The sequence below is a fragment of the Acinetobacter sp. SwsAc5 genome (assembly GCF_013391485.1).
Taxonomy (GTDB): domain Bacteria; phylum Pseudomonadota; class Gammaproteobacteria; order Pseudomonadales; family Moraxellaceae; genus Acinetobacter; species Acinetobacter towneri.
On the sequence record NZ_JACAXD010000025.1, the window covers coordinates 1 to 46,611 of the forward strand.

Annotated in this window: 33 protein-coding genes, 1 tRNA gene, 1 CRISPR repeat array and 1 riboswitch; of the genes, 13 read left to right on the forward strand and 21 right to left on the reverse strand. The window is 41.3% G+C overall.

Annotation, left to right across the window (positions count from 1 at the left end):
- Nucleotides 1–170: 170 nt before the first annotated feature.
- From HYG89_RS12640 to HYG89_RS12660, 5 genes are all read left to right on the forward strand, one after another.
- The gene (locus HYG89_RS12640) at nucleotides 171–1,082 is read left to right on the forward strand and encodes a DNA double-strand break repair nuclease NurA (protein WP_372595711.1); all 912 of its coding nucleotides are present in this window, start codon (nucleotides 171–173) and stop codon (nucleotides 1,080–1,082) included.
- Nucleotides 1,079–2,209: a DNA methyltransferase gene (locus HYG89_RS12645; RefSeq protein WP_125272557.1), complete on the forward strand. Its 1,131-nt coding sequence runs from the start codon at nucleotides 1,079–1,081 to the stop codon at nucleotides 2,207–2,209. Before HYG89_RS12640 ends, HYG89_RS12645 begins: the two co-directional genes overlap by 4 nt.
- A 432-nt stretch (nucleotides 2,210–2,641) precedes the next feature.
- A tRNA-Gly gene (locus tag HYG89_RS12650) sits at nucleotides 2,642–2,717 on the forward strand.
- Between the two features lie 287 nt (nucleotides 2,718–3,004).
- A complete protein-coding gene (locus HYG89_RS12655; protein ID WP_070153706.1) occupies nucleotides 3,005–3,307 on the forward strand; it encodes a helix-turn-helix transcriptional regulator in 303 nt (100 codons plus the stop codon).
- Nucleotides 3,308–3,311: 4 nt separating this feature from the next.
- The gene (locus HYG89_RS12660) at nucleotides 3,312–4,571 is read left to right on the forward strand and encodes a type II toxin-antitoxin system HipA family toxin (RefSeq protein WP_131261189.1); all 1,260 of its coding nucleotides are present in this window, start codon (nucleotides 3,312–3,314) and stop codon (nucleotides 4,569–4,571) included.
- A 65-nt stretch (nucleotides 4,572–4,636) separates the two neighbouring features.
- On the opposite strand, the gene cas3f is transcribed toward HYG89_RS12660, so the two are convergent.
- Nucleotides 4,637–7,825, reverse strand: a complete 3,189-nt coding sequence (cas3f, locus tag HYG89_RS12665; RefSeq protein ID WP_178867803.1) for a type I-F CRISPR-associated helicase Cas3f — start codon at nucleotides 7,823–7,825, stop codon at nucleotides 4,637–4,639.
- A 144-nt stretch (nucleotides 7,826–7,969) separates the two neighbouring features.
- Here cas3f and HYG89_RS12670 point away from each other — a divergent pair, with 144 nt between their 5' ends.
- From HYG89_RS12670 to cas1f, 5 genes are read left to right on the forward strand one after another with little or no spacing between them, the layout of a single operon-like run.
- A complete protein-coding gene (locus tag HYG89_RS12670; RefSeq protein WP_178867805.1) occupies nucleotides 7,970–9,130 on the forward strand; it encodes a type I-F CRISPR-associated protein Csy1 in 1,161 nt (386 codons plus the stop codon).
- Nucleotides 9,127–10,032 carry a type I-F CRISPR-associated protein Csy2 gene (csy2, locus tag HYG89_RS12675; RefSeq protein ID WP_178867807.1) on the forward strand — a complete coding sequence of 302 codons (906 nt, stop codon included), beginning with the start codon at nucleotides 9,127–9,129 and terminating at the stop codon, nucleotides 10,030–10,032. The genes HYG89_RS12670 and csy2 overlap by 4 nt, the downstream gene beginning before the upstream one ends.
- A gap of 25 nt (nucleotides 10,033–10,057) precedes the next feature.
- The gene (csy3, locus tag HYG89_RS12680; RefSeq protein ID WP_178867809.1) at nucleotides 10,058–11,158 is read left to right on the forward strand and encodes a type I-F CRISPR-associated protein Csy3; all 1,101 of its coding nucleotides are present in this window, start codon (nucleotides 10,058–10,060) and stop codon (nucleotides 11,156–11,158) included.
- A 1-nt stretch (nucleotide 11,159) separates the two neighbouring features.
- On the forward strand, nucleotides 11,160–11,831 hold the full coding sequence (locus HYG89_RS12685) for a type I-F CRISPR-associated endoribonuclease Cas6/Csy4 (RefSeq protein ID WP_178867810.1): 672 nt from the start codon (nucleotides 11,160–11,162) through the stop codon (nucleotides 11,829–11,831).
- Nucleotides 11,832–11,833: 2 nt separating this feature from the next.
- Nucleotides 11,834–12,787: a type I-F CRISPR-associated endonuclease Cas1f gene (gene cas1f, locus HYG89_RS12690; protein ID WP_070154190.1), complete on the forward strand. Its 954-nt coding sequence runs from the start codon at nucleotides 11,834–11,836 to the stop codon at nucleotides 12,785–12,787.
- Between the two features lie 96 nt (nucleotides 12,788–12,883).
- Nucleotides 12,884–16,152: a CRISPR direct-repeat array (repeat unit 28 nt; unit sequence GTTTGCCATCGCCCAGATGGTTTAGAAG).
- A gap of 31 nt (nucleotides 16,153–16,183) precedes the next feature.
- Here cas1f and HYG89_RS12695 read toward each other — a convergent pair.
- From HYG89_RS12695 to acs, 5 genes are all read right to left on the reverse strand, one after another.
- Nucleotides 16,184–17,380 carry a Wadjet anti-phage system protein JetD domain-containing protein gene (locus HYG89_RS12695; RefSeq protein ID WP_004974289.1) on the reverse strand — a complete coding sequence of 399 codons (1,197 nt, stop codon included), beginning with the start codon at nucleotides 17,378–17,380 and terminating at the stop codon, nucleotides 16,184–16,186.
- The gene (locus HYG89_RS12700) at nucleotides 17,373–20,750 is read right to left on the reverse strand and encodes an ATP-binding protein (RefSeq protein ID WP_178867812.1); all 3,378 of its coding nucleotides are present in this window, start codon (nucleotides 20,748–20,750) and stop codon (nucleotides 17,373–17,375) included. Before HYG89_RS12700 ends, HYG89_RS12695 begins: the two co-directional genes overlap by 8 nt.
- A complete protein-coding gene (locus tag HYG89_RS12705; RefSeq protein ID WP_096901687.1) occupies nucleotides 20,738–21,571 on the reverse strand; it encodes a DUF4194 domain-containing protein in 834 nt (277 codons plus the stop codon). The genes HYG89_RS12700 and HYG89_RS12705 overlap by 13 nt, the downstream gene beginning before the upstream one ends.
- 10 nt (nucleotides 21,572–21,581) lie before the next feature.
- Complete coding sequence (locus HYG89_RS12710; RefSeq protein WP_070155917.1) at nucleotides 21,582–23,042, reverse strand: DUF3375 domain-containing protein; 1,461 nt, start codon at nucleotides 23,040–23,042, stop codon at nucleotides 21,582–21,584.
- A gap of 192 nt (nucleotides 23,043–23,234) precedes the next feature.
- Nucleotides 23,235–25,178: an acetate--CoA ligase gene (acs, locus tag HYG89_RS12715; protein WP_131261198.1), complete on the reverse strand. Its 1,944-nt coding sequence runs from the start codon at nucleotides 25,176–25,178 to the stop codon at nucleotides 23,235–23,237.
- A gap of 469 nt (nucleotides 25,179–25,647) precedes the next feature.
- Between acs and HYG89_RS12720 the strand changes: the two genes are divergently transcribed.
- Nucleotides 25,648–26,634 carry a mechanosensitive ion channel family protein gene (locus tag HYG89_RS12720; protein WP_004974276.1) on the forward strand — a complete coding sequence of 329 codons (987 nt, stop codon included), beginning with the start codon at nucleotides 25,648–25,650 and terminating at the stop codon, nucleotides 26,632–26,634.
- Here HYG89_RS12720 and HYG89_RS12725 read toward each other — a convergent pair.
- From HYG89_RS12725 to prfB, 5 genes are all read right to left on the reverse strand, one after another.
- Nucleotides 26,608–27,321, reverse strand: a complete 714-nt coding sequence (locus tag HYG89_RS12725; protein ID WP_131261200.1) for a 16S rRNA (uracil(1498)-N(3))-methyltransferase — start codon at nucleotides 27,319–27,321, stop codon at nucleotides 26,608–26,610. The genes HYG89_RS12720 and HYG89_RS12725 overlap by 27 nt on opposite strands.
- A 2-nt stretch (nucleotides 27,322–27,323) precedes the next feature.
- Nucleotides 27,324–28,604 (reverse strand): 3-deoxy-D-manno-octulosonic acid transferase, encoded by a 1,281-nt coding sequence (locus HYG89_RS12730; RefSeq protein WP_178867814.1) that lies wholly within the window; start codon nucleotides 28,602–28,604, stop codon nucleotides 27,324–27,326.
- Nucleotides 28,605–28,688: 84 nt separating this feature from the next.
- Entirely contained in the window at nucleotides 28,689–29,768 is a 1,080-nt protein-coding gene (locus HYG89_RS12735) for an alkene reductase (protein WP_178867815.1), read from the reverse strand.
- Between the two features lie 20 nt (nucleotides 29,769–29,788).
- Nucleotides 29,789–30,088, reverse strand: a complete 300-nt coding sequence (locus HYG89_RS12740) for a helix-turn-helix transcriptional regulator (protein WP_178867820.1) — start codon at nucleotides 30,086–30,088, stop codon at nucleotides 29,789–29,791.
- Between the two features lie 157 nt (nucleotides 30,089–30,245).
- A protein-coding gene (gene prfB, locus HYG89_RS12745) for a peptide chain release factor 2 (protein ID WP_168417714.1) occupies nucleotides 30,246–31,341 on the reverse strand; the annotation gives its coding sequence in 2 pieces (ribosomal slippage) (nucleotides 30,246–31,268 and nucleotides 31,270–31,341; 1,095 coding nt in all).
- Between the two features lie 572 nt (nucleotides 31,342–31,913).
- On the opposite strand from prfB, the gene HYG89_RS12750 reads away from it, so the two are divergent.
- On the forward strand, nucleotides 31,914–32,696 hold the full coding sequence (locus HYG89_RS12750; protein WP_168381588.1) for a putative porin: 783 nt from the start codon (nucleotides 31,914–31,916) through the stop codon (nucleotides 32,694–32,696).
- 184 nt (nucleotides 32,697–32,880) lie between these two features.
- Nucleotides 32,881–33,621 (forward strand): putative porin, encoded by a 741-nt coding sequence (locus HYG89_RS12755; protein WP_178867822.1) that lies wholly within the window; start codon nucleotides 32,881–32,883, stop codon nucleotides 33,619–33,621.
- A 58-nt stretch (nucleotides 33,622–33,679) separates the two neighbouring features.
- Here the strand turns inward: HYG89_RS12755 and recJ are convergent, their stop codons facing one another.
- From recJ to HYG89_RS12805, 10 genes are all read right to left on the reverse strand, one after another.
- The gene (recJ, locus tag HYG89_RS12760) at nucleotides 33,680–35,383 is read right to left on the reverse strand and encodes a single-stranded-DNA-specific exonuclease RecJ (RefSeq protein WP_178867816.1); all 1,704 of its coding nucleotides are present in this window, start codon (nucleotides 35,381–35,383) and stop codon (nucleotides 33,680–33,682) included.
- A gap of 13 nt (nucleotides 35,384–35,396) precedes the next feature.
- Nucleotides 35,397–36,053: a pyridoxamine 5'-phosphate oxidase gene (pdxH, locus tag HYG89_RS12765; protein WP_178867817.1), complete on the reverse strand. Its 657-nt coding sequence runs from the start codon at nucleotides 36,051–36,053 to the stop codon at nucleotides 35,397–35,399.
- Between the two features lie 12 nt (nucleotides 36,054–36,065).
- The gene (gene glmM, locus HYG89_RS12770) at nucleotides 36,066–37,397 is read right to left on the reverse strand and encodes a phosphoglucosamine mutase (RefSeq protein WP_178867818.1); all 1,332 of its coding nucleotides are present in this window, start codon (nucleotides 37,395–37,397) and stop codon (nucleotides 36,066–36,068) included.
- 120 nt (nucleotides 37,398–37,517) lie between these two features.
- Nucleotides 37,518–38,984 carry an IMP dehydrogenase gene (guaB, locus tag HYG89_RS12775; RefSeq protein ID WP_004974257.1) on the reverse strand — a complete coding sequence of 489 codons (1,467 nt, stop codon included), beginning with the start codon at nucleotides 38,982–38,984 and terminating at the stop codon, nucleotides 37,518–37,520.
- Nucleotides 38,985–39,313: 329 nt separating this feature from the next.
- Nucleotides 39,314–39,679, reverse strand: coding sequence for a YkgJ family cysteine cluster protein (locus tag HYG89_RS12780; RefSeq protein WP_004974255.1), 366 nt, complete (start codon nucleotides 39,677–39,679; stop codon nucleotides 39,314–39,316).
- A gap of 106 nt (nucleotides 39,680–39,785) precedes the next feature.
- A complete protein-coding gene (locus tag HYG89_RS12785) occupies nucleotides 39,786–40,583 on the reverse strand; it encodes an MBL fold metallo-hydrolase (RefSeq protein ID WP_004974253.1) in 798 nt (265 codons plus the stop codon).
- A gap of 185 nt (nucleotides 40,584–40,768) precedes the next feature.
- Complete coding sequence (locus tag HYG89_RS12790; RefSeq protein ID WP_004974251.1) at nucleotides 40,769–41,344, reverse strand: TMEM165/GDT1 family protein; 576 nt, start codon at nucleotides 41,342–41,344, stop codon at nucleotides 40,769–40,771.
- 72 nt (nucleotides 41,345–41,416) lie between these two features.
- Nucleotides 41,417–41,576: riboswitch (yybP-ykoY riboswitch) on the reverse strand.
- Nucleotides 41,577–41,674: 98 nt separating this feature from the next.
- Nucleotides 41,675–43,654, reverse strand: coding sequence for a 2-oxo acid dehydrogenase subunit E2 (locus tag HYG89_RS12795; protein WP_178867819.1), 1,980 nt, complete (start codon nucleotides 43,652–43,654; stop codon nucleotides 41,675–41,677).
- Between the two features lie 2 nt (nucleotides 43,655–43,656).
- On the reverse strand, nucleotides 43,657–46,359 hold the full coding sequence (gene aceE, locus HYG89_RS12800; protein WP_096901655.1) for a pyruvate dehydrogenase (acetyl-transferring), homodimeric type: 2,703 nt from the start codon (nucleotides 46,357–46,359) through the stop codon (nucleotides 43,657–43,659).
- 157 nt (nucleotides 46,360–46,516) lie between these two features.
- Nucleotides 46,517–46,611, reverse strand: a 95-nt coding sequence (locus tag HYG89_RS12805; protein ID WP_178867550.1) for a transposase domain-containing protein, incomplete at its 5' end; no start/stop codon positions are given.

A 46,611-nucleotide genomic window follows, 5' to 3' on the forward strand; every position in this document is an offset into this window, starting at 1 on the left:
GATAATCTTTCTCGGATTCAATCAATAATTGAACCGCTCTTTCTCTGATTTCAGGGGTATATTTTACTTTTTTCATCGGGACATTCTCTCAGAAAGCTTGGTCTCCGACAAACCCGGTACGGTTCAAAGCATCCTTTCGTAAAGCCTTATTTGAAGAGTTAAAAAGTAATATTGTTTTTTCTGAGGGAGAGACATTACTTGATACATATGAGCATTTATTTCGAATAAAAAGAGAACAGTTTAAAGAAAAGAATTTACCCAAAAGTCCAATTGAAGACATAAGTGAAGAAATGACCTATGGTTATGGGGAATACACTTGTCCTCATAGTGGTGAAACCCTTTTTTCAACAGATGCACTACGTTTACATGAACTAATGAATCCTGGAGGTAGTAATGGTGAGCTGTTTGGTCAAACTATGGCAACATTGGAAATGCTATGGCTTATTCATATTCTAAGAGCATTTGAAAAAAAGAATTGGTTAGCTACATTACGTAGAGTTGCTTTTATTATGGATGGTCCATTAGCGGTTTTTAGTACTTCTGCTTGGTTAACAAAAGTTATTAACCATGAGCTAATCAGAATAAATGATTTACAAAAGAAAATTAATGGTCAAGATCTTTTTATTATTGGTATTGAAAAATCAGGAACTTTCTTTAATCATTTCCTAGATATTGATACTACAGAAGATGGTATTGTAGATAAGTTTCCGAAACAATCTGCTTTATTATTAAACGATGCTTATATAAAAAAGAATATCATTTTCTCTGAAAGTACCAAACCATATGGACAAGATACCTACTTTGGCAGAAAATTATTTTACAAAACAGCTTCTGGACACAAAATTGTCCCCGTTGTAGCGTGTTATAATGACCAACATAAAGACCTAAATACAGCAAATCCTTCCCAATTTTCAAGGCTTGCTGATATAATGAATTTGCTTGATCAATTAATTTCAAGTAGATATCCAAATTCCGTCTCCCCCCTCGTTTCAGCCCATGCAGAAGCAGCAATACCTTTAAATTTGGGTAAACGAATTTTTGAAGATATTGCACGAGAAATTAGAGAAAAAGCAGTTGTATGATAGCAAAGGACAAGATTCTAAAAGGGTTTAGCACCGCTGAAGCCCGTTGGGCAAGATTTGGTCCTTACTATGCGATGTTTCCACTAGAATTTGCATTCAATGTTGTAGAAGAATATTCTAAAGAGGGTGATTATATCATTGATCCCTTTGCTGGTAGATGTAGCAGCATTTATGCAGGTGGAGTCCTTGGACGCAATAGTTTAGGTATTGAAATTAATCCAGTTGGATGGCTTTATGGCAAAGTAAAACTGCAACCAGCAGATAAAGATGACGTTACTGTTCGCCTATTAGATATATATAATAAAAAGGATGACTATAATATCACTATAGAACAAATGCCTGAATTCTATCGAATTTGTTATTGTGATGAAGTTTTAAAATTCTTATTAGCAGCACGAACTCACTTAGATTGGAAAAATAATCAGATAGACTCTACACTAATGTCTATCCTTCTTATTCATTTGCATGGAAAATTAGGTGAAGGTCTATCCAATCAAATGAGAATGACCAAATCAATGGGGATGAATTATTCAGTCGATTGGTGGAAAAAAAAGAATTTGATTATTCCTCCAGAAATAAATCCTTATGAATTTATTCTTAAAAAAATTAACTGGCGCTACCAAAAAGGTAAGCCTAAAGTTACTGAAAGTAAAGTGATTCTAGGCGATAGTTCTGACGAATTAAAAAATATTGCTGAACAATATGTTAATGAGGATATGAAGTTCTCACTATTAATTACTTCACCACCTTATTGCTCAATAACAGATTATCACGCAGATCAATGGTTAAGGCTTTGGTTATTAGGTGGGCCTGAAAATCCTCAGTCACTTAAGGATAAACATAAAGGTCGATTTGTCAATAAACAAGAATATTATGCCCTACTTGATAATGTTTTTGGCTTATGTGCTCAAATTATGAAAGATAAGAGCACTATTTACGTTAGAACAGATAAACGAGAATTTACCTTTAATTCAACTCTTGAAATATTAAAAAAGTACTTCCCTAAACATAATGTACAAGTAATTGAAAAACCTTTGAAAAAAGACACTAAGACCCAGACTAAACTATATGGTGATAAATCAATGAAGCCAGGTGAAGTTGATATTATTTTACAAAGTATAGGATGATACTTTATTACTAAATTTACCCAAGTTTAAGAATTAAACAAACTTATACGATGATACTTTATTTTTCGTAAGAGTTTTTCTTAATGAATAAAATCAAAAACTTATATTGATTTTAGGATGATACTTTATTACTCTCACACATTAAATTTAATAAAATTATTTTGAATCACCTAAAAAATCCGCAGTCGGCTTCATTTTTAGAAATTTAGTACTGCGGATTTTTTATGTCTGATACTTTTATTTTTCGCATAACTACAGTGCATAGCAAGCGATATTGAAACTTTTGCAGACAATGAAAACTTTTATAAAAACAAATAACCTAAGTCATTTAACCACACTATTTTCTAAAAATGTTGTTTATTTATTCAGTCAGTACAATGACATGCAAAAAATGATTGACCCTATTTTTGCATCATGTATTATACACCGCATGCGGGAATAGCTCAGTTGGTAGAGCACAACCTTGCCAAGGTTGGGGTCGCGAGTTCGAGTCTCGTTTCCCGCTCCAGAATTTTAAAAGCCTCAGTCGAAAGATTGAGGCTTTTTTATTGATTTTATATTATGTTATCCCCAATCATACTTTCTTTATTATCTTTTATTTTACAGTTTCGGGCCCCAAATACGACATATTCGTAGGTAGTTGCAAAAAATAAATGCATTAAAATCATTAGATTTCTTTAATCCAATAGAATCTCATCAGCCAATCAAGCATCTCATTATCGACCAACTGGCATAATTTCATAAATCCATTTTTTTGTGTTTTAATGGTGATATCACAATGTAAAACACAATATTATGGATTTAATATTCAAAAAACCTGAAGAAGTTGTTGCTTTATTATGTGAGAGGCTTCGTAAAGAACGTCTTTATCTGGAAATGACTCAGGCAGATGTTGCTGCGCGTGCGGGTATTGGTGTGAATACTGTATCTAATCTAGAAGCTGGTCGAAATGTTTCATTTGAAAATTTAGTACGTGTTGCCATGGTGCTCGGCCGATTAAAAGAATTAGAGGAACTTTTCAAACCACATTTAAATAGTGTAGATGACATGCTCCGCTATGAGAGTAATACGGCTCGCCAACGTATCAAAAGGAAATGAATCCATGCTCAAAAAACTTGATGTTTACTACAATGGATGGGGCGAATATTGGCTTTGGGGCACACTAGTTTCCTCAACTGCAATCACAGGTCGACCATTGATTGCTTTTGAATACAGCGCAGAAGCAATTAGTAAAGGTTTAGAGCTTTCATCTTACCTACTTCCGCTAAAAGGTGACCCATTAAGAAAGAACTTTCCTGCACATCAAATGGGATTACCAGGCCCTATATACGATGCCTTACCCGATGGCTGGGGCATGCTCCTGATGGATCGCTTATTTAAAAAAAATGGACTTAATCCAGCACGAGTTGGGCCTTTAGAACGCCTCACGTATATTAGTACACATGCAATGGGGGCATTATCCTTTGAACCTTCAGCATCCGAGTTAACATTAGCTGAAAATATTCCATTGCTAAGACTCGCTCAAGAAGTTCAGGAAGTTCTCAAAGGAGAAGGTGCCGAATTTTTACAGCATTTATTAATTATGGGCGGGTCTCCACAAGGTGCAAGGCCAAAAGCACTTGTTTATCGTGATCCTGTCACTAATGAATTCTCAACAGTTCACTCACATCAACATGAAGCTTGGCTGATCAAATTTCCCGCTCAGCAAGAGCATCCTGAAGTTTGTGCAATTGAAACTGTTTATGCAGAATGTTTGCGTCATTGTCATATTGACACCCCAGACACCCAATACTTCACTCTTCCGAATGGCCTAACTGCATTTGCCTCAAAAAGATTTGACCGCTGCGATGGCATGCGCATCCCTATGCAAAGTTTAGCTGCCTTTACAGGGGCTGATTTTAAATCACCTGGGAGTTTAGACTACAGCAACTTTCTTCGTGCTACACACTTTTGTACCAATGATATTCGCGAAAAAGCGATTGCATTCAAGCGCGCTGTTTTCAATGTGGTGTTCAATAATCGAGATGATCATTGCAAAAACTTTTCGTTTTTAATGTCTCAAAATGGACAATGGAAACTCGCCCCAGCCTACGACGTTACTTTCTGTGAAGGCCCAGGTGGATATCATCAAATGGATATTATGGGTGAAGCACTGGATATTACTCGGTCTGCCATTGTCAAACTGGGCATTCAGGAAGCAGAGCTTTCTATTCAAGAGGTTGATGAAATGATTAACTCAATTTGCGAAGTTGCCAGCCGATTTACGAAGATTGCTCATGATCTATTACCTGAACAAATTAGATCTGAAACTCTCCAAATGATCCAAAATAGGATTGAGCATAATATTCATTTATTGAATTGAATATAAACCATCCGATTTAATCAAAAGCAATCTGGAAATACATATAAAATTTAATCAATAACAGATCAGTGATAAACCCCGAACCCAAGATAGTATATCCACTGCGGGCTTTGGTCATTATAAACAGACAAAGACAACTTACATCCCTCTTGCACTGCAAGCCCATACTCTAATGTTAGCTCCTTGAGTTGCGCAGGTGATAAACTCAACCAAGCATTATCAGGAGCTGGTTCAATATTAAAAGTGACACTTTTAACAGCTTGCTCATATTTTCCAGTCTGAATATTCAGTTCTACGGAATCTGGAAAATGCTGATAAATAGATAATTCATCATCCTCAACATCAAAGCTATATACTTCCTGATTTTGCATATCTCTTAGACATGTATCTTTATATAACTGTTCCGTTAGCAAAGCTGCATTCACCTGAATATTAGAAAAGAGTTGTTCACCTTCTGAAGCAAAAAAGTCCTGATTAAACTTTTGAATTTGTTCATCATCATATTTTGTAAAGTCGCAGGTATTGGCATTGAATCTAAGTCTGGCATCAACCACCAGTTCATTATTAGACCAAGGCAAAAGTTGCGATAAATCTTGCGATTTATATTGTTTTTTGGTGTCCACATAACCTTCATAACCAGGCCGATTAAATACCGCCTGCTTTTTTGGCTGAGTTCTATCTTTATTTGCACAGTATTTATAGTTAAATTGTGGAATTACAATGTTGGGATGTTGCACAATATTTAAGCGATGTCGATTAACACGCCCTGCTGTCTGAACTATCGACTGCACACTTGAAGCATCAATAATCGCCCAGTCAAAATCATGATCGCGCCCAACTTCTTCTACAGGCGTCGCAATCACAATCAATGGAATATCTATAGCGTTAGAGGTCTGAACGATATTTAATATCTCTTCATCCGTATAAATATGTTCATTTCCCGTTGGGCGTTTTGTGCCATTTTTATGCCGCGTGAGCAAAAAGTCGAGTCGTTTTTCTTTGTGGAATCGTGAAATTAGCCAATCATGAGCATGGTAACAAGCAATCTGTGCATGTGGTAGTCGGCCTGATAAATGCTTTGCTAAATCAATAGCATGTTTGATATTTGCCACACGGATTAAACCAAATGAAAGTTTTTTGTCCTGTTTTTTAAGTGACCATCGATGTTGTTGATGTAGAGCTTCTGTCTGCTCCAAAATCGTCCTTTTCCATTGATCAACAGAAGGATTTTCAATACTGGCTAAACGTGCCAAACGATATGGCTGTTCTGCTTTAACCGTAAGAACGTGCTGCAACTCATCTAAATGCTGTTGATAAACCTGATTAAATACTGATGGTTCATGGCTTTTTTGTACCAGTATTTTAGGCTTCAATTCATTGTCTGCAATCGCTGCAATAAATTTTTGTGGTTCCTTATATAAGGCTGCGCGAAGCTCGACTCCTGATTCAAAAGCGCGGTAAATGCTATCTGCGACTGTTGCTGAAAGCGTTGCAGATGAACAAATGACATGACGACCATACATTGCAGCCAATTGGACTAAACGCAATACAGCGATTAATGATTTAGGTTCATAACCATCAATTTCATCTAAAATCAGATCACTGCTCATTATTCTGAGCAATGCTTTAACATGATGCCCTTGTCGGTGTGGTTCGCCTGCCGCGATTAAATAATCAATCGTGGATACCAATAAAGGCGAGGCTAAAACATTTTGAGCAACTTTATCTACTCCCCTTTTTCCTTTGACTATTTTAGTAAATAGAGGATGCAACCACTGTGGTAAGTCTTGATCCTGTGCATAAGCATCAAATACAGGTTCTGGTAAATTTTCATCTTCATCAGCCACAGACGCATTTGCACGACTTTCATTAAATAACTTTTGGCTGACATGATCACCAATAATCACGGCAATTTCATCATCCGACAGATTCATGGAGCTTTTAAGTGCATCACCAGTCTGTAACGTTAATGAGCGAAGATTCAGTGCAATGGCAAGGCGTGGATCATTCGGTCTTAATATACATGCTGCACGCAGGTTCATTCTGGTTTTACCACTCCCCGTTCCTGCAATATTCAGCAATAAGCAAGGGGTATCTGGCATTTTATTGATTTGCTTTTGTAAGGCATGAGCAACCAAATTTTGCCACTGAAATCTGGGTAAAGTAGAAGGCTGACAGATAAACTCAACCGTTTGTTCACTTAAACCAGCAAGATTCAAATCTGTCATCATTTTTGTGGCGATATACGCAGCACGATCTCCAACCTGCTGCAAATGCCAATCCAGAGGTTGATCTTGCATTCGCTCCTTTTTGCCTTGTGGACTATTTTTTATCTTTGTATTGGCAAATAGGCTGACATTTTCAGGTTTTGTTTCAGAAAACTGTTCCGCAGAAACGGTATGGTCTGCATGAATGAGTGCTGCGCGGCTATGTAGTGCTAAAGCTTTCCAATATAACTGTTGATCTTCCGTTGCTTGGGTCATTTTCGCTAAGCGGGCCATACGGTTTTGGTGACTTTTAAATATGCTGTCATTTAAATCACCCGCACAGGTGAATTGTTCTACACGAGGATGTTTTTCCCTGACATGCAAATCCGCATTTGGATACCAGTTGTTATCTCCCAATAAGCCATGATGCGTCACCACCAAATAATCCACGGCTTCTAATTCATTCAGCAAAAATTGTTTTCTTATCTTAGTACGTTCGCCCAGGGTTAAATCTGTTAAGTTACGATCAATATTTTTCCATGCTTCTGGCCAATTCCAGTTATTTTTACGCATTTGCTGCAATAGTTTCATCGACAACCATTCATGTCGTACATCATCTTTGAGCATCTGCCCTGCCATCGCAGGACTTAATTTGCTTTGAAAGTGCTGAGAAGCCTTACCAATGTCATGTACATCACCTGCAGCACCTGCAAGTAAACTTGCTGCTCGAACCCATTCAGGCACTTGCAGCTGCTTTTGTTGTTTACATGTCGAAGCAACTGGATAAGCACCCTCTAAATTAAAACGATGCTTAGAACCTACGACCCAAACCAATTTCATTCTGCGCATACCATAATTCACATAAGCTGCTACAGCAGTTTGACGTGTTGCTGTTTTTTTCAGTGCACTGCGAATTTCTTTAAGTCCTTCCATGGTCATAGGTGCCTGCCATGAACTTTGCCCAGTGCGAATTGCATAGCTATCTAAAACAGCTCTGGTCTTTTTTAAAGCGCGTTTTTCACAAGCGGATATAAAAATTGTATGCATATTGGATGGATATAATTATTCATTGGATTTAATCGCATCTCTGCGACACATCATGTCGTTTAACTAAAAATAGCATTTGATAATAAATATTTCATCCGCTATTAATACTCTAAACAAATATATTTTAATAACTTAGGATGCATTATGACAAAAGATACAGAGGAAAATCCTTATCAGCAAGCCTTGGCTGAATCTGTTCATTACAGCCTAAAAACCGTTAACTCAAATATTGAAAAAGGCGGTATCCGCCTTGCGCAAAGCCATGCATTAAACTTACCTTATATTTCAGCACGAACATTACTTGCTGATGATTTTCTTGTTCCAACCGACTACCAAGCAAATGCAGGTAAAACTGCAACTTTATTTAAAGTCGTCAAAGCAGCTCAATTAGATGAAGAGCTGTCCGAAGCAGATGAAGAATTTAAGCAAAACGTGGCCTTGCTTAAACCACATTTAAACAAGATATTTGAACAACCATTTACTGCAGGGTTGGATATTATTGATATTCGCATGCGTCAATTACTCATTCCTAAAAATAATGAGTATCTATCCATCAGCCCACTTTCAGCAGCAGGTCTGAATTTACTGATTAATACTGAAGTTGATGCACTTAAAGAACAACGTAAAGCAGAAGGTAAAAATACAAAACTGAAGAATATTAAGACAGCTGTATTTGGTATTGGCGGATCAAATCCGCAAAACGTCGGAAGTCTAGTCCGATCCATGCAACGTCCTCTTGTTCTTGACTCACCTACTCAAGATCCTGAAACACGCCTTGCTTTTCAGTATTTTTATAAAGGCTTTGATTACCAAATTTCAAATGCCTATATCAATCGAGCGATGTATCAAGAATTGACTGAATATGCAAAATCCTTGATTGAACAACAAAAACTAAGTTTAAAGGTGGGCTTCCATGAACATGGCATACACTCCCCTTTTTCAAATATGCAAACACGTGCAGCAGAATTAACCACTATTCAGAAAGTTGTCGATGATGTTCTGCAACAAGGGCAAGACATCCTCCAAATTTTAAAGTCTGTTGCAAATGATTTGCCTAGTTTAAAAGTGTTGGAGAGAAAATCGAGGTGGAGCCATCCGCGTGTATCTCTGATCGCTCAAGGCTTAATTGATCCTGAACTGCAACAATTTGAAGATTGGCAACAGTTTTTTGCAGATGATTTAGCAAGACGAATCACGAAACACAGTTACTGGAAAAAAGAGATTAAAAATACGGTTGATATTAGCCTATCGGAAGCTGATGCCAAAAGCTTCCTCTCACGTCGTATTCAGGAGCTTTTAAAATGAGTTGCTTCGTCGTTATTCCATACATTAAAGTGCAAGCAGCAAATTTTCAGAGCAATGGCTTAATTATGGGTGGTGCTCCACTGATGGCTGCTGCCATGTTTAGCCATCACCTTGCACGTCAAATTGATGAAGAAGATCTCGGCTTTTATTATGTGCACCATGATATACAACCACTTGGTGGAGAAGCTTATGGTCGCTTCACTCCAGCACAACGACGCGGCGCGACATTCATTGGTAAAACAGATTACTCATCAAAAAATAAATATGCTCTTTCACTACAGCCTACTGCAAGCTGTCATTTGCTGTTCAGTTTAGTAATTAAATTTAAAGACGCTAGACGTCCAGATCTAGACACATTAGTTCAAACTATCAAAAGAAGTAAATTTGCAGGCGGTCATATTCTCGAGTTTGGGAAAATTCAAGATTTTAATGATGCTGAAGATGCCTTGGCTCAGATCAGCTCTGGCTTTTTAATTCATGATAGGAATGATTTATTAACCGCCTATCAAAAAGCATATCAAGTAAATCGCTTACAAGCCTTTAGCCAACTTTTAGCGCATCGTCCGCAAGCTAAAAATAGTGATACACCTATTTTAGAACATTTACCGAATGAAAACTTAGCATGGCTTTCTGCAACAACTTTAGGTTATGCCTTACTTGAACAACCAACTGCTGATCGTACTGGGATTCGCCATGCCGATGATCAGGATGAAACACAACATGCCTATGCAGAACCTTTAACAGGCTTGATTCAGTATCACTCACTTAATTCAATCTTGAATGAAATCCGCCTTGAAACATCAATTTATCCCGATGGCTATTTAGAACAAATCCAATGGTCATATCACTGGATTCAAGATGACGTTTTTTTATTGCAACAAAATCAACAGATCGACAACTAATTGACATTTATAAGGAATAAACATCATGTCTACATCTGAAAATTTCAAAAAATTACCAGGCAGCCTTTCTTTACAACGCGGAACATTAATCAGTGATGCTGCTTTCTACCATTTGCATGCTGATGGCAAAGAAGAGGCTCTACATGTGATGTATCATGGTATTCGTGGTACTCAAAACGTGGCAGGCAATAAAGATAAAGGTGCTGCTTCGGGTAACTCTGTCGCCCGTGAAGTTTCCAATATTCAAATGACAGAATCGGCGAAACTTTTGCCCGATGCTAAGCTTCTAGTCAAATGGAGTTTACGTTTCATCGACTTAGATCATATTTTATTTGCTTCAGCATCCAAAGCAGGTGCAGACAAACAAGAGGAAAAAGATTTTCGCGCAAGTTTCAAGGATTTTATCGAAAAGGCTAAAAATAGCGAAGGGATTGAAGAAGTTGCTCGTCGTTATGTCCGCAACATTGTGAATGGACGTTGGTTATGGCGTAATCGCAGCGTTGCAGAACATATTTCGATTAAAGTCAGCGAAATTATTGAACATGATCAAAGTCAGACGACTAAAAGCTATAAATTAATTGCTGAATTTAATGCTTTGGATTACAGCCTAAAATCATTTGATGATGTTTCTGAAAGTGAAAATAAAATTGCCAATATCTTAGTCAGAGGCATGCAAGGTGATGTCAATTCAGGATTACATATTGAAGCGATTGTAGATTTTGGCATGGGCGGTGTTGAAGTCTTTCCATCACAAAACTATCTTGAAGAAAAACCAAAAGGTTTTTCGCGCTCACTGTATCAACTCAATCCTATCCGCCCTGAACGTCAGGCCAAAGACAATCAGTTTTTAGGACAAGCAGCGATTCGTGACCAAAAAATTGGCAATGCCTTACGCACCATTGATACTTGGTATGACAAGTTTTTAGAGAATGATAGTAAACCAATTCCTGTAGAGCCAAATGGCGCAAGCCTAGACGCACAGGACTTTTTCCGTGTAGACAAAAAGAAAAAAGATTCTGCTTTTGATATTTTAAAAGAAATTCGCAGTTTAGACCCAAATAGCGATAAAGGTATGTTCTTAATAGCCTGCTTAGTTCGTGGCGGCGTTTACTCTGAGGGAGAGTAATATGCAACCCAACTATTATCTTGATATTCGGATTTTGGACAGTGCGGATGATGGTGAGCTTACCCTCACCCATCTGCGCAATCAAATTTACAGTATTGTGCATGGTGCTTTTCGAAAAATGCCAGAAAAATTTGCCTTAGCTTTAGAAATTTCACCACGCCAGCAACGAAAAATGCTGACCAAAGAAGCAAAATATAATTATCCCATAACACCAAATTATGATGTTTTACGTATTTTTGCATCGGAACAAGATGATTTAGATCAATTGGTTGAGCGCATTAAAGGTCATTGGAAAATCAGGGACTATGCTGTACTCAATCATCCTGTTGCTGTGCCTATAGCAAAGGTGACGGGTTGGCGCTGTTATTTTCGTTTTCGATTACCGACCTTAAAAGCTGAACCCAATTTTTTAAAAGATTATCCTGAACGAGAAAGTTTACATACCAAACGTCTTAATAAAGCCAAGAAACTTCCTTACTTTAAGGTCATTAGTCAAAGTACTGGACAAAGTTTTACGGTTCCTATTGAGATTTTTGATATTAATTTTGAGGAAGAAAATTTTGGACTTCCTGAAACTTACAAGGATGTTAACGTGTTAAAAAGTGGTTTACCTGATGGGTATGGCCTAGCACGAAAACAACACGCTTTCGCATTACCTGTGTTTGAGGTATAAAAATGAGTGATTTCCGTCAGCAACGCAGTCGTGCTCTGATGTTATCTAAACGAGCCTGTGTATTTTACCTTGAGCGGGTACGTGTCATGCTCAAAGATGATCGGATTGTGTATCTGACGGATAACCTTCAACCGATGGAACATTTTTATAATATTCCTGAAAAAAATACGGCGTTCTTATTGCTCGGTAAAGGCAGCTCCTTAACCGATGCTGCCGCCCGTCGTTTGGCAGAATCTAATGTTATGGTTGGATTTTGTGGTTCAGGCGGTTCTCCTCTCTTTTCATCACTTGATCTCACTTTCCTCGCACCACAAAGTGAATATCGCCCAACCGAATATATGCAAACGTGGATGAGAGCTTGGCTTGAAGATGATGCTCGCTTACTGATGGCTAAAGTTTTACTAAGCGAACGTGTGTCTATTACTGAAAAAGCATGGAAAAAGAATATCAACTTAATACAACACGGTATATCGCTTGACCCCATTGCTATGACACGTTTTCTACAAGATATTGATTTGGCAAATAATCAAACAGAATTATTAGCAGCCGAAGGCCGTTGGGCAAAAAGTCTCTATAAACAACTTGCATCGGGTTTAAATTTTGAATTTAGCCGTGAGGAAGGAAAAGGGTCGCATGAGTCCTTACGTGATATTGCCAATAGTTATCTAGATCATGGTAATTACATTGCTTATGGTTATGCTTCTGTCACACTAAATGGTATGGGAATAAGTTTTGCCTTACCTATTTTGCACGGTAAGACACGTCGTGGTGGTTTAGTTTTCGATATTGCAGATTTAGTAAAAGATGCTTTTGTTATGCCACAAGCGTTTATTTCTGCCAAAAATGGACATAATCAAAAAGAGTTTAGAATGCAACTGATTGAATCCTGCCAAGATCAGGATGTCTTAGACTATATGTTTAACTTCATTTCTGAGCTATGCAATAAAATCAAATGATTTCAAAAGTTTATTGATTTTTGTTTTTTTGATCTATTTTCACTCTTTAAAAACCTATATCATTATTATCTAGAGCTTTTTATGATAAAAGTTCTAGTTTGCCATCGCCCAGATGGTTTAGAAGTTAAACAGTCTATTTTTTACAATAGCCGTATAGTTTGCCATCGCCCAGATGGTTTAGAAGTGTTTCAGATGATGAACTTAAAGAAAATTTAGGTTTGCCATCGCCCAGATGGTTTAGAAGGTACAGAAACTTTATCTAGGAAGGTTCTGCATGTTTGCCATCGCCCAGATGGTTTAGAAGATCAAATTTTTGATTCGTGTCTTTGCGGTAATGTTTGCCATCGCCCAGATGGTTTAGAAGACCACCCATTTTAGCTAATCTTGTTCCCGAACGTTTGCCATCGCCCAGATGGTTTAGAAGCATAGTCGCAATATATTTTTCCTCTTTTATTTGTTTGCCATCGCCCAGATGGTTTAGAAGTTGCTCAATGGCTGAACTGGTTAAGCTATCAAGTTTGCCATCGCCCAGATGGTTTAGAAGAAAATGAATCTTCACCATCTGCGGGATACATGGTTTGCCATCGCCCAGATGGTTTAGAAGTTACCACTATTTAACCACTATTTAACCACTAAGTTTGCCATCGCCCAGATGGTTTAGAAGAGCATGCGTGCCTTGTAATTCCAATAAGTCCTGTTTGCCATCGCCCAGATGGTTTAGAAGTTTCAACATTCATGATGTCTTTGGCGTACTGCGTTTGCCATCGCCCAGATGGTTTAGAAGTTTACCTGAACGAGTTGGAGCAGCCACAAAAGGTTTGCCATCGCCCAGATGGTTTAGAAGACTTGATTGCGAATAACATAAAAGGTTTCTGAGTTTGCCATCGCCCAGATGGTTTAGAAGAAGTGAAACAATTGCGGATTTATCTAAATTAAGTTTGCCATCGCCCAGATGGTTTAGAAGACCACGCACACACCACTCCATAAATGCAGGGCGTTTGCCATCGCCCAGATGGTTTAGAAGAATCGCTGTTTGCTTTTATATAACTCAGCTACGTTTGCCATCGCCCAGATGGTTTAGAAGTTCCACTTGTTCATCTGTCACTAGAATTTTGCGTTTGCCATCGCCCAGATGGTTTAGAAGAATATTACGAAGATAAAGACACCAATGCAGCCGTTTGCCATCGCCCAGATGGTTTAGAAGAAGACGCTACATGAACAAACTGAACAGCCAGTGTTTGCCATCGCCCAGATGGTTTAGAAGTACAGTTTACTTACATTAGAATAATAATCCTCGTTTGCCATCGCCCAGATGGTTTAGAAGATCTTCGGCTTTTGGTGCAAATAAAAAAACCTGTTTGCCATCGCCCAGATGGTTTAGAAGCAACGGAAACAATTGTAGATTTTTCAAAACTGGTTTGCCATCGCCCAGATGGTTTAGAAGTACCACATTTAAATAATGTTGTAGATTCTAGTGTTTGCCATCGCCCAGATGGTTTAGAAGTATTTCCAATATGTCAATTAATATGGCATTACGTTTGCCATCGCCCAGATGGTTTAGAAGACAAACTTTAGCAGCTGTGAATTCGCATGACTGTTTGCCATCGCCCAGATGGTTTAGAAGTACCGCACCATACCCACCTGTAGCTGTTACTTGTTTGCCATCGCCCAGATGGTTTAGAAGCAAAACCACAGGCACAAAAAAAGCTCAACTGTGTTTGCCATCGCCCAGATGGTTTAGAAGTAGTTCTCTTTGCTCTGTTCTTCGGACTGTCGGTTTGCCATCGCCCAGATGGTTTAGAAGAGCCATTCAGGACGCAAGTCATTGGCCATGTTGTTTGCCATCGCCCAGATGGTTTAGAAGCATTTGAGCATTCCAATTGCACCCTGCGCTTTGTTTGCCATCGCCCAGATGGTTTAGAAGTTACCGTTCACGTCAAGCTTGATGTACTTTTGGTTTGCCATCGCCCAGATGGTTTAGAAGGTTCCAGTAGTCGCTAAGATTTGGCTGTATGTGTTTGCCATCGCCCAGATGGTTTAGAAGTTTGACCAAATTTGCGTACACTCATTCACTTTGTTTGCCATCGCCCAGATGGTTTAGAAGATACCAAGACAAAACTTATAACAAGGCAAACGGTTTGCCATCGCCCAGATGGTTTAGAAGTGATTCAAAAACTTGGTGCTAAATGCCTAATTGTTTGCCATCGCCCAGATGGTTTAGAAGTGCAAACGGATATTTCTACTGCCTATTGGGTTGTTTGCCATCGCCCAGATGGTTTAGAAGAACTCAAACAAGATGTAGCCATTGTTCAAAGTGTTTGCCATCGCCCAGATGGTTTAGAAGAATTAAGGAAATTACGTCAGCACACATATTCAGTTTGCCATCGCCCAGATGGTTTAGAAGAAAGGACATCATCTTCTTGTGGCGGATGACATGTTTGCCATCGCCCAGATGGTTTAGAAGATCTGTTCTTTTTGGATGTACTCCATTGGATAGTTTGCCATCGCCCAGATGGTTTAGAAGCCACGGTGTATTTATACGTTTGCCACTCATCTGTTTGCCATCGCCCAGATGGTTTAGAAGACTGGATGGTGTTGGTGAACTGTAAACACAATGTTTGCCATCGCCCAGATGGTTTAGAAGTGTATCATCTTGCGTTAAAACTCCTAAATACTGTTTGCCATCGCCCAGATGGTTTAGAAGGTCCAATTGACGCGCTGTATTTTGATCCGCACGTTTGCCATCGCCCAGATGGTTTAGAAGTTCATACTGCGTCAAACGATGAGTTTTATAACGTTTGCCATCGCCCAGATGGTTTAGAAGTGAATCCTCGCCAGCCTCATTCACAATGTTCAGTTTGCCATCGCCCAGATGGTTTAGAAGTGTTTCAAGATTATGTACACCAGAAGCATCGCGTTTGCCATCGCCCAGATGGTTTAGAAGTGCGTCATTACGATCTGATTAGAGCCAAAGTCGTTTGCCATCGCCCAGATGGTTTAGAAGTGTCTTTGCTAGGCGATTTAAGCCAATCAAAAGTTTGCCATCGCCCAGATGGTTTAGAAGATTGGCCTGTTTTGAGGTTGCTGCATTCATGTGTTTGCCATCGCCCAGATGGTTTAGAAGTAAAGCTAAAGGTGACACATGAATATCAAGAAGTTTGCCATCGCCCAGATGGTTTAGAAGATTGACCACAATCTTTAAAATTACAGGTTGCCGTTTGCCATCGCCCAGATGGTTTAGAAGCATTAAATTCGATTTTGAAGCCTCGATCCCACCGTTTGCCATCGCCCAGATGGTTTAGAAGTGCGACCAGTTCAGATGAAATGATGCGTTTAAGTTTGCCATCGCCCAGATGGTTTAAACATTACACCCCTTATTATCAATCAAATTAATTTTCAAAGTAACTCTAAATAACGATGCACCCAATCAACCGAAATGCGCTCTTGCTCTAAACGCCTATTTTTAAATGTCTGTGCACGCAAATCATGAAATAATTTTAACTCGTCAGCAGTGAGATATTGTGGCTCACTAAAAATAGAGTCTGGTTCATCCACCATATGATTTTGGAACTGTAAAACTGTGGCTTCATCCATCATTAAAGCAATCACGTGTGGAATTTTTTGCCGAACCATACTTAAAATATTTAAACCTTCAGAGTCGATATCTCCCCAATAAAAAACCTGTTTATACTGTAACCACTTGGCCTTCATCCATGTAATATTTTTACCCCCACCACAAACCACAATACTATTTTCCAAGTAAGGGCACGCTAAACCTGACTGAATATTTTCAACTACAATTATTCGTTCCGCAGGTAACTCAAATTGATCTAGCACCTCTGTGGACAATTGAAAAACGGGGAGTCCTCCCAATTTTTCCTGCACATTTGGGCAGACGGGTTTGATCGTCAACCAACCTTTGGGGCTATCTAAGCAATCTAGCCATGCCAACAACCCTCCAGCCAGTACGATCTCATCATCATAAAGTACATTGCAAATTGCCTCCGTCAGCAATAAGTTCTGCTCAAGAAACTTCGTGTTTACAGCGCTTAATGGCAAGGCCCTTAAATAAAGCCCTGCCCCCATATTCGGTTTCAGCTGTTCAATCAGCTGAATCAACCATTGCCATTCTTGTTGGCTATAGCGTTCTATCTGCTCTAAATGATGAATTAAAGTTTGAAATAAACGGTGCTGATGACGATCATGCACAAAAGACTGCTTCAAAAAGCTGGATATTTTATCCAACCAGTTTTCAAGTTGTTGCTCTGTTCCTAAAAGCTCAGTAAGCTGCTGTAAAGAAAAAATTCGTAACTTTACTGGAACACGTTGTTCTGAAAGTTGTCGATACTGCCGTTCTTGCCATTCAACCAGTTCAGGATAAGCAAAATCTGTCCACGCTTTAAAAAAAGCATGAAAATGACCCAAATTATCTCTAGCTTGTTGGTCTGTGGGCACTTTCAGTGAAATTTCGATTGGAAAAGGACGTTGATTTAACAACCGCTGCTTTAAATTTCGACGATTTTCCCATTCTTTTTTATGCAAAATACCCAAAACGGTATTTGGAAGTAATCCCCACTTCTCAATTTTAGGCATCTAACTGCACCCCAAACTGTTGTGCCTCTCTATGCAGTTGCTGTTGTTTTTGCGCCATTTTTTCATCAATTTCCTGCCAAGTAATTTCACATAAATGACTTTCATGTTTCTCAATATCACGCTCGGCAATTAATAAAGAACGTGCTGACTCACGCGCTAAATTCAAGTTTTTATAAGGTGTGATTAAATTGACATGAATTTTCAACGCCTTAAATACTTTGAGTACTCGACGACTAACCGCTTCAGCTGTGTTTGAAAAAGCTTCATCTAAAAACACTGTACTGTAGATTGGATAATCATAGCCGTCTGGTGTTAATACATAAGCCAAACTCGCTGCCACAATGGTTCCAGCAAAAGATTCTTTTTCTCCGCCAGATTTACCACTCGATGACTCCAAAACATCTCGTATTTCTTCTGTAGCCAAATCGACTTCTTCTGCATAGAAAGACATTTGATGACGAGGATCAAGTAAACGCTGGCTTTCAAAAGTATGCGCTGTAACCGAGTTACTCGCTTTTTCTAAAATAGAAATTAATTCAGCTAACTTTTTAAAACGTTGTTCATATTCAATACTATTAATACTAGATATGACCCATTTTAGTTTTTGCTCAAAATCTATGACGTGTGGATACTTTTCCTTTTTGTATCCTAGTCTTAGATAGCTGCCAGACTTAAATTCTGTACGCCATAAAACCTGATTAATTATGGCAATACGGTCAGTAATTTCTTCTCTATCTGCCTCAAGGCGATTCTGAATCACACTTAAAGACTGCATGGTATGTTTTTGCAGACGCTGTTCAAACTGTTCAACTAAGGCAGGCAAACCTTCCTTTTCTAGTTCATGAAAATAGGCGACACAATCATCCAATGCGGCCAAACCAACTGCCCATTCACGTTGTAATGCAATATGTGACCATTTATCCTTACCACGAAACTGACCAATAATGTACGTTGCGCTATTTTTTGCTGAGGTATTTTGGTTGCTGGTATGTTCAATTAAACGCTCTAGCTCTTTTTCCACAGCAGTAAGATAAGCATCCTCCAACCGAGGTGTTTCTCCTATACGCTGTAGCAACAGTTCTCTGGCTTGTTCTGGGACGCCTTGGTTTGCTGCCTTGTGCGCTTGTTGTTGTTGTTTTTCTGCATCACTGAGTTTCTGTTTGAGTTTCCCCCAAGTGTGTTGTAACTGTCCTTTATGTTCCTGTAGTTGTTTTAATTCCTCTTTTGCAAGCTCCCAACGTTGTCGAGCTTGTTCAATATTGGTATCTGCCTGTTGTAAATGTTGCAAGTCATTGCTAGTCTGTTGCTGGCGCTCTGTCCAATAAGGAATATTTATCATCTCCCATTGGTAACGTAACATTCGCTCCCACAAACTCTTATGCTGTGTTACCTGATCTAGCACCTTACGCGATTGTGCAACACTCAAGGCATACTGTTCCAACTGTACCTCAAGTTTTTTTACTTCATGCTTTAATAAATCTAAACGTGAAGTATTGGAAAATCCCAAACACCAAATTTTTCGATCATCAATCCGCTGTTGATCTTTTTTCTCAAAACGTCCTTGCTCACGATGAATTAAGCCCTGTTGTGTCATAGAAAAAGGCGTTGTATTCATGATTGTTGTATCTGCCACACATTGCAGATCAAAGCGAAGAAGATGTTGTTTTAACCAATCACGATATGGATGCTCTTGCCAAACCAATTTCCGCAGAAAACCATTTTCTTTAAAATACACACTTTCTGTAGCATCAGGATGGATCACCTGTAAACGCACATGGGTTTTATTATGACGTGCATTCACCCATTGAGTGACCATCGAATAACGATCTTTCGGCACCAATAACGTTGTTTTTAAACCACCTAATGCTCGTTCAATTGCGCCTTGCCAGCTTTTTTCAGCCTCTTTTACATCAATGAGCTCGCCAATAAACATTAATTCATGTTCATCAAAATCTAAATGCTGTCTAAGCTCATCTCTTAAACGCAATAAATGTACATCATGAATATTACTATTAGGTCTGGTTTCTATTTCTTGAATATCGCTTTGAGTTTCTTTCAGTTGCTGTTGCGTTTGTGCGTATTTGCTACTGACTTGAGCAAACTCATCTTGTCGTTGGGTTTTCTCTTGCCCAATATTTAGAAGCTGCTCATGGGCTATTTTTTGGTTATCAATTAAATTTTGCTCGGTTAAATCATCTTGCAATTGTAATTGCTGAGCATCTTCCTGATAGCGCGATGCCTCTATGGTTAATTGCTTTAACTGACGCTGTATCAGTTCTAGCTCTTTTTGTAAGTTTTCAATCCGATTACCGCCTACTTGTAAATAGTCTTCATGGCAGCGCTCTTGTCGTTTTTCCGCATCATGTTCTTGTTGTTCTAATTGCTTAAACTGCGTATGTAATCGCTGTATCTCTTGCTCCAGCTGATGTATTTTTTCAGTCCAAAACTGAACATACAATTCACCTAAATATGCAGGAAAAGCTTGTTTTTCGAGCTGTAGATTATTCAGTTGCAGAGTTAACGCTGTTATTTGAACAGCTAACTCAGGTAATTTCTGTAAATGTAGGACTTGTTCACGCGCATCTACCAAATGCTTATAGTTTGCCTCTAAGTCAGCAAACTCATTTACTGCAGTCTGTGCCAAAGCACGAACCTGGCTTGGTTCTAAAACCAACTCGCGAATTAATTTAGTCAAATCATCAATTTTCTTTAAGCCTAAAGCACGTGATAACAACGCAGGTGCATTTTTATTATCCATAAATAAATATTTACGATACATCTCCTGATAGTCTTCAAATTTGCTATCAAAATAATGCACGCGTGCATCTGTTTTAGGATTAAAATGTTGTTTTAGCTGGCGAGTATTACCGTCTGCAAATTTTTCTAACACTTCAGTCAGTTGCACATTACGACTTGCAATCATATATAAACGATTCACTTCACTCAGCGAATGTTGACCTTGTCCAACCCAAAACAATCCAATTAAAGTAATCATCGAACCGTCATCAGCGGTATATAGCGCTCTTAATGCTGTTGTCACTGCTTTTTCACGCTTATTTTTTACTCGCGTTCCAGCCCCATCATGTTCTGAACCAAAACTACCACGCATATAAGAGAGTAATGTACGGTCTGAGCGATCGCCCTGCGCAGCTGCTACGTTAAAACTAGCTTTACTTGCAGGTTGTAACAATGCCATTAAACCATCAATAAAGGTAGATTTACCTGCACCATTATCTCCCGTAATAAGTGTCCCTTCAGGATCAATACGTGCGGTATGCAAGTTATGGAAGGAGCCCCAGTTAAATACTGAAATTTCTGACAAGCGAATTTGGCCTTGTGCAAATAAAGTTGAGAGGGTCATTTCTTGCATGATGATTCTCCATATTCTTGTTCGGATTGCTGCAACTTGGCCTTTGCTGCTAATTGTTGATATTCAGATAATAAACTTTGTAAAAACTCGGCATTCACGACATAGCGGATAATTGGCGTAATTTCATAACGCCCTTCTTCACCACGCAGTCCCGTTAATACTTTTTTCTCAATAAATTTTTCTAATGCTGCATTTAGCTTTTTACGATCTTTGCTGTCATGATTCGTTAAAGGAATAAATGGAATTAAACTGCTCTGGATTCGCTCAACATCAATAATAATTTTTTGCTCACCCGCAGTTTCCCGCTCCTGATAATACTTCCGCAAAATAAGTAAAATTAAGGTGTCATATACAGTCAAAGTTCGTTTTCGTATCAGTACAGGAAAATCATCTAAAGGCTGGTTCTCATCTTCCTGTTCATCCTCAATACTTTCGAGATTGATGATATAAGCTACACCTTTCTTGGCATCCAAAACCAACTGGATATAAACCTCTGCCAAATGTCTACGAATTTCCGCTTCATATCGGCACAATAAATCAAAAAGTTTTAAGTTTTCTGCTGCAAGAATAACCCCTTGACGCATGAGATAGACCAATACGCGTCGGGCTGCATGTGGCATAAGCGCATCTGTATCACGATCCTGAGCATGCTCCATCTCTGTTTGATTATCTGCATGTTGTTCCTCTGCCCCAGTTGTAGGAAACGAATCTTCTACAGGCTGATTAGCTTGGATTTCTATATTTTTCTCTGAATTTGAAGATGGTCTGCGTACCATTTCAAAGAAGTTGTCATGCTGTTGTATCTTATTTTCTGATTGCATCTCGATCTCCTTAAAGTGCCAGCTCATCTATATTTTTGGGAAATAAATCTGCACTCAAGTAATACACTGGAATACTGGCCTGCAAATGCACACCTGAACGATCCTTAAGTTCAACTTGCTCGGTATGCTGCATTTGTGGTGCTTTAATGGCTTTTGCTATACGCAAATAAGCAACAAGTTCTTCAAGCCCCGCTTGTAAAGGATGTTCATGTGTTAAGTGGGCAATACTCATCACCCCTTTCTGTGCGAGCGTTTGATATACTTTTTCAGCAACAGCACGAACCCGTACATTGTCTAAGTACTTCAACATCTGATCACTAGGTTCAGTCTTGTTTTGTTGCTCTTCGACCTCACGTGTATCCATATGTTCTGTGGGACTTTTTAAAGCAAGACTTTCAGGCGAATTCAGCTGGATGGAACCCACGGCTAAATCCACTTGTACTTCTGTTTTTAAATCACACTCCGATTCCAACAATGCCACTGCATTTTTTTCTAATTCCGACAACAACTGATCAATCAAACGGTTTTCCAATGCTGCACCACTTTCAATATAAGCTCTCAAACCTTCTTCTGTACGACGTCGGACTTGGAAAACTCGGCTACTTTCGCGTCCTAACTCACGCATTAACTGACCTAAATATTTACGTTGAGATTCGCTTAATTGTTGTGCAATAGGGTGATTCAAAATACTGCGTAACTGCTCTCTAAACTCAGTAGAACGATCTTGATCCTGAAGTAATTGACAAAACCCATCAAAAGCACTGCCTGCATCACTTTGGGCAAGCAACTGCTCTTTTTCCATTAAGCTCAGCAATACTTCTCCACGTGAATAAGCACCACTAATCATATCTAGACGCAACTCTTTATCTCGTAGACGAATCTCATCTTCGACCCGTCTAAAATCGCCTGTAAGAATGGAAGCAAGTTGATAAATTTCTCGTATTCTTTCTTTTTGTTCTGATTCTTCTAATTGTGTAACAACACCCGCCAACAAAGCATCTATTTCATTTTGAATCACTAATTTTTTTTGTTCGAGCAACTCCACTCGTTCTTCAATATTTTCACTCAATGCGACCACAAAATCACGAACCGCATCCTGCACAATTCTTAAATGTGATGCTGTGGTATGGGTTGCTCGCTCATCCAAGCCCTGACAAAAACGTAATACGGTTTCGCTAATATCCGTTTTACTCAGCTTGCCATCTATTTCTCTGAGCCAGCCTGAATGAATCCAATGATTTAAATAATGCGCTGCATTATTTTCTGTCTGCCAAATACCCTGCTCACGACTAGATTTAATCAACTCATCCAAGACATTTCTTGCACGGCCATAAGGGACTTCATTTTGTTCTGCAAATAAGTCAACAATGAACGCTAAAATATGTGGTGCGTTATCTGCTCTTAATAATTTCCAAATTGAGTTTTCATGATATAAACGCCGATACTTGGCCTGTAACCCTAGAATATTCATGCCATTCCACATCATCTGTATGATGGTTATTTATTCTACAGTTATTTTTTAATCACCTAAGCAAATTACCAAGCAAGACGACACGAGTTGTCGCATAAAGTAAGATGATATAAACAATCACCTTACTTCATCGAAAAAAATAAAAAACAAACCTTATCTAACTTCTTTGTGTACAGTGACAGCAACCTTAACCTACCTCTCCCCATACACCGTTGCAATCAAATGCTCCACCACTTGCGGCTCAGCCAAAGTAGATGTATCTCCTAAACTATCCAATTCATTCGCTGCAATTTTCCGCAAAATACGGCGCATAATTTTACCTGAACGGGTTTTGGGTAAAGCAGGTGCCCAATGCAGCGCATCAGGCGTTGCCACAGGTCCCAAAATTTTGCGAACCCAATTGACTAATTCTTCACGCAACTCCTCTGACTCAGGTGTACCAACTTGCAAGGTTACAAAGGTGCAAATCCCCTGTCCTTTAATCTCATGGGGCATACCCACCACTGCCGCTTCAGCCACAGCTTCATGTGCCACCAAGGCACTTTCAATTTCTGCGGTACCTAAACGGTGCCCCGAAATATTCAAGACATCATCCACACGCCCTGTAATCCAGTAATAGCCATCTTCATCACGGCGTGCACCATCTCCTGTAAAATACGCACCCGGATAGGTCGAAAAATACGCTTCAATAAAACGTGCAGGGTCGCCCCAAATACCGCGCATTTGCCCTGGCCATGAATCTTTCATAATTAAATTGCCTTCGGTCGCGCCTTCCAGTTCATTACCTTCGGCATCGACAATTGCGGGTTGTACCCCAAATAAAGGGCGCGTCGCCGAACCGGGTTTCAGTGGCGTTGCACCCGGCAATGCTGAAATTAATATGCCCCCAGTTTCGGTTTGCCACCATGTATCTACAATTGGGCAACGTCCTTCACCTACTACGTTGTAATACCAGTTCCATGCTTCAGGATTAATTGGCTCACCGACTGAACCAAGTAAACGCAAGCTGCTGCGGTCACTTTCACGTACAAAACGATCTCCCTCTCGCATCATGGCGCGAATGGCAGTCGGCGCGGTATATAAAATGGTGATGTTGTGTTTATCGACAATATGCCCTGTGCGCGCCCAACTTGGATAGTTCGGCACCCCTTCAAACATCACGGTTGATGTACCATTCGACAATGGCCCGTATAAGACATAAGAATGCCCTGTAATCCAGCCTACATCTGCGGTACACCAAAACACATCATCTTGTTTCAGATCAAAGACTTCTCGAAACGTGCTGTTCACATAGGTCAAATAACCGCCTGTGGTATGCAAAACGCCTTTGGGTTTTCCTGTCGAACCCGAAGTATATAAAATGAATAATGGGTCTTCGGCATTCATCGGCTCGGGTGGGCAGATGTCATTGACCGACATAATTTCCATGTGATACCACACGTCGCGTTCAGGTAACATCTCAATCGGATTTCCTGTACGGTGCACCACAATCACATTTTGCACACAGTCGGTACCTGCTACTTTTAGAGCAGCATCAACATTGGCTTTTAAATAAATTGGCTTGCCACCACGCATGGCCGAGTCGGCAGTGACAATTAACTTGGCCTGACAATCTTCAATTCGGCTAGCCAAAGCATCGGGAGAAAAACCACCAAAAACCACACAATGCACTGCACCAATCCGCGCGCAGGCCAGCATGGCAATCGCAGCTTCGGAAACCATCGGCATGTACAGCACCACCCGATCTCCTTTTTGCACCCCGTTCTTTTTCAGTACGTTGGCAAAACGGCAGGTTTCATCATGCAAAGAAGCAAAAGAAACCACTTTATGTCGAGAAGGATGATCTCCTTCCCAAATAATTGCAGGTTTATGCGGATGTTCTTTTAAATGACGGTCTAAGCAATTGGCACTGACATTCAGTTGCCCATCGGCAAACCATTCAATTTTAAAATGCTCGGGGTCAAAGTTGGTATTTTTGACTTGAGTAAAAGGTTTAATCCAATCTAAGCGTTGGGCTTGCTCTGCCCAATAAGTATCAGGGTCATCTATAGATTGTTGATAGCGTTGAAAATATTCTGCCTCAGTGGTGCGGGCAGTCTTTTTAAATTCATCTGGAACAGGATATACGTCTTTCATCTGCTACTTCCTTGAGGTTCTTGCATCTCTCACGAGATGTATGCCACGTTATTGATTATTATTTCTGCACATTTACAGTATGAACTTTCTTTTTTATGGCTCACCATTCGGCTTTAGTCGCATAAATTTTATACAAACAAGAGCATGCCAAATCGTTGATCGAATGCCATGTCCTTGCATTCATACTTTTCAGGTTTACATTCCACTGTACTGCGCATTGCATTATTTTTAAAGAAAATATCGTCCAATAATCGCGAGTATTAACATTTTTTTACGCAGCCAATCATCCATGCCAACGACCCTGTCTTACAGATAAAACCACATACAACTAGCATTTTAAGCACCAAAAAATAGTACGCTCATCACTTCTCTCCAAGTTGTCTAAAATACTCGCAAGTAAGCATTGCTTCCTTAACCAAATTGAGTTTTTCAGGCAAAATAGTCACTTCATTTTGAATTCGGAATTATCGTGGCAGAATCCAAACCCTCACTCAGTGAAGTTTCTGAAAACACCAGCCAGCTGTTGCAGGAAGCCACTGAAAAAACCACGCAAACCGTGATCAATCATACGGCCAAGTACAATGACGCCTACTCCACCATCGACAAAATTATGGAAGGATTTTGGGAGCGTGTGCCGTATTTAATGATTGCAGCCGTGGTGCTGATTCTGTTTTGGCTGCTTGCCCGTGTGTTTAAATGGTTTGTCCGCAAGACCCTAAACAATCGTTCCTATACCCGACAAAATCTGGTTTTGGTGCTGAATCGGGTCGGTAGTTCCGCAATTATTTTCTTTGGTTTTCTGATTGCGATGGTGATTGCAATTCCGGGTTTTACCCCAAGCCAACTGATGAGTGCTTTGGGTCTAGGCTCTGTTGCAATTGGTTTTGCTTTTAAAGATATTTTCCAGAATTTATTATCGGGCGTGCTGATTTTGATTGGTGAGCCATTTAAAATTGGTGATGACATTATCGTAAATAATATGGAAGGTACGGTAGAAGATATTCAGATTCGTGCCACCTTCCTGCGCTCTCCCGATGGACGTCGCATCGTGATTCCAAATGCTACGGTGTATACCAGTGCCGTGACGGTCAATACGGCTTATACCCGTCGTCGTTGCGAGTTTGTGGTCGGTATTGGTTATGAAGATGACGTACAAAAAGCCAAAGATATTATTTTGGCCATTTTAGACCGTGACATAAAAATCTTGAGCCAACCTGCATTTAGCGTCAATGTCACTGCCTTGGCCGATTTTTCGATTAATTTAAATGTGCGTTGGTGGGTAAATACGACGGAAACCACCACTTCAGCATCCATCAGTGAAGTGCAAGAACGGGTAATTGCCGCTTTTGCCGAACATCACATTTCGATTCCTTATCCTGTGCAGGAAGTGAAAGTTTATCGTGGTGATGCAGCAGTCAATGAAGATGATTCAGCCCGCACTAAACAAACGCCCTAAAACATAAGCAATCACAGTTTCAGTACGAATAATACGGTTGCCCAAGTGCCGCGCTTGGCAGCCGTTTTTTTCGAGCAAATCAATTTCGTAGGGAATAAATCCACCTTCTGGGCCAATCACAATACTGCATGGATGTTGGATGGCATGTGGCATAGCTTGATCGGTATAAGGATGCGCCACATAAGCAGAACAATCGGCAGAAATCAAACCGGGCAAAACATCTTCCACAAAGGGTTTAAAGCGTTTATAAAGTTGGATCTCAGGTGCAATGGTATCGCCTGCTTGTTCCAAGCCCAAAGTTACATATTGATCGAGCTGCTGCAAAAATGGCGTTTGCCAATAGCTTTTATCAACCCGATAGCTGTGCAGTAAAATAATTTTTTCCACACCTAACGTCACGCTATCCATAATTAAACGACGCAATACTTTGGGGCGCGGCAAAGCCACAATCAGGGTCACAGGCAGTTTTTTTGGGACAGCTTCTTCATGCAGGGCTTTGACTTGAATTCGCTGCTCGCTGACTTCCACCACTTCGGTCAAATAACGCTTGCCACCACGAATCCCGACTTTCAAGGTGTCACCGACTTGCACACCAACATGCGTATGCAAATGCTGCACTTGCCGCTGGGTGCTAATAGACCACACTTCATTTGTGGTCTGCCGAGGGTCAAGCAAAACGATATTCATATTTAAAGATACTGATTAATCACGTGAATATGCTCAGTTAAAGAGCCACGATTTTTATACATAATCACTTGAGCATTTTGATTCAGCTGTGCACGTAACGCAGGTTCAAACAACAATTGCGTTAACGTATTTACAGCTTGTTCAGCATTTTCGACCACATACACGGCTTCTGCTGCAACAAACTCATCCACAATACTTTGGAAGTTAAAATAATTTTTGCCCAATACCGTGGCGACATTTAAGGCCAAAGGCTCTAAAATATTATGCCCACCGCCAGGTTCATTCAGCGAACCACCGACATAACAGGCCTGACTTAAGGCGTACCACAACCACATTTCACCCATGCTATCGGCTAAATACACTTGTGTTTCAGGTTGAATCGCTTCAGCCAAGCTACGGCGCTGCATATTAAGTTGCAGTTTTTGTACCTGCATAGCCACTTCATCAAAACGCTCTGGATGGCGCGGCACAACAATACATAACAGTTCAGGATGCTGTGCGAAATAAGGTTTCAAAGCAGTCAATAATTGCTGTTCTTCAGGCGCATGGGTACTGGCAAGGGTAATAATTTTGCGATGTACCAATTGCCATGTCTGTTGCAACTGCGCGGCTTGCTCTACAAAATCTTCTGGTGCAGTAATATCAAATTTAATATTACCCACCACGTTTGTACGCTCGGCAGGCATCCCCAATGCGATAAAACGCTGCTGTGTGGCAGAGTCTTGCGCCAAAAGTTGCTGCAAATTTTGCAACATGCCACGAGTCAATCCTTTAACTTTGGCATAGCCTTTGGCCGATTTTTCCGAAAGCCGCGCATTAATCAACAAACACGGGACTTGAAAATGCTGCGCCTGATCAATCAAATTAGGCCACAATTCTGTTTCGACCAGTGCCAATAATTTAGGCTGATATTTCTGATAAAACTCACGAATTAAATGTACCTGATCGGCAGGTAAATACACAGCTTGAAATAAATCTAAATACGGTGCTTTTAAAAATAATGATTTGGCGCGTGCCTGCCCTGTTTTGGTGGTATTGGTGACTAAAACAGGATGCCCCGCTTTTAAATAATGTTCAATTAGAGGTTGCGCGGCATTGGTTTCTCCCACCGACACCACATGAAACCAAATGGCATGTAAATTTTTAGCGGGCTGAAATGGGCCAAAACGCTCAAGCAGTTCTTGTTGTAATTGCTCAGGATGTTCGGCACGTTTACGAATACGTGACTGATAAATCGGTTTTAACAGCGCCAAGGCTAAGTTATACCAAAATGGAGTAGCCAAAAGATGCGCCCCAAAGAAAGATTATCGGCAAAATATAACAGAGCCACACGCGCATGTTAATTGCATGTGGCGCTATACTGGCTTTTATTCTACAGCGTGTTGTGTTTCCGCCAAAGTTGGATAATCGATATAGCCTTCTGCAACGGCTGTACCAATCATGTTTTCCAACTTGAGTTCGTTTAAAGGTACATCTACCAATAAACGCTCATACAAGTCTGGATTGGCAATATACGCCTTACCAAATGATACCGCATCGGCCTTGCCCGAAGCCAATAATTCCACGGCATCAGCACGACTTAAACGCATGTTCGCGATATATGGCACACCGCCTGAACGTACTTTCATTTCTTGGGAAATGCTGTCTTCGGCTAAATATTCGCGGGTAAAGAAAAAGGCGATTTTACGCTGCCCCAATTGCTGCATGACATAGCCAAAGGTTTCACGTGGATCATCATCTCCCATGTCGTGCTCATCGCCACGTGGTGCTAAATGCACACCGACTCGACCTGCGCCCCAGACTTCAATTAAGGCGTCCATCACTTCTAACAAGAAACGCGCACGATTTTCAACCGAACCACCGTATTCATCGTCACGTTGGTTGGTTTTGCTTTGCAGGAATTGATCAATCAAATAACCATTGGCTGCATGCAACTCTACCCCATCAAATCCTGCTTCTTTGGCACGGATGGCGGCTTGTTTATATTGCTCGGTAATGGTGTGGATTTCTGCAATTTCTAAGGCACGTGGCAACACATATTCACGTTTAGGACGCAACAAACTGACATAACCTGCTTGTTGTACCGCACTTGCCGATACTGGTGTTGCACCATTGAGTAAATCTGGATGTGAAACACGACCTACATGCCACAGTTGCGCCACAATCAAACCACCTTTGGCATGCACGGCATCGGTAACGAGTTTCCAACCCTGCACTTGAGCATCGGTAAACAATCCTGGGGTATTTAAATAACCATTGGCTTCTTCAGAAATTACCGTTGCTTCTGAAAGAATCAAACCTGCACTGGCACGCTGTGCATAATATTCTGCCATCATTGGCGTTGGAACACGGTCATCGCTGGCGCGGCTACGGGTTAAAGGTGCCATCACCACACGGTTTTTTAGATGCAGATCACCCAAAACTAAAGGAGAGTCTAATTCAGCCATTTTTGCCTCTAATCTCACAGTTAAAGTGAGTGTTTTAAATATTCGACATATTGCTGAATGAGTGCTTCATTACGAGAAAAATAAGACCATTGTCCATATTTTTCTGCACGAATAAGACCTGCCTGTTGCAGTACCGATAAATGATTTGACATGGTCGATTGCGACACTTTGCCCAAACGCTCAATGTGTCCTGCACATACGCCACGCTTAAAGTCGCCACACTCATCTACCGACAAAAATTGTTCTGGTGCTTTTAACCATTCTAAAATTTGCCGACGGGTAGGATTGGCTAAGGCTTTAAAGATTAAATCGACATCCATCATTCAGACACATATTCGTAAATATAAGCCCAATTCAGCAGCTGCCCTTAATATATCGTATTTTTTCGATATTAATATCGTTTTTTTACGATTTATATAAATTTTTAAGCAACTCAACTGAATTGGGCAGGCTTATTACGGTCTTACAGACCGTAACTTATAGACCCTGTTTTAAACTGGCTTCAATAAACTTGTCTAAATCACCATCTAAAACCGCACCTGTATTTGAAGTTTCCACGCCTGTACGCAAGTCTTTAATACGTGAATCATCCAATACATAAGAACGAATTTGGCTGCCCCAACCAATATCAGACTTCGAGTCTTCTAAAGCTTGAGCCGCCTCATTACGTTTACTCATTTCCAGTTCATACAACTTGGCACGTAACTGTTTCCACGCATGGTCACGGTTGGCGTGTTGCGAACGTTGGTTCTGACAAGCCACCACAATACCTGTAGGTGCGTGGGTTAAACGTACCGCAGAGTCAGTTTTGTTAATGTGCTGACCACCCGCACCTGAAGCACGATAAGTATCGGTACGGACATCGGCAGGGTTAATATCAATTTCAATATTGTCATCCACTTCTGGTGAAACGAACACTGCAGAAAATGACGTATGACGACGGTTACCTGAGTCAAATGGCGATTTACGCACTAAACGATGCACACCCGATTCGGTACGCAACCAACCATAGGCATATTCGCCTTCAACGCGAATGGTCGCAGATTTAATCCCTGCCACATCGCCATCTGACTCTTCCATCAATTCTGCTTTAAAGCCATGGCGTTCAATCCAGCGCATATACATACGCAGCAACATAGATGCCCAGTCCTGCGCTTCTGTACCACCTGAACCCGCCTGAATTTCGACATAACACGGATTTGGATCCATTGGGTTGCTGAACATACGACGAAATTCTAATTTGGCCAGCTCTTCTTCAGCAGAGGTCAACTCCGACTGCACATCCACCAATAAATCTTCATCATCTGCTTCAACCGCCAAATCCAGCATGGCTTGTGCATCTTCTAACTGGGTTGCCAAACCTTCCAGAACATTAATCACATTCTCAAGCTCGCCTTTTTCTTTGGCCATCGCTTGAGCACGACTTTGATCATTCCAAATGGCAGGGTCTTCTAACTCGCGGAGAACCTCTTCTAAACGCTCTTTTTTCAGATCGTAGTCAAAGATACCCCCGTAGTGTTTGACCACGTTCGTTCAAGTCTTTTAATTGGTTTAGATAAGGATTAATTTCCACGTAAATTCTCTCAATTAACAATGAAGCTCAATAGCCGATAATTGTAGCACAGACCTGTTCTGGCATTTCTACCCTGCTGCAAATTCCAGCATAACTTTTCAGCTTTTATCGGTTGAATGCTAAATGTGGTTAAAAATAAAGATCACTTTAAACTTTTAAAATGAGAGCCTGATGATATCCAACCTAAAATAGCATGCACGATTAACACGGATATTTATCTTAATGGCCGATCTATCGCCCTGATTTTTTGCCTGACACATTCAGCTGAAAACATGCTTAAAAAGTGGTGTATGGTAATTGCTTCAACCCGCCAAAATAAAACAAAGATGAAACAAGTTTGATGATTTAATGATCAACTTTAGTAAAATTCACAAAATACACATAGTTTTAATAAAACAAAACATTTAATTATTTCATTTTTATTTCAATCACTTAAACTCAAAATATTACACAAATTTACGCTTGTAACAAAGCGGCAACTTTCCTGTGATTGACGCTGATTTTTTTTCGCCTAGACTAAAAGTTGTAACAAAAAGTTTAACTGTTAACCAGATTTCAGAGGGGTACTTTCCATGAAAAAATTAGCAATCGCATCAGCCCTACTTTCAGCTTTGGCTATCACTGGTACTGCGAACGCATACCAAGCTGAAATTGGTGCATCAGCAGGACTGATTGATCCAGACAACGGCAGTTCAAGCGGTTCATTCGGTGTAGATGGTACTTATTACTTTAACCCTGTACAAACCCGTAATGCACCTTTGGCAGAAGCAGCGTTCCTTGATCGTGCTAGCAACGTAAATGCCAAATACCAATATGACGAAGTCGGTAATGATGAACGTCATCGTTACGGCGTAGGTGCTGAAGTTTACATTCCTAACTCAGATTTCTATGTGAGTGGTAATGTTGGTCGCGACGATATGAAATTTGACCGCGGTGGCGATTTTGATGAGACTGTTTATGGCGCTGAAGTCGGTTATTTACCCGCACCAGGTTTATTAATTGCTGCAGGTCTAAAAGGCTACGACAACGATTATGACGACGGTGTCGATCCTACGCTTCGCGCTAAATATGTCACTTCTCTAAGCAATGGTAAAGATATCAACTTAGAAGCAGGCGCAGGTTTTGGTGATTTAGACGAATATAATCTTGCGGCAGATTACTTCATCGATAAAACCTTAAGTCTAGGTGTAGACTACTACAGTAAAGATCGTGACTACGGTGATACTAACGAATTTGGTATTAATGCACGTAAATTCTTTACCCCGCAAATCAGCCTCGAAGGCCGTGTTGGCTTTGGTGAAGTTGGCAACAATGACTATAACCGCTTTGGTGTCGCTGCAAAATATCGCTTCTAAGTTTAGCCTAATTACATACTCAAACAGCACTCTTCTTCGGAAGGGTGCTTTTTTGTGCACTAAAATAAAGCAGTTAGGTAGAAATAGTGCATTGACTGTATGTTTATTTTCCGTACAATCAGCAACAACTGTAACAAAACAGTCATATTTCTACAACAGAGGGAATCTCAATAATGTTTAAAAAATTGCAGTTGCAACTGCTCTTCTTGCTGGTTTAAGTACAGCTCATGCGTATCAAGCTGAAATTGGTGGATCACTTTTAGTGATTGATCCTGATTATGAAAATGCAGATACTTCTACAGGTTTTGCGCTTGATGGGACTTTTTACTTTAATCCAGGTCAAGTGAAGAACTCACCATTAAATGAAGCTGCCTTTTTAAATCGTGCAAGCAACGTTAATGCTGAGATTAGTTATATTGATTTTGATGTAGCTGAGAGTACTTCTTTTGGTATCGGCGTGGAATATTTTGTTCCAAATACAGACTTCTATGTAAGTGCTGGCATTGGTCAAACTACAGTTGAATTTGATGGCTTTGATTTTGATACAACAAACTATACAGCTGAGTTAGGTTATCTTCCTGTTTCTGGTTTACTCATTGCAGCAGGTATCGTAGGCTTTGATAACGATGAAGCTGATAATACCGATGCAACTTTACGTGCTAAATACGTTACTCAAGTCGGTGCATATGACATGAACTTTGAGGGTGGTGTTGTTTTTGCTGATGATGAAATGTTCACTCTAGGTACAGATCTATATCTAGACAAAACATTTAGCATTGGCCTCGGTTATACCGATGACGGTGAAGATGATACCTTCCAAATTCGTGCTAAAAAATTCTTCAATCAACAAGTCAGCCTAGAAGGCTCTATTGACTTTGAAGAAAATGCAAATGTCTTCGGTCTTCGTGCTGCTTATCGCTTCTAATCCCTTACATTAAAAGCAAAAAAATCCGCTCAAATTTGAGCGGATTTTTTTATTTGGATTACTGCTCCAAATGCACAATCTGCAACTGCAAACTCACATTGCCATTAAACACATTGCGCTCTAACTCATAAACCAAACGCACATCATCCCGCATCGGGTTAAATTCAAATTTATCTTTAGCACCAAACGCAATCGCATCAACCACTTGCCCATTGTCCAATGCCAAACGCAATTTTAAATGACTGTCCTTCAACCATCTAAAATCAACCACTTTAAACCGTCCCTCAAACACAGGCTGCGGAAACTTTTGTCCCCACGGCGCCAAATGCTGTAATAAATCTACCGTGTGTAAATCAAAAGCTTCTTGCGGCAATTCACCATCTGTCCATAGCACAGCATGAAATAAATCCGCATCCATTTGCGCAATGATCTGTTCAAAGACCTGTTTAAATTCTGCAAAGTGCGCCTTTTTAATGGTCAAACCTGCCGCAGCCGCATGCCCACCAAAATGACTGACCAAATATGGATATTGCTCTGCGACCAATTCAATGGTGTCACGTATGTGAACCCCTTCAATTGAACGGGCAGAGCCTTTAATATGCTCACCATCTTCATCGGCAGCAAATACAATCGCAGGGCGATGAAACTGTTCCTTTAAGCGTCCTGCAACAATTCCAATTACACCTTGGTGCCAATGTTCTTCAAACATGATCAAGGCATGCGGTAAATCGCTTTGATCTAACTGCAGCTTTTCCAACTCTGCCAGCGCATCTTGTTTAATTTGCCCTTCAACCTGACGGCGTTCCTGATTCAAACTATTTAACTGACGCGCCAAAGCATAGGCACTTTGCATATCCGCCGACAGTAAACACTCGATTCCAATGTCCATGGTTTCCATGCGCCCTGCAGCATTAATGCGTGGCCCCAAGACAAAACCCAAATCCTGCGCTTTGAGCTGTGCGGGTTCACGTCCTGCCAAATCCAGCAATGCGCTAATCCCAGGACGACATAAATTCTGCTGTATCCGTTTTAAGCCTGCATCCACCAAAATACGGTTGTTATAATCCAGACTAGCGACATCGGCATAGGTGCCCAAGGCCACCAAATCTAAATATTGCGTTAAATTTGCAGCAGATTTGCCCTGTTTTTTACGCTGACTGGATAAGTTCGCCAACACATAAAATGCCACGCCCACACCTGCCAAAGCTTTACTTGGGAAATCACAACCCAATTGATTCGGATTCACCACAGCCTCTGCATTTGGAGTGGCTTTTGTAGTGAGGTGGTGATCGGTGATGATGACCTGCATCCCCAAAGCTTGCGCACGCTCCACACCTGCATGACTGGAAATTCCGTTATCTACCGTAATTAATAAATCAGGTGCATAACGCTCAAAAGCCAAATCGGCAATGGCGGGGGTTAAGCCATAACCATATTTAAAACGGTCAGGTACTAAATACTGCACCTGTGCGCCCATTTCGCGCAATGCCAAAATCATGAGTGTGGTACTGGTCGCGCCATCGGCATCATAATCGCCCACAATTACAATTTTTTTCTGCTGATCAATCGCCTGATCCATTAGCTGAATTGCTTCTGGTAGACCTTTCATGCTTGGAGCAAGCAAGTGCTTCAGTTTAAGTTCTAGCTCCTGCTCAGACGCAACGCCACGGCGCGCTAAAATTTGGGCAACAAATGTAGAGACGCCCTGAAAGTTTTCAGGGCGTGTAAGTAAAGGTCTTTGTTTTATTAGAATTTTTGACATAGTTTCCAGTCATTTAAGGCATCAAGCGTTGTAGTTTCCACTCACCTTCAATTTTTTCATAAGCTAAGCGGTCATGCAAACGGTTCGGACGACCTTGCCAAAATTCGTAATAATCAGGCTGCAAGCGGTAACCGCCCCAAAATACAGGTTTTTGCAATTCAGATTGATCACCCACTTGGGCATGCAAGTCTTGGAAACGCGCCTGTAGTTCTTCACGACTGGCAATCACACCACTTTGCGGAGTGCTAATATGCGCAGCGATCTGATTATCACGCGGGCGTTTGTGATAATACGCAGTCGATTCTTGCTCATCAATTTTTTCGACATAGCCACTGACACGAATCTGACGCTCCAGTTCAGGCCAGTAAAACAACAATTCAGCATAAGGATTGGCGGCTAAATCCAACCCTTTTTGACTGTCATAATTGGTATAAAAGTCATAACCTGCTTCGGTAGCTCCGCGCAGCAACACAGTACGCACATGCGGACGACCTTGTGCATTGGCAGTCGCCAATGACATCGCATAGGGTTCATGTAGCTTGGCTTCTAAGGCATGGTTAAACCAATTCAAAAACTGAATATGCGGATTGGCACTGACCTGTGCTTCTAGCAATTCACCTTTTTGGTAACTTAAACGCAGCTCACTTAAATCTTTAATTAAATCACTCACGATTTACTCCCTTTAGACGGCATGACGACGTACAGCATCTGCTAAATCTTTCGCCATTGCCTTCACTTCAGCCAAATCATCACCTTCCACCATGACACGAATCACAGGTTCAGTGCCCGATTTACGAATCAATAAGCGTCCACGACCTTTCAGCTGTTCCGTAGCACGGTCAAACTCTTCCACCAAGGCAGGAACGGTATACGGATCAAACATATTTGCTAAGCGCACGTTTTCCAGCACATTTGGCAACAGTTTAAAATCTGCCACCAATTCATGTAGGGCTTTATTTTGTTCGACCATCACCGTTAACACTTGCAAGGCAGCAATAATTGCATCACCTGTGGTGCTCTTGTCCAAAGTCAAAATATGCCCCGATGGCTCACCACCAATAACCCAGCCATTTTCTTCCAGGCCTTGTAGCACGTAACGGTCACCGACATTGGCACGGAGTAATGGTACTTGGGCTTTTTCTAACGCCAATTCCAGCGCCATATTGCTCATTAACGTCCCAACAATACCTGCAGGTTTTTTCGAGCCTTGTGTGGCAAGAATATATAAAATGTGGTCACCATCAATTTGCTTGCCTTGACTATCCACCAAAATCACACGGTCTGCATCACCATCAAATGCAACACCCAAGTCCGCCTGATGCTCAAGCACTGCTTTTTGCAAACTTTCAGGATGGGTTGAGCCGCAATTTTCGTTGATGTTTAAACCATTTGGCTCATTGTGAATGGCAATCACTTTCGCACCTAATTCACGGAATACCGCAGGGCCAACATTGTAGGCAGCACCATTGGCGCAATCGACCACAATGGTGAGGTCATTTAAATCTAAATGATATGGAAAGGTCGATTTACAAAACTCGATGTAACGCCCATTGGCATCTTTAACACGAACGCTTTTACCCAAGTTGGCCGTATCATCAATTTTTAATTCTTGCTGCAATTCTTGGTTAATTTCTTCTTGCAAGGCATCTGGCAGCTTTTTCCCTTCGCCCGAGAAAAATTTAATCCCGTTATCAAAATACGGATTATGCGATGCTGAAATCACAATGCCTAAACTGGCATGCAGGGCACGGGTTAAGTGCGCAATAGCGGGCGTAGGCAATGGACCGAGCAAATGCACATAGACACCTGCGGCATTTAAACCTGCCTGTAATGCTGCTTCTAAAATATAGCCTGAAAGACGTGTATCTTTACCCAATACCACAATAGGTTTATTTTTTTTGGTGTGCTTTTTTAAAACTTTACCTGCTGCAAAACCTAGTTTTAATGCAAATTCAGGTGTAATTGGTAACTCTCCAAACTTCCCTCGAATGCCGTCTGTACCAAAATAACTCATATTGTTCTCACTTCTTAGGGGTGATCTTTATCATCACTTTTTTACTGCGAGTTACTTTACACCAAAAATGAAAAAGCCGTCACATTGATGACGGCTTTTATTTGAAAACGATACTAAATATTAACCAACGCGATAGTTCGGCGCTTCTTTGGTAATCGTCACATCATGCACGTGAGATTCCTGCATACCTGCTGCAGTAATTTTCACAAACTTAGCATTTTGGCGTAGATCTTCAATGGTTGAAGAACCTGTATAACCCATAGATGAACGTAAACCACCCATCATCTGATGCACGATGTTGCCCATTGGGCCTTTGTACGGTACACGACCTTCAATACCTTCTGGTACAAGTTTTTCTGCACCTGCTTTCGAGTCTTGGAAATAACGGTCTGCAGAACCTGTTGCACCCGCCATTGCACCCAATGAACCCATACCACGGTATGCTTTGTAGTAACGACCTTGGAAGAATTCAACTTCGCCCGGTGCTTCTTCAGTACCAGCAAGCAATGAACCCACCATAATGGTACTTGCACCTGCACCAATCGCTTTGGCCATATCACCAGAGAAGCGAATACCACCATCGGCAATTAATGGAATCTGTTCTTTCAATGCATTGGCAACAGCGTCAATTGCAGAGATTTGCGGCATACCAATACCTGCCACAATACGTGTGGTACAGATTGAACCTGGACCAATCCCCACTTTCACTGCGTCTGCGCCTGCATCTAACAATGCCAAAGCAGCATCGCCAGTTGCAATGTTACCGCCAATTACTTGAACTTGTGGATAGTTAGCTTTTACCCAACGTACACGCTCAATTACACCTGCAGAGTGACCGTGTGCAGTATCAACCACAATCGCATCGACACCTGCTTCAACCAATGCTTCTACACGGCTTGGTGTTTCTGCGCCTGTACCCACTGCAGCACCCACACGTAAACGACCTAAGTCATCTTTACAGCTGTTTGGATACAATTCTGCTTTACGGAAATCAGTGACCGTAATTAAGCCTTTTAATTCCTGCTGGTCATTCACCACCAAGACTTTTTCAATACGATGCTGTTGCAATAAAGCTTGAATGTTTTCTTTAGATTCGTCTTCGCGTACTGTCACTAAACGATCTTGACCTGTCATGATGTTGCTGACAGGTTGTTCAAGGTTGGTTTCAAAACGTGTATCACGTCCTGTCACAATACCCACTACTTTGCCATCTTTTACCACAGGTACACCGCTAATATTGTTGGCTTGAGTCAGCGCAATCAATTCACGTACTGTAGTTTCTGGCGTTACGGTAATCGGGTCTTTCACCATACCCGCTTCAAATTTTTTCACACGGCGCACTTCGGCTGCTTGCGCAACGATGTCCATGTTTTTATGCAAAATACCAATACCACCGTTTTGCGCCATCGCAATTGCCATACGAGATTCAGTCACCGTATCCATTGCTGCTGAAACCAAAGGAATATTCAGGTCAATGCCGCGCGTAAAACGTGTCTTTAAGGAGACATCTTTTGGGAGAACAGTAGAATAGGCAGGGAGTAATAAGACATCATCGAAGGTTAACGCTTCTTGAACGATGGTCAGCATAACAGTCTCACTGGTAATTTCCGTGAGCCATTATAAACAAATCTGGGCACAAATTTCATTTGTTCTCTAAGAAATATTTTTTATTCTGCCCTTCTGGGGGATGCAGCATGAAAAAATCGGTAATTTTCATCTAAAAATTGAGGTTTTCACTCCTAGTTTGCTTTTTAGCCACGCAAGTTTAAAACTTGCGAGGTTTCATTTTTCAGGCAGATAAAGCCGCTTCAATCTGAATCATGATTTGGCTATCTACCCAAAATTGAGCCACAAAAAAAGCAAAGCCGCAGCTTTGCTTTTCCAATCTGGATTGCGATCAACAACTTAAAGCACCATTAAACCACTTGATCGAAGTCATCATCATTCACAGAAATGGCTGGATCGACTTGCACAAATGGAATCATGTTATGCGCACGACGTGCTTTATTGCATTGATCATCGGCAATTTGCACTTCTTTACAAGAGCTGCTGCGTAATTCATAAATCCCGCAGCTCACTTGCTGTCCAACTTCACCTTCTAAAGCGACACAACGCGGCTGACTCTGATTGGTACCACACATGCATGAATAGACTGCTGTTACTGGTTCCGTGTAGTGCTCAGGCATATTCATGCCTTCAGCCCAATAAAATGAAACACGGAAATAAGCGCAACACGCGCCGCAGCTTAAGCAGGCATCGGCTGTAGGTACTTGAGACAACATTCGTTAAGTTCTCGTCATCAAAAAAATCGTTTTTGGGCGAAAATCTTAAAAAAAGTTGTTTTTGCACTCAAGTTTTTTTTACAGTTTTTTCAGCTTTTTTTGTCGCTTATTCAGGGCAGCTAAAAACGTGTTCATCCATCAAATCGACGCCACATTCCAATGTTTCAATCCAGTCTAGGAATTGGTTCACCTGTTCTTTGCCCACAAATGGCGTACCGTGTTGCGGCACAATCATTTCAACGTCCATGGTGCGTACCATATTCACCCAGAGGCGAATCACTTTATTGGAACACATATAGCGCTGATGGAAACCTTTCATCGCAGGAATATGCGCAGCAAAATCAGTCAATGGAATTGAAGCATCTTCCACCATTGACGCACCCATATCACCAGAAAATAAAATTTTGGCGATAGGATCATAAAACTGGAAATTACCAACAGAGTGTAAGAAATGCGCAGGCACAGCAATAATTTTAGACTCGCCCAAAGGAATTGCCTGACCTTCATCTGGCAGTTCCACCAAACGATCTAACCAGTTGCCTTTCATACGGTCGCTCATAAAAGATGAGCTTAAGTGCGGCAAGAAACGCGCCCACAATTTTGATGCTACGATTTTTGCTTCGGTATAGACCAACCAACGCGGCATTGAAGTGATGATGTCTGGGTCTTGGTGCGATGCCATGACATAGTCAAGATTGGTCAAACGGGTATATTTGTTTAATTCCATGGTCAGTGGTACATAGGTCAGGTCGCCACCTGGGTCTAGCACTGCGGCACGGTTATTATCAATGATCAGAAATTGGTTGGCCTGAACACCTTCACCTTTGACCAAACTGGTAAAACTAATACATTTATGTGTCCCATTATCAAATAAGACCTGCGATGTTGTACGGTCAAATGCCATAACCAATCCCCAATTTTTTCATTTTAAAAATAGATTTTCTATCATTGAATAACATATAGCTATTTATGGAAAGTTACAATAAATAAAATGGCTCAGATTACCTGAAATATCAGTGAATTGCAGCAGCATTCAAATAAACAAATCCCGAGCAATTTGCTCAGGATTTATGCATTTTAATGAATAGTTTAGAATAAATAATGTTGCGCCAAAGTCGACACACCAATAATTAGGAAAATCAGTGCACCAATTTTATGAATTAAAGCAATTGGCAATCGGGTCGCTAATTTATTGCCAATAAATACCGCAGGTGCATTGGCCAGCATCATCCCCAAAGTGGTTCCAAGCATGACCCAAAACACGCTGTCATAACGTGCGGCTAAAGCCACTGTGGCAATTTGAGTTTTATCGCCAATTTCTGCCAAAAAGAACAACACAAAGGTCGCGCCAAATACACCGTATTTTTGCCACTTGTTGATGCTTTCAGTTTCATCATCTAGCTGATCTGGAATAAGCATCCAAATCGCCATACCAATAAAACCTAAAGATAAAATCCACAATAAAATTTCTGGGCTAAGTACCGTGGTAATCCACTGCCCTAAAACTGCAGAAAGTCCGTGGTTAATGAGTGTTGCCAGTAAAATAGCAACCAAGATTGGAGCAGGTTTACGAAAACGTGCCGCGAGTAATAAAGCCAATAGTTGGGTTTTATCACCCATTTCGGCTAAGGCGACAATGGCAGTCGAGATGAGGAATTCATACATGATGTTTTTCTCTGGCTAGCACACATACCAATGACCTATCCCTCCTGCTAGCCAAAATCTGCAGAGTGATAAATCAAAGGTCTTGCCAACAAAAGAAAGCTTGAAAAAGCAGACTTGGTTCTTTGCTATGATGACCATGTTCTGTGGAACAAATATGTTGACCATCACCTTTTTACTGCATTCAGTTGAAACAGAAATTAGTAAAAAGCGGCTACTCCCCAATGAAGTACAGCTATTCTAAACGGAATACTGCGGTTAAGCAAATTTAGCCGAATAACGGCAGTGACAAAAAACCCTGCCGCAGCAGGGTTTTATAAAGCTTTTCTGAGTTTAGAGCAGCAAGCTACGAATATCTGCCAACAACTGGGTCAGTTTATGGGTAAAACGTGCTGCATCTGCGCCATTAATTACCCGATGGTCATACGACAATGACAATGGCAACATCAAGCGCGGATCAAAGCCTTCACCATTCCAGACAGGCTGCATGGTCGCTGGTGAAATACCCAAAATCGCAACCTGCGGCCAGTTCACCAACGGCGTAAATGCCGTACCGCCAATCGAACCTAAACTGGTGATGGTAAAGTTTGCACCTTGTAAATCTTTAGGCGACAACTTTTTATCACGCGCTTTTTGACTCAACTCACCCAGTTCAATCGCAATTTGTTTAATCGATTTCTGATCTGGATTACGTAGTACAGGCACGGTTAAACCATCGGGGGTTGCCACCGCAATGCCCATGTGGATTTCTTTACGCAGCAGCACAGACTTTTGATCGTCTGCCAGATGCGCAGCGAAATATGGCTCATCTTTCAGCAAATGCGCTACTGCTTTGGCAATGAACGCCAAAATGGTCAAGCTAACACCTTCTTTTTTGAAGTTGGCTTTCAATTCACCGCGCCACGCTTCTAGCTCGGTAATATCGGCCAAATCAAATTGCGTGACTTGTGGGATGTAATTGTTCAGGGACAATTGCGGAATTGACACTTGTTGTAAGCGCGTCAAATCTTTTTCTTCCACACCACCAAATGCACTAAAGTCAGGTAGCTTTGGCAAACCTGTAACTTGCTGTGTTGTAGCAGCGACAGGAACAGTCTGCGGCGCAGTAAGACGCGCTTTGACATAAGCCTTCAAGTCTTCTTTGAGTACACGCGCATGTGGGCCAGTGGCGTTTACATCTGCTAAAACGACACCCAACTCACGTGCCAGTTTACGCACAGCAGGGCCTGCATACACTTTTGCATTGGCTTCATGTTGCGCCTTACTCAATTTATCTACATTCGTATGCGCACTTGCTGCAACTGTCGTGGTTTGTGCTGTAGATGCAGCACTGACTGCTGGCGATGTACTTGGTGCAGAGGCAACTTGAGCTGCTGCAACTGCTGTTGGTGCAGCTGCGCTTGCAGTTACTATCGTCACTAAGGCATTGCCCTGCGCAACACTTTGTCCTAATTCTACATGAATCGCTTGAATCACGCCTGCAGTAGTACTTGGCACTTCTACCGTAGCCTTGTCTGATTCCACCACAATCAAACTTTGGTCAGCGGCAACTGTATCACCTACTTGTACCAAAATTTCTGCCACTGTGGCTTTATCGACCCCTAAATCAGGCACTGCGACTTCAACCTGTGCTGATGCTGTTGTTTGTGGTGCAGATGCAGTTGCTGCGCTCGCTGTTGCAGCAGCCGCTTCTGCTGATGCCACTTGAGGTGTTTCCACCTGTGTGACTGCAGCAGCGGCGGTTTTCACTTTCAGAATCACCACACCTTCTTTTACGGTATCACCCGTATTGATTTGGATAGCGGTAACTGTACCCGACACCGTACTTGGCACTTCTACTGTAGCTTTGTCCGACTCCACCACAATAATGCTTTGATCCACATCAATCGCATCGCCCACTTGTACTAAAATTTCCCCAACAACGGCTTTTTCCACGCCAATGTCAGGTACTTGTACATCTACTTCTTGCGCAGTGTTTGATGTCGCTGAGCTTGGTGCTGCAGCGACCACTGGTTCAGCATCTTGCTTCGGTGCCGCGTCCACTTCGGCTTGCGGTGCAGCAACTTCTGTAGCAACTGCGGTTTGAGCTTCTGTTTCTAGCTCAATCAGCACCGCACCTTCAGTCACTTCATCGCCTTGTTGTACCAAAATACTTTTCACTACCCCTGCAGCGGTGCTGGGTACTTCAACAGAAGCTTTGTCTGATTCCAACAGAACAATGCTGTCATCAACTGCAATCGTGTCGCCAACTTTGACAAGAATATCTGCAACTGTGGCTTTATCGACACCAATATCAGGCGTTTGAATTTGCATGATCAGTGCTCCTCTTTGTAGTCAGCAACCGCTTGTACTTCAGGAACCGCTTGCGGTGCCCACGCGACAGGACGATCTGTATCTAACTCAAATGTCGAGATTGCATCTTTGACCAAACGCGCATCGACTTCGCCTTCATCAGCCAGTTTTTTCAAGGTGGCTACCACAATATGTGCTGCATCGACCCCAAAGTAGCTACGCAAGTTACCGCGGGTATCGGAACGACCATAACCATCGGTACCTAAGGCAACAAATGGACGATTGTCTGGCAAGTAACCGCGAATTTGCTCGCTATAGGCGCGCATGTGATCGGTAGCAGACACGACAATGCCATCCTTGCCACGTAACTGTTGTGAGATCCACGGCTCTTTGCTTTCTTCAGCCAATGGATGCAAACGGTTGTATTCTTCACACGCCATACCATCACGCGCCAATTCATTAAAACTGGTCACACTGTAGACATTCGAGTGAATTTGATACTCTTCACGCAAGATTTTCGCCGCTTTGATGACTTCACGCAAAATCACGCCTGAACCCAGCAATTGAACCGTGGCTTTTTCATCTTCCTGCAGCAAATACATACCGCGCTTAATGCCTTCTTCCACACCTTGTGGCATTTCAGGATGCTCGTAGTTTTCATTCATTACAGTGAGGTAATAGAACACGCGCTCCTGATTGACATACATGCGCTGCAAACCATCATGCACAATCACGGCAAGCTCATAACCAAAACATGGGTCATAAGACACACAGTTTGGAATGGTATTGGCTAAAATATGCGAGTGACCATCTTGGTGTTGCAAGCCTTCACCATTGAGTGTGGTACGTCCTGCAGTGGCACCCAACAAGAAACCTTGCGCCTGTGCATCACCTGCCGCCCATGCAATATCCCCAATACGTTGGAAACCAAACATGGAGTAATACATATACATTGGGATCATTGGTAAGTTATTGGTCGAATAACTGGTACCCAAAGCTGCCCAAGCACTCATTGCACCTGCTTCGTTAATGCCTTCTTGCAGCATGTGACCGTCTTTGGCTTCACGATAATGCATCAATTGTTCTTGGTCTTCAGGGGTGTATTTTTGCCCATGTGCGGCATAAATACCCAGTTGACGGAACATGCCTTCTAAACCGAAAGTACGTGCTTCATCGGGTACAATGGGTACCACACGGTCTTTAATGGCTTTTTCTTTGAGCAGGGCAGAAATCAAACGCACCATCACCATAGTGGTCGATTGTTCTTTGCCACCTGAACCTGCCAAGACTGAATCGAAAACTGATAATTCAGGAATTTGTAAAGCTTCGCTGTCTTTACGACGCGCAGGCAAATAACCACCCAACGCTTCGCGACGCGCTTTCATATATTTCAATTCAGGCGAATTTTCACTTGGACGATAGAACGGCACTTCTTCAAGTTGCTCATCGCTAAATGGCAAGTTGAAGCGGTCACGTACATATTTTAAAGAATCCAACTGCATTTTTTTGATTTGGTGGGTTTTGTTCACCGCTTCAATTTCATCAGACAAACCATAACCTTTGACAGTTTTGGCTAAAATGACCGTTGGCTGACCTTTGGCCTTACATGCTTCAGCATACGCCGCAAATACTTTGTACGGATCGTGACCACCACGGTTCAGGTTATCAATATCTTCATCGCTTAAATCTTTGACCAATTCTTTGGCTTCAGGATATTTACCAAAGAATTTCTCACGAGCGTATGCACCACCTTTCACTTGCAAGCGCTGATAATCACCATCCACCGCTTCTTCCATAATGGCTCTTAATGCACCTGTGTCGTCTTTGTCTAATAAAGCATCCCAATGACGCCCCCAGACCACTTTAATCACGCGCCAACCTGCGCCACGGAATAACGACTCAAGTTCTTGAATGATTTTACCGTTACCGCGTACAGGGCCATCTAAACGCTGTAAGTTACAGTTCACCACCCAAATCAGGTTATCTAGCTTTTCACGACCTGCCAGTGAAATTGCACCCAAACTTTCTGGCTCATCCATTTCACCATCGCCTAGATATGCCCAGACTTTACGGTCTTCTTCTTTAATCAAACCGCGGTTCATTAAATATTTTTGAATATGTGCCTGATAAATTGACATGATTGGACCCAGACCCATCGATACCGTTGGGAACTGCCAATAGTCAGGCATTAAATAAGGATGTGGATAGCTAGGTAAACCGTTACCGCCCACTTCACGGCGGAAATTATTTAATTGATCTTCGGTTAAACGCCCTTCTAAAAATGAACGGGCATAAATACCGGGTGCACAGTGACCTTGGTAGTAGATCATATCACCGCCAAAATGATCACTATTGGCACGGAAGAAATGGTTAAAACCAACATCATATAATGTGGCTGAAGATGCGAAACTTGCAAGGTGACCACCTAAATCATCACCTGTTTTATTGGCACGCAATACCATTGCCAACGCATTCCAGCGAATCAGGGCGCGAATACGACGCTCCATATCCTGATCGCCCGGCATGGCAGGTTGTTCTTCCACTGAAATGGTATTGAGGTAAGGAGTATTTAATCGCTGAATGGGTACATGCTTTGCAATTGCACGTTGGTACAGTTTTTCGAGTAAAAATGCTGCCCGTTCAGTACCCATATGTTGTAACACAGCATCAAAGGCGTCTTGCCATTCTTGGGTTTCTTGTGAGTCCGTATCACCGTAAAACGCCATAATTCACTATTCCTAAGCCTAATCGTATGCTTTATATGTATCATAATTTAGACTTTAGTAGATATGGCTAATCTTAAATGCATATCCTGCATACTATTTAGAAAATAAATAGTCATTGACACATTCGTAAGCGTCCGCTGAACCCCATGCCTATTTTTTAATTCGGTTCCGGTTTCCAGCGGTGTGGTAGCAATTCTTCAATCTGAGTCACTTTATGTGTCGGCAACCTTTTCAGCACATCACTTAAATAGG

Coding starts and splice junctions, on each gene's coding strand:
- acs (WP_131261198.1), bottom strand. CDS start 25,178: ATGAAAGACGTATATCCTGTTCCAGATGAATTTAAAAAGACTGCCCGC.
- HYG89_RS12735 (WP_178867815.1), bottom strand. CDS start 29,768: ATGGCTGAATTAGACTCTCCTTTAGTTTTGGGTGATCTGCATCTAAAA.
- HYG89_RS12710 (WP_070155917.1), bottom strand. CDS start 23,042: ATGAATATTCTAGGGTTACAGGCCAAGTATCGGCGTTTATATCATGAA.
- csy3 (WP_178867809.1), top strand. CDS start 10,058: ATGTCTACATCTGAAAATTTCAAAAAATTACCAGGCAGCCTTTCTTTA.
- HYG89_RS12790 (WP_004974251.1), bottom strand. CDS start 41,344: ATGTATGAATTCCTCATCTCGACTGCCATTGTCGCCTTAGCCGAAATG.
- cas1f (WP_070154190.1), top strand. CDS start 11,834: ATGAGTGATTTCCGTCAGCAACGCAGTCGTGCTCTGATGTTATCTAAA.
- HYG89_RS12660 (WP_131261189.1), top strand. CDS start 3,312: ATGCTCAAAAAACTTGATGTTTACTACAATGGATGGGGCGAATATTGG.
- HYG89_RS12645 (WP_125272557.1), top strand. CDS start 1,079: ATGATAGCAAAGGACAAGATTCTAAAAGGGTTTAGCACCGCTGAAGCC.
- HYG89_RS12785 (WP_004974253.1), bottom strand. CDS start 40,583: ATGGCATTTGACCGTACAACATCGCAGGTCTTATTTGATAATGGGACA.
- cas3f (WP_178867803.1), bottom strand. CDS start 7,825: ATGCATACAATTTTTATATCCGCTTGTGAAAAACGCGCTTTAAAAAAG.
- HYG89_RS12725 (WP_131261200.1), bottom strand. CDS start 27,321: ATGAATATCGTTTTGCTTGACCCTCGGCAGACCACAAATGAAGTGTGG.
- HYG89_RS12795 (WP_178867819.1), bottom strand. CDS start 43,654: ATGCAAATTCAAACGCCTGATATTGGTGTCGATAAAGCCACAGTTGCA.
- guaB (WP_004974257.1), bottom strand. CDS start 38,984: ATGCTGACCATCGTTCAAGAAGCGTTAACCTTCGATGATGTCTTATTA.
- glmM (WP_178867818.1), bottom strand. CDS start 37,397: ATGAGTTATTTTGGTACAGACGGCATTCGAGGGAAGTTTGGAGAGTTA.
- HYG89_RS12670 (WP_178867805.1), top strand. CDS start 7,970: ATGACAAAAGATACAGAGGAAAATCCTTATCAGCAAGCCTTGGCTGAA.
- HYG89_RS12740 (WP_178867820.1), bottom strand. CDS start 30,088: ATGGATGTCGATTTAATCTTTAAAGCCTTAGCCAATCCTACCCGTCGG.
- aceE (WP_096901655.1), bottom strand. CDS start 46,359: ATGGCGTTTTACGGTGATACGGACTCACAAGAAACCCAAGAATGGCAA.
- HYG89_RS12685 (WP_178867810.1), top strand. CDS start 11,160: ATGCAACCCAACTATTATCTTGATATTCGGATTTTGGACAGTGCGGAT.
- recJ (WP_178867816.1), bottom strand. CDS start 35,383: ATGTCAAAAATTCTAATAAAACAAAGACCTTTACTTACACGCCCTGAA.
- HYG89_RS12695 (WP_004974289.1), bottom strand. CDS start 17,380: ATGCCTAAAATTGAGAAGTGGGGATTACTTCCAAATACCGTTTTGGGT.
- HYG89_RS12750 (WP_168381588.1), top strand. CDS start 31,914: ATGAAAAAATTAGCAATCGCATCAGCCCTACTTTCAGCTTTGGCTATC.
- HYG89_RS12655 (WP_070153706.1), top strand. CDS start 3,005: ATGGATTTAATATTCAAAAAACCTGAAGAAGTTGTTGCTTTATTATGT.
- HYG89_RS12780 (WP_004974255.1), bottom strand. CDS start 39,679: ATGTTGTCTCAAGTACCTACAGCCGATGCCTGCTTAAGCTGCGGCGCG.
- csy2 (WP_178867807.1), top strand. CDS start 9,127: ATGAGTTGCTTCGTCGTTATTCCATACATTAAAGTGCAAGCAGCAAAT.
- HYG89_RS12700 (WP_178867812.1), bottom strand. CDS start 20,750: ATGCAAGAAATGACCCTCTCAACTTTATTTGCACAAGGCCAAATTCGC.
- HYG89_RS12705 (WP_096901687.1), bottom strand. CDS start 21,571: ATGCAATCAGAAAATAAGATACAACAGCATGACAACTTCTTTGAAATG.